Here is a 47,779-nt window from a genome sequence, read left to right as displayed (position 1 = left end):
TCCCTCCGTTTCTTTTTAGATCCGATCAAGTATTAATATCCCTGATTTTGTATCAAAGCACCTCCACTTCTGTCAATCTGCGATTGCGGAATTGGGAAGTAGTCATTTTGTGGCTTATAATTCAGACCTTTGTAACGGGACATAAAACCACCTTCAAACGTTGCATAACTTTCCAATACAGTTTTTGCCTCACCCCAACGCACGAGGTCATAGAAACGATGTCCTTCCATCGCTAACTCAAGACGGCGCTCAAAACGAACAGCTTTGCGTGCATAGTTTTGGTCAGGAAAAGAAGTATAGGGTTTTACCACATATACGGCCGCTGCTACATTATCGCCCGTCGTTTTAGGAGGTAATTTAGCCGCACGCTCACGAACTGCATTTACCAGATTCATTGCTGCACCCAAATCCCCCAATTCAACCTGACATTCTGCAGCCATTAAGAAAACATCAGCTAAACGAATAATATTGACATCCAAATCTGTAATATAGGCAGCCCCAGATGCTGTATGCGTTGCATGCAAGCTTTTAGGAATCATTGTTTTTATACCAACAAATGGTCCCCCTGAGCTCACTTCACGAATCCATGCATCACCTGGCATGACACCATAATCATAGAAATTTACACCTCTACGGCCAACCGTATAATCTAAACGTGGGTCAAAACGAAGCGTCACATCAAGTTTATAAGTCTTCTTAGCATCATCAGACAAACCAAAGTCTGATTTATATGGATTATTACGGTAAGAACCGTCCAATAATGGTAATCCATTCGCATCAACTTTATATGCATTGACGAGATCAATAGTAGGCTGATAGAAACCACAACAACCAACAGGATTACTTCCGTTTAATCCAGACAACATATCACCGACATTGGCATTATCACCAGATCCATCAGGATTGATCACGTGTTTTGAGACCAACAATGCTTCTGGACCATCTTTTGTAAGGACATTAAAGTTGTTTTGATAAGGCATCGTACGAAGATCTTTTGCTCCGATAACCTCCTTAAACAAAACCAGCGCATCCGCATACTTTTTCTGATAGAGGTAAACTTTACCCAGATAAGCTTTCGCGATATTCTGATCCATGCGCCCAGCCTGGCTATTAATTTTTGTCGCTGGCAGATTGGCAATTCCGGCTTTTAAATCATCAATAATTTTAGGCAACACATCATCTTTATTCGGTTTCGTTTTAGCCTCCTCGTCTGTTGTATTCTCATCAACGTAAGCTAGATTTTTGAAAACACGCCATAAATAAAAATAATAGTGCGCCCGCAAAACTCTTGCTTCACCTTCTATTTCTTTCGCGCGTGCGGCAGTAACGGTTTTTCCGCCTGCTTGGTCAGCTTTCAAAATGCGCAAGGTATTGTTAGCCCTCAGTACGCCTTCATAATAAACTTCCCACATCTGGCTCAAGTTATCATTAGAACTATTTGGCGTATGGAATTCGATCATATTCATGTTCGGTTGATCCGTAGCCTCAGATCCTTTGTGTGCATTATCTCCAGCAACCTCCCCAAACAACCATTGACTTGGTGCCGAAGAGTAATTCCCCCAGGTACCGTTTACATTCCCATTTAATATACCGTATGCACCGATAAGGGATGCTTCTATACCTTTTGAATTTACAATTTGAGACTCAGGCAATTCGGCTTGCGGATCGCGCTCCAAAAAAGATTTCCCACAAGAGGCTAATAAAGTCAATGATATACCTAAAACTGTAATTATATTTCTTTTTTTCATTTCAATCAAATTTTAACTTAAATCACTAAACCCTTAAAATCCTAGACTAACACCCAACATGTATTGGCGAGCCTGTGGATACACACCGAAGTCTACACCCAAAGCTGGGTAAGTCGACGGTGTTGCCGTAACTTCTGGATCAAGTCCCTCATATTTAGTAATCGTAAACAGATTTGTTACCCCCACATACGCGCGAAGTTTCTTGATGCCAGTATTATTACCGAAAACCTTATTGGTATCGAAGTTATAGCCAACTTGGAGATTTTTCAGTTTTAAGAAACTTGCATCCTGTACATAATAGCTCGAAGAAGCATACTCGTATGCTGAAGCATTTCTCACCTGTGAAGGGATCATACTACTGCTGTTCGTTGGACTCCATTCATCCAGTACACGTGTACTTTTTTGACCTCTAAACACACCAAAATCTGTAAAGTACCTTGTTGCTTCATAGTTTTGATTACCCTTTGAGCCATAGAAATAAGCCATAAAATCAAAGTTTTTATAAGCCGCATTGATATTGAATGAATACACAAAATCAGGATGTGGGCTACCGATAACTGTACGGTCATTTGCATCAATTTTTCCATCGCCATTGACATCCTCAAATTTAAGCCCACCAGCTCTAGACTTTCCATCCTCATATTTAGCGACACTCGCATTGTTCATATCCGCTTCCGAATAAATACCAATTACTTTATAGCCATAGAAAGCACCAAGAGGCTCTCCTGGTTTTAAGATGGAGGTCTCCATACTTCTAAAACTACCGTACACTTGTTGAGTTACTGACGGTGCCAAAGAAACAATCTTATTCACGTTACGCGAAATAGTAGCGGACAGATCCAACTTAAATGCACTTTCTTGACGTCTACCATAATGATAGTTCAATGAAAACTCAATACCTTTATTTTGCATATCACCAATATTGACATAAGGTGATCCGGCACGACCTGCAGCAACAGCAGGTAAAGGCAATAGGTACAGCATGTCTTTGGTCTTTTTATTGTACCAATCGAAAGATCCATCAAAATCACCTTGTGCAAGTGTAAAATCTACCCCGAGGTTTAATGCAGATACTTGTTCCCATTTTACGTCAGGATTACTGTAAGCATTGTGCCACATACCAGAAGTCAAACTTCCGTCAATAGGATATGAAGACGAATTAATAGCAACCTGATAGCGATTCAAATATTGATTAGCTGGAATACGTTGATTACCCGTGACCCCATAACCCGCTCTGATTTTCAAATCTGAAAGCCACGAAATACCTTTCATGAATTCTTCTTCCGACAAGCGCCAGGCAGCACTCGCACCAGGAAATGTTCCGTATTTATTGTTCGGCCCAAAATTCGAAGAACCATCACGACGCACTGTTGCACTTAAGATATAACGATCTTTGTAAGAATAATCAACCTTGCCAAACACCGAAAATAAGGAACCTACAGAACCGCTACCTTCACTCACGCGACCCGTTGAAGCAGCATCTAGGTAAAGATAATCAAGCGATGACATCGTGAAAAAGCCATTTCCTTTTCCTCTTATCTGTCTATTTCTATTCTGAATAGCTTCCGTACCGGCAAGAATGCTTAACGTATGCGCCTCATTAAATGTTTTTTTATAATTTAAAGTATTTGTCCAAGTCCATTCTTTATTCAGTCCAAAAAATTCATTAATTCCATTGTTAAAACTTCCTTCTGTAAATTCAGGATTTGGATAGGTATACGAAACACCATTATAGTTTTCATACTTCATACCAAAACTGCTACGGAAGGTTAATCCTGAGACAATATCAAATTCTCCAAAGACATTTCCGAAAAACATATTGCTCTTATTTTTATTATCCTTGGCGCGATAAGCGATAGCGACAGGGTTTTCTCCATTGCCATATTGCCCGCCGACAGATCCTGCAAAATTTCCACCTTCATCATAAACAGGAATAATATTATGAATACGATACGCAAAACCCAAAGCACTACCTTCACCGATATAATCACCCGCAGTATTGGTATTTACCCCCATACCAAATCCCTCCGTAAAACTGTACTGCATATTTTCACCGAAACGAAGTTTATTATTGAAAGCAGAAAAGCGAGTGTTGGAGCGAAGGTTGTACTTTTCAAAACCTGTATGGATAATTGTACCTTTTTGTTTTAAATATCCTCCCGAAATCGCATAAGAAGCATCTTCCCCCCCGCCTAAGACACTAAGTTGGTGTGACTGCGTAGGTGCATTCTGAGATAAAGCATCAAACCAATTTGTTCCGGCCTTGTTTGCTTTTGTAATTTGATAAAAATCGCTTCGGCTGCTCGCATCGTATTTATATTTTGACATATCCACATCTGCGGCAGTAATCACGTCCTTTCCACCGACTTTAGGTCCAGCAATAAGGTAATCAGGCATCACATTGTTTGTTCCGTCCAATCTATTTTCAATATCCAATGTTTGTTGTGGAGATAACATTTTTGGAAAACGTCCACTGTTTGGAACCTGGATACCATAATAAGAGTCAAGGTTGAATTGAGGTTTTCCGCTTTTACCGATTTTTGTGGTAATAATAACAACGCCATTATTGGCACGTGATCCGTAAATTGAAGCTGCCGATGCATCTTTCAGCACTTGCATTGTCTCAATGTCATTTTGGTTCAACCAGCTTAATTTTCCTTCGTAAGGTACCCCATCGATGATGTAAAGTGGTTCGTTGTTGTTGATCGTACTATAACCACGAATTTTAATCTGTGGCGTAGACCCAGGAGCCCCATCTACTACAATTTGCACCCCAGTCGCACGCCCTTGCAAAGCTTCGACGGCACTCGCTGCTGGTGTAGTTTTCAACTCTTTCACGTTGACAACAGCAACAGCTCCAGTCAAATCTTTCTTGCGCTGCGCCGAATAGCCAGTCACAACGACTTCTTCCAAAGCATCTTCTGAACCGCTTAATGAAATCGCAAGATCAGCTTTTGAGGAAACAGTTACCTCGGTGCTTTTGTAACCAATGTAACTGACAACAAGCACATCACCGACTTTTCCCTGGACAGTAAATGCCCCATTTTCATCTGTCGATGTACCGGTGCTACTCCCCTTGACTTTGACAGAAACACCAGTAATCCCCTGACCTGTAGCGGCGTCCTTTACAACCCCCTTGATAGGCGTCTGTTGTACGTTTTTGGTTTTCATTAACGAAACGACTTCAACCCTGCCATGGTTGGTTAATCCGCTGGCAAATGCATGCGTAGTCATTCCTCCCCCGATGAGAAGAGAACTCATAAGCAGAAACCTCTTATTGAACTTTTGGCTCAATATGAGATCAAAACAGCAATTTTTGTCCGTTTTTTTCATCATAATTTTACTAAATAGGTGGTTTAAAAAATTTATGTTTATTCTTTAGTTGTTTTAGTTGATATTGGTTTATTTAAGTTTTTGGTCATTTTTTTAGGTCTGACGACAACGATGCGATATCGTTGCCTGGTTCAGCACCCTTGGTTATTCATTTTTTTCCTTAGTTGGTTATTCCGCAGATATGTTAAAATCTGTTAAATAAATGTAAAGAATAATAAATGTAAAAAAAAAGGAAAAATCTTAATTAATTTACAAAGCGCTATAAATCAAGTTATTGTATTTTATACACTAAGCCAAACTGCAATACTATTGTTACATAAGTATATCTTTTTGTTTTCGGCAATTGGAATCTTTACCGAAAATCAACCAGCATTGTCAAATATTCCACAAATAGGCCCAAATAAGTTAAAAGCTCCTTATATTTGTTGTTGATGAATGTAAGTAATTTATTAGAACGGGCGCTCCGATTTGAGTTCCTATCAAAGGAAGAAGGTGTTTTTTTATATCAAAATGCACCTACAGCTGATTTGACTTTCGTAGCCAATGAATTGCGTAAGATACAAGTGCCTCATGGTAAGGTTACCTGGCAGATCGACAGAAATGTCAATACCACAAATGTGTGTATTGCAAATTGCAAATTTTGCAACTTTTTCCGCCGCCCTGGCCATGAAGATAGTTACATTACCGACATTGAAAGCTACAAGCAAAAGATCGAGGAGACTTTTAAATACGGTGGTGACCAATTACTGCTGCAAGGTGGCCATCATCCGGATTTGGGTATTGAGTTTTACAAAAACCTTTACCGACAATTAAAAGAGCTTTACCCGACACTAAAATTACATTCTCTTGGTCCACCTGAAATCGCGCATATTTCCAAGTTGGAGAACATGAGCCATATTGAAGTGTTGACGCAATTGAAAGAAGCAGGGCTCGACTCCTTACCTGGAGCTGGAGCCGAGATTCTTAATGATCGTGTAAGGCGCCTAATATCAAAAGGAAAATGCGGTGGTAAAGAATGGTTAGACGTTATGCGTGCTGCCCATAAAATTAATTTACCAACCTCAGCGACTATGATGTTTGGCCACATCGAAACAATAGAAGAACGTTTCGAACATTTAGTATGGATTCGTGAAGTACAGGACGAAAAGCCGCGGGAATCACATGGATTTATAGCCTTCATCCCATGGCCTTTTCAAGACGATGGTACGCTATTAAAGAGGCTTCGCGGCATCACCAATAACGTAACGAGTGAAGAATATATCCGTATGATTGCCTTGAGCCGTATTATGCTCCCTAATATAAAAAACATACAAGCTTCCTGGCTCACTGTTGGAAAACGTACGGCACAATTGTGTCTGCATGCCGGAGCAAATGACTTTGGCTCCATCATGATCGAAGAAAATGTCGTTTCCGCAGCAGGTGCACCGCATAGATTTACCTCTAAATCAATACAAGAAGCTATTTTAGAAGCTGGATTCAGCCCGCAATTACGGACACAAAAATACGAGTTCCGCGAGCTTCCAGCCCATATGGTCGAACAGGTCATTAACTATTAATACGATACATTGAAAGACGTCATAAGAAATATTGAAGCAATCATATTTGCTTCTGCAGAGGGTATCGATCTTGCCGATATCAAACAGATATTGCAGGAAGCAATGGCTATCGAAGTGTCAAGAGATGAATTACGTGACTTGATTAAAAAAATTGAAACGAAGTACCAGGATGAAGACTATGTACTCGAATTACGTTATATCAACAACGCTTATCAGTTTTTGACAAAAGCTGTTTATCATGAATCGATACAACAACTCCAAAATCATAACAATAAACGAAAATTAAGTCAATCGGCTTTAGAAACACTTGCGATCATTGCTTACAGGCAACCTATTACAAAATTGGAAGTGGAACAGATCAGAGGTGTCAGCTGCGATTATTCTATTCAAAGGTTATTGGAAAAGAAATTAATCAAAATTGCAGGAAAAGCGGATAGTATTGGAAAACCATTACTTTATGCGACAAGCCAGCAGTTCATGGATCATTTTGGAATCAACGGCGTGAGAGATCTCCCACAATTGAAAGATATCGTTACCGAGGACAATGCGATTGGCGAAACAAATGAATAAATAAAATAAAATAAATTTTTATTTTTAAAACACAATTCAACCCATTGATTAACAGAAAAATAAAGCTTGATATTTTTTTAAAAAAAAGTTTTAAAAAATAGTTTTCTTCTCTAATTTTACAACACTGAATAAGAAACAATAAAGTATTATTTTATGAACACGGCAACTTTAGCTAACGAAGATCTTGAAGAAGTAAAATTCGCATCTTTCAACGGTCCAGATGACGATGATGATGATTTCGGTGATGATTTCGATTTACCTGAAATCGACTCGATTGGAGGATTAGATGACTTCGATGATGACGATGAATTTTAATATTTTAGTGCATATCACACTACCTATTAAAACACCAGAGAATCATTAAAAAAATAAGGCGTTCAATCAAATTGAACGCCTTATTTTTTTTTACTTTGCCTGATCGATCAATTTATGTAATTCCATCTTAGGAATCATTCCGCTTTGTCGCCATATTTGTTGTCCATTTTTGAACAACACAAAAGTAGGCACGCCACTTACCTTATAAATCGAAGCAATTTTGGGATTCTTATCCACATCGATTTTAATGATGGACAAATCCTCCTGATAAAACTCCTTTACATCCTGTAAAATCGGCGCCATAGTCTGGCAGGGACCGCACCACGTCGCAAAAAAATCCACCAAAACCAGCGAATTTGATTGAATAATCTGGTCAAAAGTAGCCATTATTGATTCTCCTTTATTTCTTCTTGCAATGCCTTATACCCGCCTTGGATATTGCATAAATATTTAAATCCTTTAGCACTCAAAATAGAAATAGCTACAGCACTTCTGTACCCTGACTGACAGTGAACATATAGCCGCGCATCATCTTTCTTAAGCGTAGAACCAAAATTAGCGAAATCTGTTAACGGAATATTCATTGCATTGTCAATATGTCCATTTGCAAATTCTTTATCCGTTCTCACGTCCACAATATGACCTTGATCTGATCTTTCCATAAACTCACCTGCACTAATATTACTTAATGAGTCTACAATTTCGCTATTTTTCCAAGTTGCAAAACCGCCTTCCAGAACACCAACAATATGGGTATACCCTAACTTTAATAAATGATCAATAACGGCCTCTTTATCTTCCAAATCGGTAATCAACAAAAACTTCTGAGTTTTATCGGGAAAAACCTGCCCCAAAAAGTGATCAAAAGGACCTTTAAAGCCTATATTTATTGATTTAGGTACAAACCCTTGTAAGAATATATCGCCAGATCTGGTATCGAGAACTTGGACATCAGCTTGCTTACGCAGCTTTTTAAACTTCTTCAATGTCAACTGTGACGAATCCGAAGCGATTTGCATGGTCTCTACATGAAAAGTTTTCGATTCTGCATGTAATCGCGTTTGACTGTTGAACAGCACAAAACATCCTCCAAGGAGCATAATAAAAACTCTATGCATATTATTTTACTATTTAAAAGGAATAAGCAACTTCTCCAATTCCTCTATTTTACCATTGTATATATTTAAGTCCACATTACCCTGAATCCCTCTGACAGTGCCTTTTTCAGAAAATTGCCAGAAAGCCCAATGCTCTTTGGGGTTCTCAACCCAAAAGTTATAATTTGCAATCCACAACGTATAAGCCGCAAATTCCTTTTCCAAAAAATCACTGTAAAACTTATCTCCAGAATAAAGAATAGGCTTTACCTTATAATGTGCTTCCACCTCCTCAAGCCAACGCTTTAATCCAACTTTCAAACTATCCATAGATTGTTGTTTGGGATGCTCCTCAATATCCAAAACTGGGGGAAGATCGCCAGATTGCAGTTTGACCTTACGAATAAAATTCCGCGCCTGCTTTACCGAATTTTCATTGGGTCTAAAATAATGATAAGCACCTCTCAAAACCGCTTTATTTTCAATTTTATTCCAATTCCGGCTAAACTTATCATCAATTCCTTTCTCGCCCATAGTGGCCCGAATAAACACAAAATCTATTGGAAAATGATCATTTATCGTATTTACCTTTTGCCAATCTATTTCTTCCTGATAGGTAGACACATCTATACCAAACACTTTATCATCGTGTTTGCTCATAATCTCAATATTTCGAATATCGTATTTTGCTTCCTTAGTTAGTGACTTGTCTTTGGAAGTAGCTACCCGAAAATAATAGATAATTCCGGCCCGATAGTGCCATACAACAAGGCCAAGAAAGACCACCAGCATTCCCGCTATCACCCAGATCCACTTGGTCTCCCGAACTTGACTTCCCTTTGTACTTGTTTTTTTTCTTTTTGATCGCTGTTGCGCCATAGCACGATGAAGTTACGGCAATAGCAATTAACTCGCAAAATTTTCGGAACAATTTATATTTTTGTGTATGATCGTATACAACCCCAAAGACTGGCTTTCGGCAACTTTCAAGTTGCATAAATCAGATACCTTCAAAAAGTTACTGCCCTTTCTCATTTTAATAGCCATCTACTCCTGGGCGATTGCCTTTCTCGAATTAGAGTACCTCAAATTAAACGAAAAAAGTTGGGTAAAAAACATCACCATTGTTCATAACCTACTTGGCTTTGTGATCTCACTGCTACTGGTATTCAGAACGAACACAGCCTATGATCGTTGGTGGGAAGCTCGGAAACAATGGGGAACTTTAACCAACGTCAGTAGATCTTTATCATACAAACTAAATGCAATGCTGGAGGGAGAGGATAAAGTTAACCGCAGTTTTTTCAGAAAAGCAATCCCGTTATTCGCTGAAACCTTATATGACTTTTTAAGATCGGATTACACCAAGTTTATGCTCGACGAAAACGAACATCCCGAGCTAAAAGCACTGGATAATAAAAGACACGGACCAAACCAGGTATCTACAATGATCTTCCAAAAAATCAATGATCTATATAAAGAGGGCAGAATAAGCGGCGATCAACTTATTATACTAAATGAGGAAATTATTGCTATGACACACCTTTGCGGCGCATGTGAACGCATTAAAAATACGCCTATCCCGTTAGCTTATAGCGCATTTATCAAAAAGTTCATCATCTTTTATACCATGACACTTCCCGTAGGATATGTTTTTTCTATAGGCTATTTTGTTGTGATTGCCGTACCTTTCATTTTATATGTTTTAGCCTCTCTTGAATTAATTGGCGAATCCATTGAAGAACCTTTTGGTATAGATCAAGATGATTTACCGATCGACAAAATTGCAGCCAACATCAGGAAACACTGCCATGAAATTATCCAAGCATAAGCCGTTCTAAAAATAATCTAGCTCATTTTCAAACGCTAAGACTATCTATATGAAATAAGTTTTGTAAATCTATTCGAAATTTCTACTTTTGTCGCGGAGAGTTGGCAGAGTGGTCGAATGCGGCGGTCTTGAAAACCGTTAACTGTCACAGGTTCGGGGGTTCGAATCCCTCACTCTCCGCAGGAAAAGCCTTTCAGAAATGAAAGGCTTTTTGCATGTTAGCCTGTTTCGAACCAGAAGCGTCCACCCAACCTCGAATAATTTCATCAGGAAAAACTTCCATCACAGTTCTACTTCGCAGATTCTATTTATTTTTCTTTTTTTATTTTCCTGTAATAAATCGCGTCCCAGAACATCTAATAGATAGAATATTCTAGAAAATCAAGATTACTAATTTTAAATTCAATTTTTATGAACAATATATTTCCTAGTATTAATAAAGTTCTATTTAGCTATTTATTCAAACTAATCAAAGTCGCGTTCCTTGTGGTTTTGCTGATAACTGGGAGACCAACATCTGCGCAAAAAAAATATGATTTCGATGTGAGCGTTAGCGGAAAATGAACACCCATTATAATGATTCCAGGATATAGCTGCAGTGGAAAAGTATGGACTGAAACTGTAAATCATTTAAAAGATAAGTATGAATGTCATGTACTTACACTTCCTGGATTCGCCGGACAACCGGCTATAAAAGAATCGCTGCTTGAAACTATGCGGAATGAAATAATCGCCTACGCAAGAGATAAAAAAATGCAGCGACCAATACTTTTAGGGCACAGTCTAGGTGGCTTTTTGAGTCTTTGGATTGCAAGCACTGTACCAGAACTATTTCATAAAGTTATCGTCGTAGACGGAGTTCCTTTTAATCCTGGAATGCAGAACCCCAGTATAACCCCGGACGAAGTGAAAAAATTCGTTAATAAAGCGGCCCTCATAACTCAATTCACTTCGATGGACGACAGCCAACTCATTACCTATTCAGAAAATGTAGCTCGACAATTGGTGACCGATTCCATCAAAGCTAAATCAATAGCCAACTGGCAGATCCATAGCGATAAAGTTACATTAGCCACCGCATTTTATGAAATGATGACGACAGACATCCGACAAGACCTAGGCAAGATCACAGCACCTGTTTTAGTACTTGGCAGTCAGTATGAGACACTTGAGAGGTCACAGCAAATCTTATCAGAACAATATAAATATCTAAAAAAACTAACTTTACACAATGCCGAAAGTAAGCATTTTATTATGTATGATCAGCCAATCTGGTTCTTCAACGAACTAGATACATTTTTAAAGTAATCCAATGACAAACAAAGAGAATTTTGAGATTATTTACAAGGAATATGCGCCGACCATTCGCAAATTGTGTCTCAGCTATACCGGAGATAAGGATAATGCAGAGGACTTGATCCAAGAAACATTTATTGCCGTATGGAAGAAAATTGACAGTTTTCGCAACGACGCCAAATTAGGCACCTGGATTTATAGAATAGCGATCAATAATTGTCTGATGAGTATACGAAAACAGCAATATATTGAAAAAATAGCCAACAAAAGTTTCATCGATATACCGGATGAAACATCAGATGAAAAAGTCCAGCAAATTGATCTTTTATACAAATGTATAAGTAAACTTAAAGAAGCTGATAGAATACTGATCACATTCGTTTTGGACGAGAAGCCCTACGAAGAAATAGCAGAGATTACGGGAATTACAGAAAATAATCTACGTGTTAAAATCCATAGGATAAAAAAAGAATTAACTGAAATTTTTCATAAATATGCAAGACTTTAACGATTTACAAAATCTTTGGAAACAAGATGACCAACACGAAATCTTACCTCAGATCAAGCTGAGTAAGATCAAAAGTTTCCGCCAGGCATTAATCAGAAAGGAAGTACTTGGTGCAGTGCTATTAATTGTAACCGGGTTAATCATTCTTGCAATGGCCTATTTCCTTGATTTCAGACATAAAACGTTCACCTTGTATAGTTCCATGTTTATCGTATCCTTGCTCTGTTTCGCGCAGGCTGGCTTAATGTTTGCAGCAGCAAGGAAAATTAAACAAATCGACGAAACTACTATTCCGACTGAACATTTGCAGCAATGGCAACAATTCAATGTATTTAGAAAGAAAAGAATTCATTGGAATATGCCTATTTACCATATACTTTTAGGAACAGCAATCTCTATCTATCTTTGGGAAATCCTAAAAGGAGCCAGTTATAGGTACTACTTAATTGCTTACTTGCCCACCTATAGTTGGATACTATTTTCTTATTTCTATCTCGGCAAAAAGCAACTCACCAAAATTGATCAGGCTATTAACGAAGTTATTTCAGAATTAAGGGATATAGAAAGGCAGTTCGAAAATTAAACAAATAGATTGCTACCTCTAAAAACCAGCTTAGTTGTTCCGTTTTTAATAGCCTCAATTACAAAAGGAGACCTCGGATTTATACGAATCGAAACCTAAGACTTTCAAAGTGGCTTTCGACAGTTCTTATTGTCAATTAAATGGTTTTAAACCGGCAAAAATAAACAATTGATATTCAATATGATTACATTACAATAAGGCGGTAGATCAATTTAAACGAAGAAAAAAGTAAAATAAGTTTTGTAATTCTAGTAAGAATTTCTACTTTTGTCGCGGAGAGTTGGCAGAGTGGTCGAATGCGGCGGTCTTGAAAACCGTTAACTGTCACAGGTTCGGGGGTTCGAATCCCTCACTCTCCGCAGAAAAAGCCTTTCAGAAATGAAAGGCTTTTTGCATGTTAGCCCGGTTCGAAACCGATAACACTGGTCAGGGTCCGAACAATCTCATCGTGATATAGTATGAACATACGAGACGCGTGCTCGTTCCTGTCAAGAACTAATCTCAAGTTTATATCCCCTTCCACGTATAACAGTAATTTTGATCTTTGGATCAAACTCCAGTTTTTTTCTAAGCTTCGATATGAACATATCGAGACTACGTCCAACAATCACCCCTTCATCTTCCCAAATCTCTTTTTGAAGCCGGACCCTCTCGATGGTTTCGTTCGGAGACAAAGCGAAAATATGCAGCAGACGTGTTTCCGTTCCAGTAAGATCTATGGTGTTCTTATTGATAATCATCTCACGCTGTTGTGGATTAAACAAAACTGATCCAAAGGCTAAGATATTGTTATTTTGATCGACCGGTCTTTCTCTTCTTAACTTATCTAATCCCAAAAAAATGAAGCCCAAAAACATTAAAAATATAAAAATGCCAAGCATATAACTAATCCTTCCAGTATTTATTTGGGTAGGTTTAAATTTAATGTTGACCATGTAACACGCTTTAGGCTGTAGTCTTCCTCTACAAGCGATAATGTCATCTTTTTTATTGTTAGATATGGCATACCCATAAACCACACTGGAGTTGCCACAGTTGACGACGTTAACGACATAATCGCTGGTGAGCGGATCCCTGGCCAACAGATGCTGAACTGTATTTAACAATGAGTCCGGCACAAATGTAATTTCATTCTCAAACTTAATCTGATATTCAATTTCCGTGATCTTTTCGATCGGAAGTACCCTCGATTTACTGTCGCCAGACTGCAGAAGTAGTTCATCCCCTATCTTCCGAAGCAAAACTTCCCTCCTGGAAACATCAAAATCACTATTGTCGGACAAACCAAAAGCCACAAAAATCATAGTGATAAAAAAGAGTGTTATCACTCCATATAGGTATTTGCGATTCTCAGAGAGAAGATTTCGGTTTATAGACATACGATTTACAATTTATTTACAAAGATTACATGACAATTTACAATCTAAGTTCCTATGCATGAGTATTATCGAAGTATTTTTGTCGTATCACCTCTAAAAGGATCCAAAAAAAATGATATTGAATGGATCTTATTTTATTCGGTTAGACTTTATACTTATTAAACATATAAAAATATGAAAAAAATTATTTATCCGCTGATCTTACCGTTGGCTATTGCAAGTGGACTGGCATTTGCTAATCATGAAATCAAAAGTGAAACTTTAAAAAAACCGAGTCCAAAATCTCGCTCTGCTATGGACATGAAGGTCGAAAATAAAAAATGGGAAGCTAGTCCTAATGGCATAAAGTTTAAAAAATGGCAAGCCTCTTCCCAGGGCATAAAAGTACTTAACAGTGCTGCTAAAATAAGAAATCAAGTAAAGGATTCAACAAATATTGAAGCCGTTATAACTTCGCTCTATCTCCCATTAGGTTCTCAATTAGGCTTCGGAGTAATGATCAGGATTAAAAGTGAGGATTATATCCTAAGTTTTGGTTTGGAAAACTCCAATGATTTTCAGCAATTGCATAGCCTAAAAGTTAACGATAAAATAATGATCAGAAGTCACAGTGTAATGTACGCACCCAAGTATTCATACCCGATAGTACAGGGCGATTATTTAGAGCGCGATGGCAAAATAATGTATAAACGTATTCCCCGCCAAGGTGGTTGCTGAGCAACCTACCTATCTTCGCAGCAAAAGCCTTTCATCTCCAAAAGGCTCTTGCACGTTATTAGGAAGGGATGAAGATCAAATAGTGGAAAAAGATAATAACGATTCTTCAAATCGAATGAAAAACAGACAAATTAAAAAAACTGATTATCAAACACTAAGGCAAAAAACAGAGAGCTAGAAAAAACATTTCAAAAAAACACTGTGGAATCCGACCCTTTTCGACATCATCATTAAGAGTAGCAACAATACTGTTAACCTAAAGATGACGATCATGGCAGAATTAAACCAAAAAACACAAGAAACGGGAAAGAAAAAAATTAGAAGCAGAAAAATGGCCCCTAAAGTAGATTTAACTGCGATGGTAGATCTTGCATTTCTCCTCATTACCTTCTTTATGCTGACAACAACTTTAAATAAACCCTCAGCAATGGATATTGCTATGCCAGACAAAACCAAATCAGAAGTAGAAAGTCCAATTCTGATTGATGAGAATCGCACAGCAACACTGATTCTTGGCGAAGGAAAATTTATGTGGTATCATGGAGATTTCAAAAAGCCGATCAGCTCTTCAAAAGTACCGGTAAATATCGAAAAAGAACTGTCGGCTGTTATTGCACAGCTAAAAGCAAAGATAAGTACAATGCCCAATACTAAAGACATGATTGTATTGATTAAACCTAGCAAAGAAGCTCGCACAAAAGATGTTATTCAGACGATAGATCAATTAAAGAATCAACATATTTCGCGCTATGTAATCAGTAAAACACAAATTGAAGAAGAAAAACAATTGCTCGCTGCACTCCAGTAACATTGAGGTATAAACGATCTTTGCCAATCAACACATTGACGTAACCTATTGGACCGATTTTTAGTAAATAAATCGATTAACGCAAGAAAACTGAGCATATTCCCGCTTACTAATTGGACTACAATAGGCCTACCGAAAGATCACCGCATGACCGGTCGATCTTTCGGTATCCAAAACTCTAAACTCAAGCCTGTCAAACTATCTTTTATCTAAATTATTCCAATAACGTTCCACGTTTTCTTTGACTTCGTCCGGTAAAGATGCGTAATTGTCCGAATAGGTTGTTTGGCTATAGCCATCGGCTTGTTCGGCACGGAGACGATAAAACTTTTTATTATAAAGAACCAGACCGATACAGCTTAGCTGTTTTTGAAGATCATCCTTTGGATGCCTTGAATAGATAAATAATGCATCCAATTGGCCGTCTTTATCCGCATCAAAGAAGGCTTTTCGGGATTCCCAGACGGATGTAACAATTCCCTCCTCTGAAATCAATTCATCCGCCACAAGCTTCCACATTCCGTCGATCTGCTGAAATTGCTGAACATAGAGCTTGTCTGGATCAGCGCCACGATCCTCTTTTGAAAAAACAATATAATTGTCCTCCTTCGGAGTTTGAATGCGTTCCACTTGTAATACTCGCTTTCCCTTAAATGGAAAACCAGAAGACTGAAAATTTTCTTTATTGATCGAAATTGTGGTAACCTGCGCATCTGCGGCATAAAATCCCATTGATAATAGGATTAAAAGAACGTATTTTCCCATATGTTTTCCCTTAGTATAGATTCAATTTACTGACAATAAAAGAAAATTACAAAATTTTAACAGGGCTTATTTACATCCAGGTGATGTTATTCTCCATAAATGTCGCTACATTTAATCCAGATAAATAGCATGAAGAAGCATTTGGTCCAGCTATAGGTCTATATTCAGGAGGTCAAATCATACACCCATGAAACAGGATATTCTAACACTCGACGATATTAAAGTATTAGTAGATCAATTCTATAGTACTGTACGTAAGGATAGGTTGCTCGGACCTATTTTTCAGGAACGTATCCAAGATAATTGGGCTATACATCTTGAAAAGATGTATAGCTTTTGGCAGACTATCTTACTGGATGAACACAATTATTTCGGCAGCCCCTTTCCACCACATATTAATCTCCCTATTGACGCACAACATTTTGGTCAATGGCTCAAATTATTTGAAGCAACTGTCGATCAATTATACAGTGGAAAAAAGGCAGAAGAAGCTAAATGGCGTGCCCAGAAAATGGCTCAAATGTTCCAGTTCAAATTAGAATACCTACATACTAATCCAAAAAAGAAGCCTTTAATCTAAGCAAAAAATACGCAGAAAAATAATTGGTATATTTAGACGAGAAAAAGAAGTCCTCATCTAAGATAAAATATAGAAATCCCCCCTAATCAACAGACAGAGATAAAACCCAATAGGGTCAAACACCCATAAAAAAGTAAGCCCTTGGATGATCTCCAAGGGCTTTCCTATCTGATAAAATTCGATTAATTTATGCCTTTTCTTCTTTTAAGGAAGCTGAATCCTTTTTTGATTCCTTATCTTCAAAACCTGAACGTAAGATCTCATCCCATAAGGAAGAACTCACTCCAAAACCTTTTTCCGGATCAGAGTAATGGTGCAGCATATGGTGCTGTTTGATCCGTTTGAAAATACCGCTTTTAAAATTAGCATGGTGCATCGCATAATGACATTCGTCATAGATCAAATAGCCCACCATAAAACCGGAGAAAAAACAGGCCAGGATAAACTCATTTGAAAAGAACAACGTAAAGCCAAGATATACCAAAAGGGCTAGCGGAATACTTGCTGACAAGGGCATTACTAAACGCATGCGATCCCTTGGAAAATCATGATGTACACCATGGAAAATAAACGCTATTCGTTTGCCCCATTCCGAGGTTGGATGAAAATGAAATACCCAACGGTGTAAGGCATATTCAAAAGCTGTCCAAAAAGCTAAGCCAAAAATAAAATAGCCAATATATGTCAACAGAGAAACCTCTCCCCAAACTAAAGCTTTATACGAAAAGAAAACAACTACAGGCACATAGAAAATCAAAGGTACACTCCAGTGCACCTTCGTCAAAGACTCCAAAAAGTCATTCTTGAACATGCGCGTAGATTCCGTAGAATTTGAAACATAATTACGCTTTGCCATAATACTATTTTTATTATTCCCTCACAAAAATAAGTATTTTAAGCACAAATGAAGAAGGTTTCTAATTAGAAAAACAAAATAACTGACCTTTTTAATAAAAAGGTTAAACAACAATCATCCCTTCAATTAAGCTAAACCCTTTCTATCGTATCTATTACCCTAAATTTCCCTCCTTTTCGCGTTAATCAACTAAAATCTAAGCACGAGAAAATTGACAAATCCACGACAGTTTGCTTATTTAAAGTTGACTGTTCCTCCCGCCATTTTCTTTTCTACACGTTGTTCTGGCTTTCCATAGACATCAATAACACCGCCACCCCTTGTTTTTGTTTCAATGGAATCCGTAACATACACATCAGCTTTACCACCACCATTCACAGTCACGACCGTGCTGTTGGTCTTAAAATCTTTACCTTCATATTTGCCACCAAAATTCGAAATGATCTCCTGTCTATTTGCTTTTCCATACAAAGCGATTGTAGCGCCGGAGGTCACTTTTATTTCAGCTGTTTTTGTATCAGTATAGAGATCAACCAAACCACCTTCCGAAGCATAGACTTTTAGATGCTCAGCAGCAACTGGATTATTTGTAGTCGCAAATACCTTGGCTCCTTTTTTTGCTTCCACATTGTTCAAACCCTTGTAATATACCTTAACAGAGATATTTCCACCTTGCAGCATATTCAATGTATTCATTTTCAAAACTAAGGATCCATTTGTATTGACCACTTTGACATTCTCGTGATTCTGTCCTTCGAAGGTTACCAGAGACTCGTCTGATTTAATCAACTCCACCTGAATCTTATCTGTCGCCACAACCGAAGAAAAATCGCCAACATTTTGCTTCACCTGCCCAAACCCCATTTGGACAATTAATAAAAGAATTACACTGACTCCTAAAAATTTCATATTTACTTGACTTTTTATTGTTGTTCGTCAAAAAATAAGCCAATTCCTATCAAAAACAATATTTTTAACCTATTTTGACATAAAAAAAAACGCCCTATAAAGGACGCTTTCATGTGATCTAATTTTTCTTAGCTTAGAGTTTGCTATTTACATCTACCGCATTCAAATCAGCAAATGCTTCTTTTAGACGAGCAACAAATGTTTCCTCACCTTTACGCAACCAAACACGTGGATCATAGTATTTTTTATTTGGAGAATCAGCTCCTTCAGGATTGCCGATTTGACCTTGCAGATAATCGTGGTTTTTCGCTTCGTATGCTCTTACACCATCCCAGAATGCCCATTGCATATCTGTATCGATGTTCATCTTGATCGCACCGTATGAAATCGCTTCTGCAATTTCCTCAGGAGAAGAACCAGAACCACCATGGAATACAAAGTTGACTGGTTTTTCAGCTGTAAGATTATATTTCTCACGGATATATTCTTGAGAATTATGTAAAATAACTGGCTGTAATTTCACATTACCCGGTTTGTAAACACCGTGCACGTTACCAAACGCAGCAGCTACTGTAAATTTGTCAGATACTTTAGACAATTCTTCAAAAGCATAAGCGACCTCTTCTGGTTGAGTATACAATTTTGAGCTATCGACATCCGAGTTATCAACACCATCTTCTTCACCACCTGTAACACCCAACTCAATCTCTACAGTCATACCAAGCGGTTTCATACGCGCCAAATATTTGCTTGAGATTTCGATGTTTTCTTCAATTGGCTCTTCAGATAAATCCAGCATGTGGGAAGAAAACAATGGCTTTCCGTGTTGCGCAAAGAATTTTTCACCAGCATCCAACAAACCGTCGATCCAAGGTAAAAGTTTTTTAGCCGCGTGATCTGTATGCAAAATTACCGCCACACCATAATGCTCTGCTAATAAATGAACATGTTGTGCTGCAGATACCGCACCCAATACACAAGCTTGCAAATTATCGTTGTTTAAGGTTTTACCAGCGTAAAATTGCGCTCCACCATTTGACAATTGAATAATTACAGGAGAATTTACCGCTTTTGCAGTTTCCATCACCGCATTAATAGAGTTTGTCCCGATAATGTTTACCGCAGGCAAAGCAAACTTATGTTTCTTTGCAACTTCAAACAGCTCTTGTACTTGATCTCCTGTCAATACACCTTTAAAATCTTTTAGGCTCATATTTCTGTTATTGATTTATTTTAATCTTTCATTAAACTTGAAGGTACTAAATTATTAAAAATTATTATTACTTCCTAATTTTTATAGTGTACTAAATACACTATCAATTCCCATGGAATATAAGATCTTAACCTAATTAAAAGAACAGTAGTCGAATTGAATAGAAAACTGATCTGAGTATTCCTATTATTCTTAAAAGATTAAAAACAAATGCTCTGAAATTAAGAATGGATCACAAACATGTAGATTTAAAAATGTCTAGAAATACAGATTATTAATAAAAATGCATCAGGATTAACTAAATTTGGGTTCACTAAATTGTCAGTATTATGCTACAGGTATACGGTATCAAAAATTGCAACACAGTAAAAAAAGCGCTTACATGGTTGGAAGACAATAATGTCCCCTTTCAATTTCATGATTTCAAAAAAGAAGGCGTCAGTGGAGATAAGTTAAAAGAGTGGGAAAAACATGTCGATTGGCAGGCCCTGGTGAACAAAAAAGGTACAACGTGGAAAAAATTGTCTCCAGAAACACAAGAGCAAGTTGTTGACAGTGATAGCGCCAATAAAATACTCCAGGAAAATACCAGTATGATCAAACGTCCTGTTGTTGAATACAACAAAGGTATTTTACTGGGATTTAATGAAACAGAATACGTAACAAATTTAAAATAGTTGCAAAAAATTTCGCTAATAGGAGGCTCCTAAAGCCTCCTATTAGCCACAATAGCCCTTTTTAATCCATTATTTTGCCAAACCCCGCTTTCGTTTTTTGGCTCGATGTACTTTTCATTGTATATTGGAGCAGATAAACATAATTTAAATAAATATATGATGAAAAGAATTGCACTGGCTTCGTTAAGCCTTGTGGCGTTGAGCTATGCTTTTCCCACCTTTTCACAGGAGAAAACATCCAATTATAGTTATACAGAGGCCTTTGCACCATTATTCTTTAAAAATAATGGCAATGAATATCGCTCCGCAGCTGGAAAACCGGGACCAGCGTACTGGCAAAATGCAGCCAACTACAAAATCCAGGCTTCCCTGAACGATCAAAATGATCAAATTGCAGGATCTGTTGAGATTAGCTATAGCAACAATAGTCCTGACGACATGGACTATCTCTGGTTGCAATTGGATCAAAATATGTTTTCACAACATGGACGTGGCCAATTGATCTCACCTTTAACCAACAGTCGTTACGGTGACGGCAACTCAACTTTCGACGGTGGTTACCAGATCCAATCCGTTACCGATGCAAATGGGAATGCAATTGAGCACATTATTGACGATACCCGCATGCAGCTTAGACTTCCTTCAACGTTAAAAAGCAAGGGCGGAAAACTGACGTTTAAGATTAAATATCAATACACCGTCCCTAAATATGGGGCAGACCGTACCGGCATTCTCGACACGAAAAACGGAAAAATCTATGCGATTGCGCAATGGTTTCCACGACTTTGTGTCTATGACGATATAAGAGGCTGGAATACACTTCCCTATACGGGGCCGGGAGAGTTTTATCGCGAATTCGGAAATTATCAGGTTGAAATCACTGCTCCGGCAAACCATATGGTTGTTCTAGGTGGCGAACTATTAAACCCACAAGAAGTATTTACTGCCGAACAACTCAAACGATACCAACAAGCACAAGCTAGTGATGAGACGGTAATTATCCGTTCTGCGGAAGAGGTGAACTCAAAAAACTCCAGACCTAATAAGAAAACCTTAACTTGGAAATATCAGCTTAACAATGCGCAGGACATCGCCTGGGCATCTTCCACGGCATTTATACTGGATGGGGCGAAGATCAATTTACCTAGCGGAAAAAAATCCCTTGCTTTATCAGCCTATCCCATTGAAAGCAACAGCAACAATGCATGGGAACGCTCAACGGAATATACAAAAGCCGCTATTGAAATCTATTCAAAAAGCTGGTTTGAATATCCCTACCCTGTAGCCGTCAATGTAGCTTCAAATGTCGGTGGAATGGAGTACCCAGCACTATCGTTCTGTGGCAATCAAGCCAAAGCGGGCTCGCTTTGGGGAGTTACCAACCACGAGTTTGGTCACAATTGGTTTCCGATGATTGTTGCATCCAACGAACGTGAATATGGCTGGATGGATGAAGGCTTCAACACATTTATTAATGAACTTGCGACCAAGGAATTCAATAATGGAGAATATTACCGTAATCAGGCGAGCAGATCCTACATATTTACCGCCCGCAATCTTGAACCGATTATGAGCACACCGCAAAATATGAAAGAACGTAATATTGGTGCTCTTGTCTACTATAAGCCAGCTTATGGCCTAAAGTTATTACGGAACGAAATTATCGGTCCTGAGCGTTTTGATTACGCTTTTAAAAAGTATATCCAAGAGTGGGCTTACAAACACCCTACTCCAGAGGACTTTTTCAAAGCTATTGAAAATGGCGCTGGAGAAAATCTAAATTGGTTCTGGCGGGGATGGTTTGTCAACAACTGGCAAATGGACCAAGGTATAAAATCGGTTTCCTATGTCAACAATGAACCAAAATCCGGTGCCCTTGTCACAGTTGAAAATCTAGAAAAATTACCGATGCCCGTTATTATTGAGGCAACAACCGTATCTGGCAAGAAAATACGAAAAAAACTGCCTGTGGAAATCTGGGAAAGGAACAATGTATGGCAATTTAAAATGCCGACCACAGAATCCTTACAATCTGTACAATTAGATCCAGACATGGTCATGCCCGATAAGAACCCCGACAATAATTCATGGAAAGCAAATTAGCTTATTTTAAAAATCTATTCGTTATTTTTGGCTAAAGAACGATTATGAAACCAAGGAGGAAACAAAAGGGTCAATAACCTGTTCATTCATAGATTGAAAATACATTACTATAATTATTTCGAATGAAAATCTTACAAACGATTCTAAGCTGCTTACTTATTACGCTAATGAGCGGACACCTCGTTGCACAGGAAAAAACCAAAGGTATTATTATGGAACTTGTCAGCGGTGAGAAAATCGAGGCCGCGCAAATTCAAAATTTAAGAACCAAGACTGAAGTACAGACCAATAGAGATGGCTCCTTTGCAATTGATGCCAATATCAACGACCTCTTGTTAATCAAGGCTGTCGGATATGAGCAAGACACGGTATTCATTTATGATAACAGTTTACGCAGAATCTATCTGAACAGAATGAATAATGTTATTGAACTGAGTGAAGTTATCGTTGAACGGATGACAGACAGTAGACTCACGGCCGAAATTCAGCGCGAGAAAACCCTAGGAAAATATTCAGACGCGAGTCAAAATCGTGGGGGAGTGCGGATTTCCCCAAGCCGTATATTTAGCAAAGAGGGAAAGCAAGCTCGTTCAAATTATAAGCTACTTGTTGCCGAACTTGAGAAAAGAGCTGTCGATAGAAAATTTACAGACAATCTGATCAAAGAATTAACTCCGCTCAATGGTTCGGAACTAGCCTTATTTAAAGAAAGATTTAGACCTACCTATAAATTTATTCAAAACAGTAGTCAGGAAACATTGAAGGTCTACATTATGGATAGTTATAAAAAATTCAACGAGAAAAAATAAAAAACAACGCTTTTTATCATGTGATTGTCAGAAGGTTTTAAACTGTAATATTTTTTATTTCAGTTTAAAACCTTTTCTATTACTTTTGTGTTATAATTTAGAAAAGTCAGCAGAGGATGTTACACAACTTAAGATTCGCAACAGCATTACATATTATGGTTCTGGCGCAGTTAGAAGAGTCAAATCAATGGCTTTCTTCTGAATACATTGCGTCCAGTATCCAGGTAAATGCCAGTGTGGTTCGCAAAGAAATTGCCGCACTCAAAACAGCAGCTTTACTTATTAGTAAAGAAGGCAAAGGTGGTGGTATTCGCATAAATCCCGAGAATACGACGATTACCTTAGCAAATATTTATTTGAGCACCAAACAAGCTGATTTCGGGGGAAAGTTTAACAGTCCAAACCCAGCTTGTGTCGTTGGCAAAAACATCAATTCCAAATTGCAGGATCTTTATCAGGAAGTCGACACTGATATTGTAGAGCGTTTAGGAAAAATAACATTGGCTGATTTTAGCAAAACATTTAATTAAAGAAAACATGAAAGTAGCAGTAATTGGATCCACCGGCTACGTAGGATCTCATCTTGTAAAAGAACTGGCAGACCGCAATTATGACGTAGTTGCGATTGCACGCCACACAGAAAATATTCCTTCTAACGAAAAAGTCACCAAAATTCAGGTAGACATCAATGATAGTCATCAATTAGTAGCAGCTTTAAAAGATGTTGATATCGTCATTTCCGCTTTCAACGCTGGCTGGACCAATCCTAATCTTTACGAGGATTTTACAAAAGGTGCATTGGCGATCCAGCAAGCTGTTAAAGATGCAGGTGTAAACCGCTTTATTGTCATCGGTGGTGCCGGAAGTCTATTGATCGACGGAAATCGATTGGTTGATTCACCAGATTTTCCGAAAGAAATCAAACCGGGAGCCTTAGCGGCGGCAGATTATCTGGATACTATACGAAAAGAAAATCAGCTGACCTGGACCATGTTCAGTCCAGCGATAGAAATGAACGCCCATGCTGGGGGAACCCGCACAGGAAAATATCGTACAGGCTTAGACGCGCCAGTATTTGATCAGGAAGGACGTTCCAAATTGTCGGTAGAAGACCTTGCAGTTGCAATAGTAGACGAAATTGAGCATAAACAATTTCTCAATAAACGCTTTACTGCAGCGTATTAATACTCAAACAGGCATTTGATTCAGATTTTATAAAAAAGGGAGGAGCAATCTTCCCTTTTTTCATTGAGATCATTTATATTTGACATTAATTAAACAATTAAAAAGCTAAATAATCGTAAAGAATTAATCCTATGCTATTTAAAAAATCGATTCCTCAACTGATTGCTGAGGCAAATGAAAATGGTGAACACACGCTAAAAAGGACATTGTCCAGCTCAGGCCTTATCGCTTTGGGCGTTGGGGCCATCATTGGAGCAGGGCTTTTCTCCCTGACAGGGATTGCCGCTGCTGAAAATGCAGGTCCAGCTGTTATCCTATCTTTCATTATCGCAGCAGTAGGCTGTGGTTTCGCTGGCCTTTGTTATGCCGAATTCGCATCTATGATTCCTGTTGCAGGAAGCGCTTACACCTATTCCTATGCGACAATGGGGGAATTTGTTGCCTGGATTATTGGATGGGATCTTGTTTTAGAATATGCACTGGCAGGCGCTACAGTAGCGGTTAGCTGGTCCCAATATTTCAATCAGCTCCTCATGATATTCCATATCCATCTTCCAGATACCTTACTAAAGGGTCCTTGGGAAGGCGGAGTAGTCAATTTACCTGCTATCGTTATTGTCTGTTTACTTTCGCTATTATTGATGCGAGGCACACAGGAATCTTCCCGTGTAAACAATATCTTGGTTATCCTTAAAGTTGGTGTCGTATTAATCTTTATCGCTTTGGGATGGAGTTTTATCAATCCAGCAAACCACGATCCTTTTATTCCTGCCAATGCGGGTGAGGAAATGGTCAAAAGCGGACAGCAAAGTTTTTGGGCATTTTTAAAGAGCGATGATTTTGGCCATTTCGGTATCAGTGGTGTATTGCGTGCAGCTGGTGTTGTGTTCTTTGCATTCATTGGTTTTGACGCCGTAAGTACCGCTGCTCAAGAAGCTAAAAACCCGAAAAAAGGCATGCCTATTGGTATTATCGGTTCATTAATTATCTGTACGCTTTTATATGTTTTATTCTCGTACGTAATGACCGGTATCGAAAACTATACCATGTTTAAAGGTGATGCAAAACCAGTTGCCACCGCTTTCGCTAAGACAGGTTATCATTTTCTGAATACAGCCTTGATTATTACGATTATTGCTGGATATACGTCTGTTATTCTTGTCATGCTACTTGGTCAGAGCCGTGTATTTTATTCGATGAGTAAAGATGGTTTGCTTCCAAAGATATTTTCAGATCTGTCCAAAAGACAGACACCATGGAAAACCAATGCTATTTTCATGGTATTCGTCAGTATATTCGCAGGTTTCGTTCCGGTTTCAGACCTTGGCCATATGGTAAGTATTGGTACTTTATTTGCCTTTACACTTGTATGTGTGGGTATTTTAGTACTACGCAAAACAGATCCTAACTTGGAACGTCCATTTAAAACACCATTGGTTCCTTTCGTCCCAATCATGGGTATTTTAGTCTGTATTTTAATGATGGCTTCCTTACCAATTGAAAGTTGGGAACGCTTGGCAGTCTGGCTTGCTATAGGCTTATTGATCTACTTTGTTTACGGCAAAAAACATAGTGTCATTAGAAAACAACATCAGGACCAACAAAATATTAGTTAAACAAAATCTTCATGACTTCGCAGACATCAACAGCAATGAAAGCGAACTGGAGGTTCTTTCCAACTAATAAGATCAGACACTATCAGAAAAAAGGCTTCTTTATAAAGAAGCCTTTTTTGTTTAAGACAAGAAATAGCAGATCTGAACTACAGTGCACTCAATTTAAAATATCCATTCGCGATGGTATCCTCTTCCAAACCAATCTTTGGCATAATTTGAATGCTATATTTATCCTTATCACCTGGCAATAGCAGATCTTCAATTTCATAAATATCATCTACGTCTAAGCCATACTTATCATCGATATGTGCCGAACTGTGATGTTTCCAAAAAACAGTACGTTTTGCCTTTTCAGTCGCCTTGGCCAAACTGGATGCGACGATAAGTTCCTTGTAATGAAACTCGTCAAATTCGTTCGGTTTATATCCCCCCAAATTGACGAAGAATAGCTTCATTTCTGGGTCAGTAGCCTCTCCATTAATCCTTTCAGTAACCCTAATTTCATATTCCCCAATCTTTTGGACAATACGGTATGCGTCAATGTGAATTTTACCATCAGCCTCTGGCCAAAAATCTTTAATGGAATCGACAAAATCTTTGAGCTCATTACCGATACCAAAAAAAATGTCGTGCTGTTCTGTTCGTCTACTTTTCGGTTTGCAACCGATCAAAATCATAAATAATTTCATAATCAAAAATCAGTCTTTCAATGTCCATGTTAGAATATCCAGTTTATTTTTCATCGATGAATGTATTTACGAATCACGGATATTTCATAACTTAAGCCCTATAAACAATAAAAATAACTATTATCCACCACATTAACATATATTATATCTTCACAATGCGCAAATTATTCCTATCATTTACGTTACTATTCTTATCATTACTGTCCTTTGGACAAAAACCAACTACCGATAAAAAACTCGAATCACAGATTAAACAGCTCATTCAGGGTTTTCAAGGCGATGTTGGAATTTATGTACACCATCTCAAAAAAAACAAGGAAGTCAATATACAGGCCGACAGCATTTTCCCTACAGCAAGCATTGTCAAAATCCCCATTTTAGTCGGTATCTTTGATAAAATTGAAAATGGTGAATTGCAGCTTGATCAGCAACTGGTCTATCGCGCTACTCAACGCTACGGCGGTTCTGGACTGATGCAATTCTTTAAAGATAGTACTCAGGTAGACTTGAAAACCTTAGTTGCGCTTATGCTATCTTATAGTGATAATGTAACTAGTATTTGGAATCAAAAGCTCGCGGGCGGAGGTAGCACAATCAATCAACTAATGACCAATCTTCAACTGGCCCACACACGTGTCAACTCGCAGACAGAGGGGAGAAAATCAGACTGGGAAAAATATGGGTGGGGACAGACTACACCAAAAGAAATGGCCGATTTGGTTACACTAATTCGACAGGGCAAAGTTATATCGGCAAAATCCTCCGATCAGATGTATCGTTTTATGGGCAACATGTTTTACGATGAGCGAGGACTATCCCAAATTCCATCTAACGTCAAAACAGCTTCAAAAACAGGTTCTTTAGATGACGTCCGCAATGAGGTCATTTTGGTCAATGCACCAAAAGGAGACTACGTTTTCAGTATTTTTACGAAGAACAATACGGACAAAAGCTGGGGCAAAACGAATGAAGCGGAAGTACTTACCCGCAAGCTCTCCAAATTATTATGGGATTATTACCAATAAGCTTATTAAATCGATTCACGATAAGTTTGCTGTATAAAGAAAAGGGACACTTTATCGAAGTGCCCCTTTTCCTATATTTAAATGAAAGACGTTAACTAGTTTTTCAACGCTTCACCTACATTTTTAGCTTTTCGGCTGATATCGTCACCTACTTTTTTGGACGCATCTTTTACATCTTTTGCAGCTTCTTTTGTTCCAGAAGCAACGTCATTTGCAACATTCTTCGTGCCTTCAGCAACATCTTTTGCAGCATCTTTTGTTTTATCAACAGCTGTGTTCGTTGCATCCACTGTCGCATCTTTTGCGTCTTTTAATCCTTCTTTTACATCCTCACCTGCGTTACGCAATGCATCTTTTGTCTTTTCCCAAGCTGTATTAGCTTCTTCAGAAGCAACCCGCGCTTTCTCCTCGGCGGCTTTATCGCCTTTTGCGATAGCTTCATCCAAATCCTTTTTCGCCTGTTCCGCTTTCAAACGAGCATTTTCTTCCGCATTTTTTAAATCTGCGATTGCTGCATCGACGTGTTCACCGACTGTTTGTGCCGAATCTGTAGCTGTAGTGTCTTTTTTCTCCGAATTGTTGCAAGAAGACATAACCAATGCTCCTGCTACGACTGCTAAAAGTGCTATTTTTTTCATTATAAATTGATTTATGAGTGTAGTTTCCAACGGCCCATGAGAGCACGCACATATCAATTTACAACTTCTATGCCAAATAGACAAAATTATTGCTTCGGATAGATTGTCCCTTTGGCTGCTTCCAGCGTATTTTTCAATAAACCAACGATGGTCATTAAGCCAACTCCTCCAGGTACTGGTGTAATCCAAGATGCCTTAGGAGCAACGTTTTCAAAATCGACATCCCCATATAGCTTAAAACCAGATTTAGTTTCTGTCGAAGTTTCTCTATTGATACCTACGTCGATGACAACAGCACCATCTTTGACCATGTCGGCTGTAACAAAATTTTTCTTACCGATTGCCGCAACCACAATATCACCACGCAAAACCTCTGTTTTAAGATCTTTTGTACGGCTATGTGTTAATGTCACAGTACAGTTGCCCGGATTGGAATTGCGCGCAAGTAAAATACTCATTGGCGATCCCACGATATTACTTCTTCCAACCACTACAGCGTGTTTACCTGCAGTATCGATCTTGTAATAATCCAGCATCAGCATAATACCGTAAGGAGTAGCCGGAATAAAACAAGGAAGATTACGTTGCATACGGCCAAGGTTGATCGGATGGAAACCATCTACATCTTTGCGGTAATCAATTGCTTCGGTAACTTTATCCGGATCAATATGTTTTGGTAAAGGCAGTTGTACAATCAAACCATCAATAGACTCATCCTGATTGATTTCTTTGACCTTTGCGATCAATTCTTCCTCAGTAATATTTTCGTCGTAACGAATGTTTGTTGATTCAAAGCCGACCAATTGACAGTTGCGCATTTTGCTAGCCACATAAGTTTCACTACCGCCATCATTACCGACAAGGATAGCTACCAGATGAGGTTTACGGCCGGTCTGTGTTGTAAATTCAGCCGCATCTAACGCTATTTGCTCTTTAATTTTTTCGGAAACTAGTTTACCATCTAATAGATTCATGTTTAGGAGATTTTATTGTATTTAAAAGGAGCCCAAGAGCTCCTTTATATGATGTTATTTTGTTAATCTAATTTCAATACCGCCATAAATGCAGATTGCGGAATCTCTACGTTCCCAACCTGACGCATGCGTTTCTTACCCTTTTTCTGTTTTTCAAGGAGCTTACGCTTCCGTGAAATATCACCACCATAACATTTCGCCGTGACATCTTTACGTAAAGCTGAAATTGTTTCCCGAGCAATGATCTTTGCTCCAATTGAAGCTTGGATACGAATTTCAAATTGTTGACGTGGTAATAGTTCTTTCAATTTCTCACAGATCTTTTTACCAAAATCATAGGCGTTGCTCCGGTGTATCAACGAAGACAATGCATCCACAGGTTCATCGTTCAATCGGATATCCAACTTAACCAGATCTGATTTGCGATACCCTATTTGATGATAGTCAAATGATGCATAGCCTTTAGAAATTGTCTTCAGCTTATCGTAGAAATCAAAAACGATCTCACCCATTGGCATTTCAAAAACCAACTCAACACGATCTGAAGTCAGATAGTGCTGATTCATGATCGTACCACGTTTCTGGATACAAAGTGACATAATTGGTCCTACGAAATCCGATTTCGTAATAATATTAGCTTTGATATAAGGCTCTTCGATTGAATCCAATTTACTTGGATCCGGTAGATCAGATGGGTTATGCACGATCACCTCCTCTTTATCCTTGGTCATATAGGCCTTATAGGATACGTTGGGAACCGTCGTGATTACCGTCATGTCAAATTCGCGTTCCAGGCGTTCTTGAATGATCTCCATGTGGAGCATGCCCAAGAAACCACAACGGAAGCCGAAACCCAAGGCTGCTGACGACTCTGGTTCAAATACCAAAGAAGCATCGTTAAGCTGCAAACGGTGCATCGATTCACGCAACTCCTCGTAATCTTCCGTATCTACAGGATAAATACCCGCAAAGACCATCGGTTTCACCTCTTCAAACCCTTGGATAGCCTCCAAACAAGGACGATCTTTATGCGTAATGGTATCCCCTACTTTCACTTCACGTGCTTCCTTGATACCCGAGATAATATACCCCACATCACCGGTCTTAATGACTTCTTTGGGAACTTGATTCAACTTCAGGGTACCAATTTCATCGGCAAAATATTCTTTTCCAGTAGCAACAAATTTCACGCGGTCGCCTTTACGAATTTCACCATTTTCAACTTTAAAATAAGCCATGATACCACGGAAAGAGTTGAAAACAGAATCAAAAATCAAGGCTTGTAAAGGTCCCTCGGGATCACCCACTGGGTGTGGAATACGTTTCACAATAGCTTCCAAAATATCCGGAACACCAAGACCCGTTTTTCCAGACGCAGGAATAATCGCATCACGATCACCACCGATCAGATCAACAATCTGATCTTTTACTTCTTCAGGCATAGCACCGGGAAGGTCCATTTTGTTGAGGATCGGAATGATTTCCAGATCATGTTCCAACGCCAGATATAAATTTGAAATAGTCTGTGCTTGAATACCTTGAGATGCATCTACGATCAGTAAAGCACCTTCACAGGCAGCAATTGAACGTGAAACCTCATAGGAAAAATCCACGTGTCCTGGGGTATCGATCAGGTTCAGAATATACTCTTGACCATCTTTTTTATAATTCATTTGGATGGCGTGACTCTTGATCGTAATACCACGTTCACGTTCCAAATCCATATTATCAAGTAATTGTGCCTGTGCTTCACGCTGACTGATGGTATTGGTATACTCTAAAAGGCGATCTGCCAAAGTACTTTTGCCATGGTCAATATGCGCAATAATACAGAAATTACGAATGTGCTTCATATAGGATTTTTAAACTCTTTTGCTAAAAGGCAAAGATACCTTTTTTTATATATATTTATATAAACTAGCTTTTTTTAGTTTACTATAACGCGAAGAAATCAGACTAGACACTATTCCTATTAAGTAGCGAAAGAAACTGCATTCGCTATTCGGCAATCGCATATAAAAAATGTTTCTGATTCCGCGTAACATTTTCCGTATCCCAAGAAATGCGTCCCCGAAATTGTTCCGAACGAATTGGGCAATTGCCGACCTGACAATATTGGCAACACTGCGGAAGACAAGGATCAGCATGAACAAAAAATTCAGTCCGCACCGACATCTCTTTATTGACAATTTTATCCACTGCAGAGATTTCATCGTGTACCTGGATGAGATCGAGATAGCTGGGCAGTGTAAGATGGCAATCTACATGGAGTTCATTTCCGTAACGTTGTACACGAAGATTATGGACATCAATCCATTCATTCTTTCGATTACGTTCCAAGATTTCAACCACATCCTGCACGAGCGCTGTATCCGATTCATCCATCAATCCACCGATCGATTGGCGAAGTAATTTATAACCGTTGAAGAGAATAAAAAGCCCCAATACGATGGAAATAACAATATCAATCCATTGAAAACCTGTCAATCTCATCAACAATAAGCCCAATATCAATCCGATTGTACTATAGGCATCTACCTGTAAATGTTTTCCATCTGCCACCAACGTAATGGATCCTAATGCACGACCGCGCTTCATAATATAAAATCCTACCGCAAAATTGATCACAGACGTGATACCTATCAGATAAATCCCTTGTTCAAGATGTGTCAATTCAGCGGGAAAGAATAGATTGTAACAGGCCTTGGCTAGGATAATCGCGCCGGCGATAAAAATAAGTCCACCTTCCAAAAATACCGAAAAGAACTCTACTTTACCGTGACCGTAGGGATGATTCTCATCCTTGGGTTGCGCCGAGAGATAAATACTATAAAATGCAAAACCCGAAGCGATCACATTGACAATACTTTCCGCTGCATCTGTAAATATTGCACTGGAATCCGTTAAGAAGTAGGCAAAAAACTTCACAATCATCAAACCTATTCCGGTAAAAAGCGATAATAAAACCAATCTTCTTTGTCTTGACATGACGCTTATCTTCTATATGAAACCTTCTATGACCAAATGATGACCAGCCAACATTTTTGTGAGCGCAAAGGTAAAGATATAACGGCAAATCAGATCGATTAGTTTTGAACATCCAGAGTCAGGAGACAATGAAATAACTATGCTAAATCGCTTCAACACCCCTTTCATTAAAAAAGCCCAATAAAAGAGTCACTTTTCTTTGTAAATTATCAAAAATAAAGAAGATTATTTGCAACGTATGTAATATCTTTGTCTTACCATGAGCACACCATCATACTTATCAGACAGGATAAATAATTTGTCCGAATCGGCTACACTTAAAATGACCAAGTTGGGCCGCGAATTAGCAGCAAAAGGCGTTAATGTAATTAGCCTTAGCGTAGGTGAACCTGATTTCAACACGCCTGAGCATGTAAAAGATGCAGCGAAGAAAGCCCTAGACGAGAACTGGACGCGCTATTCGCCGGTACCTGGGTACCCGGAATTACGCCAGGCAATTGTAAACAAGTTGAAGACAGAAAACAATTTAGATTATGATATTTCTCAAATTGTCGTTTCTACGGGTGCAAAACAATCCCTGTCAAATGTGATTCTAACCTTGATCAATCCAGGTGATGAAGTAATTATCCCAACACCATATTGGGTATCATACTCTGAAATGGTTGTTTTAGCAGAAGGAAAATCAGTCTTTATCAATACTGAAATCGACAATAATTTTAAGATTACACCTGAACAATTGGAAGCGGCAATTACACCAAAAACCAAATTGTTTATGTTTTCATCGCCAAACAACCCGACAGGGACAGTTTATAGCAAAGATGAATTAGCCGCATTGGCTAAAGTTTTCGAAAAACATCCACAGGTATTTATTCTATCTGATGAAATCTATGAACATATCAACTTTGTCGATAAACACGAATCCATCGCACAGTTTGACAGCATCAAAGATAGAGTAATCATCATCAATGGTTTTTCAAAAGCATTTGCAATGACTGGATGGCGCTTAGGTTATATCGCTGCCAACAAAACCATTGCTGCCGCAAATGATAAATTACAAGGACAGACAACCTCTGGAACCTGTTCAATTTCTCAACGCGCAGGTATCGTGGCTTATGAACAAGGATTGGAGTCTGTCAATAAAATGAAAGAAGCTTTCGCTCGTCGCCGCCAGCTGGTATACGATCTATTGACTGAAATCCCAGGTGTAAGAACAAATCTACCTGAAGGTGCATTCTATTTCTTCCCTGAAATCTCTTCGTTCTTTGGTAAAAAAGACCAAGATGGCAATATCATCAAAAACTCATCTGATTTGGCATTGTACTTATTGAATGTTGGTCACGTAGCGACAGTAGGTGGAGATTCATTCGGTAACGACAACTATATCCGCTTGTCCTATGCAGCTTCAGACGAAAGTTTGATCGAAGCTTTAAAAAGAATCAAAGAAGCATTAGGAAAACTAGCCTAATCTCTTATCCAAATATAAAAAAGAGCTCCTCTGGGCTCTTTTTTTATGCAGTTCCAATTTTCCCCATACATTTTCGACATAGCCTAAACTCTTATTCGGTCAAATATCATCTCAGCTCCATAATTTAAGCAGATGCTATCGCTTGAAATAAATATTTATTACATTTACTTCTATGAGTATTTTAACAGAAAAATTTAAAACGCAGCATGACACAGCTCCGTTTTCACAGATAAAAAACGAAGATTATATTCCCGCATTTGATGAGGCTATTCAGAAGACAAAAGATGAAGTCGATGCGATCGTCAACAATCCCGAAACGGCAACTTTCGACAATACTATCGCTGCGATGTCCTACTCGGGGCAGACATTAGATCGTTTGTCCAATATCTTTTTTAATCTCCATTCCGCCGAAACCAACGCCGATCTTGAAAAGATCGCACAGGATATAGCACCCAAATTATCTGCATTGGGCAATGATATTACATTAAATTTCGATCTTTTCAAACGAGTGAAGGCTGTATACGATCAGAAAGATCAACTGACATTAACGGCAGAACAAACAACCTTATTGGAAAAATCCTATAAGGATTTTGTACGTAATGGTGCACTTTTGAATGACGAACAAAAAGAAAAACTCCGTGAAATAGATGCCGAGCTATCGCTTTTAAAATTGAAATTTGGTGAGAATGTTCTTGCTGAAACCAACGCCTACCAACTATTGGTAACCGACGAAAAAGATCTTTCCGGACTTCCAGAGGGTGCAGTAGAAGCTGCACAAGCTTTGGCTAAAGCCAACGAAAAAGAAGGCTGGCTCTTTACCCTGGATTTTCCAAGCTATCTTCCTTTTGTCACTTATGCCGACAATCGGGAACTTCGCAAAGAAATTACCCTCGCCGCAGGCCGAAAAGCTTTTCAGGATAACGAGCACAACAACGTGGATAATGTGCTGAAAATTGTAAAACTACGTTTCGAAAGAGCCAAATTATTAGGCTACGCAACGCATGCAGACTTTGTTCTTGCCGAACGTATGGCCCAAAATCCAAACAAAGTCACTGAATTCTTAAATGACTTACTGAAAAAAGCAAAACCAGCGGCAGTGCAAGAATTTGCAGAATTATCCCAATTTGCAAAAAACTTGGATGGCATAGACCAATTGGAAAAATGGGATGGTGCCTATTATGCTGAAAAGCTGAAACAAGAACGCTTTAATCTGGACGACGAGAAGCTCAAACCATATTTCAAACTCGAAAATGTCTTACAAGGCGCATTTGAAGTAGCCCATCGCTTATTTGGCATCAACTTCAAAGAAGTCGATACAATAGATACTTACCACGAAGAAGTTCAAACATTTGAAGTCAGTAAAGACAACGGTGAATTAGTCGCTATCTTCTATGCCGATTTCTTCCCGCGTAAAGGAAAGCGAAATGGAGCATGGATGACATCGTTCAAACCACAATACATTCAAAATGGCACGCAAGAGCGTCCGCATGTCTCTATTGTCTGCAATTTTACGCGTCCTACTGCTTCAAAACCTTCTTTGTTGACGTTCCAGGAAGTAACTACATTATTTCACGAATTTGGACATGCCCTGCATGGTATGTTGGCGGATAGCACCTATCCTACACTATCTGGAACATCTGTATATTGGGATTTTGTCGAGTTACCGAGTCAGGTGATGGAAAACTGGTGCTATGAAAAACAAGCCCTTGAATTATTTGCCAAGCACTATGAAACTGGTGAAGTAATTCCGATGGAACTTGTCGAAAAAATCCGCGAAAGCGCTTCATTTCTTGAGGGGATGGCGACAATGCGCCAATTAAGCTTTGGTCTATTGGACATGGGCTGGCATGGACAGGACCCAACCGCAATCTCTGATCTCAAAGCATTCGAAGAAGAACAGTTTGCCTCGACAAAACTCTATCCAGATGTCAAGGAGAATGCCATGAGTACAGCCTTCTCCCATATTTTCAATGGTGGTTATTCTTCGGGCTATTACAGCTATAAATGGGCGGAAGTATTGGATGCAGATGCTTTTGATTACTTCAAACAGAATGGTATCTTCAATAAAGAGATCGCAGCCAAATTTAAGGACAATGTGCTTTCCAAAGGTGGTACAGAACATCCAATGGTCCTTTACAAACGCTTCCGCGGACAAGAACCTTCGGTAGAACCCTTGTTAAAAAGGGCCGGATTGATCAAATAAAGAAAACGCTGGACTTCCGTCCAGCGTTTTTTACCCATAGCTTTGCTGACCACAGATAAATTTTCTGCACACACGTTTAAGTGCAAACAGTTAGTTGAATGCATCGCTCGTTACACACTATCATGAACTTCTCTATTCTCCTGCTTTCACCAGACTGACGCCGAAAATATCACGTTTATTTTCAACCAAATAGCGAGACATGAAGTCAGAACACGGTACATCTTGCTGATTAAGCAAAAAAATTGTATCTTTGTAACACATAATTGGGGTTGACCGGAATTGACAGGATGGAGACGGTTATGTAAGCATGTAGTGCGTTGTTAGTAGAGCACTTTAATCTGAACTTTCAGAATTATAACTGGCGAAGAAAACTACGCCTTAGCTGCTTAAGTTAGACTTAACATAGCTATTTGTCCCGTTAGATCCTGTTCTTTGGTTTAACATTCGGGGCATCGAACAATAGAACTGGCAAGTGTGATGTTGCTAAGCACTTGTGAGAAACAGCAACTACGGCGTACGGTATAGGTAAGCGACTCACCTTCCCTCGCCCGACAATTAAAGAGAAGCTAAACATGTAGAAAGCGTATACAGTACCATGACTGGACGAGAGTTCGAATCTCTCCAGCTCCACAAACAAAAAAGCCTAACTCACGTTAGGCTTTTTTGTTTATTGTAAAATGCCTTTATAAACCGCATCCCGTAAAGTACCAGCTTCCGTGTCCCCTGCATATTCCCAATACATCGCACCAAGCAAGCCCGCGGCATGCACATAGTCACATTTATGGGCAATAGATTCTGGTGTTTCATAGGTCAACACAAACTCCCCTTTATCGTTGACAAGATAATGTGCTTTCGCCTCATCGTCCCATTTCTGCTCAAATCCCTGAAGTGAAAGCAGGTCTTTATAATCGATAAAACCCTTGACTTCAGTCTTATTACCACGGCCATAGAATGGAATTCCCAATACCAATTTTTCAACAGGCATTCCCCCATCGACATGGGCCTTCACGGCCTCCACACAAGTGGTATGTCCCGATAAGGGTGAACGGTGCAAGCTCGCATGATGATAAGGTGGATGCCCCGAATCATAGGTCATGATATTTACAAAATCCACCTCTTTCTTAATCTTATTAAAGGCGATATACTTACCGTTCGCAACCGAAGCCAAGGTCAGCAGCTTCTTCTTACCAATAGCTTTCCGGATATCGTGCATGAGTAAGGTGAAATTTTCGGTATCGGCTAAAGAGGACGAAATCCCGGCAGAAGAATTTGTCGGGTATTCCCAGTCAATATCAATACCATCAAGATTAAACTCCCGCACCACACGCAAGCAGTCTTTGGCAAATTTTTTCCGTTTCACTTCATCAGCAGCCATTTCGCTAAACCGACCGCTTCCCCAGCCGCCAACAGACAACAATACCTTTAGATGTGGATGTGTTTTCTTAAGATCCGTAATGGCCTTCAGCCTGGATTCATTATCTATACGCAAGCCATCAAAGCTCTCGTTGACATGTGCAAAAGCATAATTGATATGGGTTAGATAAGCAGGATCGGGCATCACTTTGGACCAGGAAGTGACATAGGCAATAACAACTTTTTTGTTTTTTGCTCGTGCACGACTTACACTAGGGTACAATAATAAAGTCAATAACAGAACAGTGAAGATCTGGCTAAGTATTGATTTCAATTTACATTCCATATTTGCAGTTTTGTTTGTTTTTTGATGATATTGGACTTCCTAAAATATAATTGTTAAAGCATGCAAATTTGATGCTTAGGCGCTCGCTAAAGTTTCAGATAAATATGTAGTTTCTTCAGCAAGATCGCATACCACAACATCGCAAAAGCCCAAAGCAATGAACCAGCAATAGCTAAGCCCATATGTCCCGATTGTTTATAAAAGAACAATGGAAGATGAAAGCCCCAACAGACAAAGTAGATCAGATCGGGTGCAAGATAGGTCGTCAATGAGTTCTTTCCAGCCTCTTCAAACAATCCTATCCCGCGATGGTAGCCTTTCACATCAATGAAATAATATATCGGGATCAAAAGCAATACACTAATCCCACAACAGACCAATGCCCAGCTCGGTGTACCTTGGATTTTGGATAAAATAAACCAAAAACGTAAGACAAAGCCTGTAACTAGCCAAATCATACCAATAACCAGCAAAAAACGCAACAATACCAGCGGAGTGGCCGCATATCGTTTCATAAGCATACCGATGATTGTTCCGGCCAGCACAATACAGGGTATATTGCCAGCTAGAAGAACCTGTAAATATCTTCCGATACCAGGGAATTCAACTTTAAATTCCGTTCGGCTGAGAATATTGAGTACCAAAAAAAACAACCAGCCACACACAAGCACTATTATCCTTCCCCTGCATAATAAGAAAATAGAAGCCGCGGCAAAATATCCCCAACCAATCAGCCCCAAAATCCCCCACCACCCTACTTCCAAACCTTTCCCATCCGACGCTTTGAAAATATATATGAGATAAATAATCCCCATGATGCCGACTACACGCAACCCCTTATAAATGGATTGATATTGCATATCTTTCGGATAACGATTCCAAATCAGAAAAACGAATATATACAGCAGTCCTAGCCACAACAGATGTGACATCCCCGTCAAACTAGGAGATACACGTGTACCATTTAGAATCAACACGCCAATCAGCAGCAAACTCAATGTTCTCAACAGAACATGTAAAAAGATTACAGTTGTCGATGAACCTATCTTTTCCCTGGCCGCAACAGCATATGGCACCGCCATACCAACCATAAAAAGAAATCCCGGAAATACCCAGTCTGCTAAACCCATCCCGTCCTCATCTGCTTCCGTGTGAACCAGCCATCTAGGTACACCGGGTATAAACAAGTCATTGACAAATAACATCAGGAACAGCGTGAAACCACGCATAACATCCATTGAACGGATTCGGATTGTAGGTACAGCTTGCAATGCGTTCATAATTGGTTTTATGTGTAAAAAAAATAGCTATCAGCGTAGCTGCTTAACCAACCTCTTCCCCAGATTCTTCTTAGATAGTTTTTTTAGTGATTTTATGGCGACCGGAATTCGGTGGCTGATGGTTCTTTATTTGAATAATCTAAGATGAAAAAAAACAACAATATATAGTGAAATAATTGTTCAAATTAGTGTAAATTTTACTCATAAAACACAGCAATCATGAAATTTACCCCAGTTTCCCGTATAAACCAGACAGAAGTACAACAAGAAATGTTACACATGTATAAATTGTTACTTTTTATGAAGTGTAATTGTATTGCATATCAAAAGCAATTTATCTAAGTTTGGCAAAAACACATTTACATACAGCCGATCTTCATGAAATTCATTCTTTTTATCTGCTTATTATTCACACCACAGACTATCTTCGGACAGAATACTAGCGTCATCAATAATGAATCCACTCTTTTTGAACTTGGAAACCCAAACGGTAAAATTGATTTTTTAGTCATTGATCCTGCTCCAAAAAGTAAAAAGCCCCTATTTTTGTTTTGTCAGGGATCGTTACCCTTGCCGCTATACTTTAATTATAAAAAAGAAGGTTTAAGTCTTTTTGGAGGAGGATTAACTAACTTTAACTACCATGATATTATTAAGTCGTATCATCTTGTCGTGATTTCCATGCCAGAAACTCCTGTTATCGTCGATGAATCTCAGCTTAATGACTCTTATTGGTATTATGGTGACTCAAAAGATAAAAATATCCCGAGTATAGCTTATCAAAAGGCAGACTATCTAGATAATTATGTAAACCGAGCCGTCGCAGTATTAGATTATCTTAGCGGACAACCTTGGGTCGATAAATCACAATTAGTTGTATTTGGCCATTCCCAAGGTGGGCATGTAGCGGCCAAACTAGCAAATAGGTATAAAAAAATAAGCAAACTGGGCCTATCAGGAACGAATTTGTTTGGACGAATAGACCAAGATATACGACAAGCTAAACGCGATGTACAAAAAGGAAAAATTTCCTGGCAACAAGCCTCTCAAAAAATTGAACAAACCTATGCCTTTTATCAAGATGCCAACAATCCAGAAAAATTAAAAAACAATCCTAATCTACGTTCCTGGAAGTCATTTTCACAACCTGCTATTGACGACCTATTGAGCTTTAATAAACCCATCTATCTCGTCTTCGGTACAGAAGATATTGTATCTGAATTAAATGATTTAGTGCCTCTTTATTTTATAAGAAATCACAAAGACAACCTGACTATTAAACGATATTTTAATCAGGAGCACAATTATTTTGAAGTTCAGAACGATGGCCGGCCCGATTACAGCAAGCCACATTGGAACGAGGTTATGAATGGATTTTTAGCTTGGGCATTAGAGCCAAAACAAACAGCAAATAACAATTAAACAGTACAGACCATGAATCAATTAAAATTTCGTGACGCCACACAACAAGATTTACCACGCATCGTAGAAATATACAACTCTACCATAGCCTCCCGCATGGTTACTGCAGACACTGCACCAGTATCTGTTGCCAGTAGACAAAAATGGTTTGACGAACATAACACTTCGAAAAGACCCCTGTGGCTGATAGAAGATGAAAATAACCAAGCTCTTGGTTGGGTAAGTTTTCAATCGTTCTATGGCCGTCCAGCTTATGATGCAACAGTAGAAATTAGTATCTATTTGGACGAACAGCAACGAGGCCGGGGTCTGGGTAAACAGATTCTCCAGCACTGCATTGATAAAGCTCCAGATTTAGGCGTCCATACCTTATTGGGATTTATCTTTGCACACAATCTGCCTAGTATTGCATTATTTGAAAAAATGGGTTTCGAGGAATGGGCAAACTTACCCAATATAGCAACCTTAGATCAGGAAGAACGTAGTCTAAAAATATTAGGTATACGGATTAAATAACAGCGTGACAATCTAATTACCTGCCATCAAAAATAAAATTGCTAAATTAAAGTATTCACAAGTTAAGATTTTAATTCGGTAATATGAAACATTTAATCCAATTCTCCTTAATGCTGATTGCTTATGTATTCTTCTTTTCCAGCCCCCTGTTGGCACAAAACCCAGAGCGCACCAAAACTATCCCTATCGCAAGTGATTCTGCATACAGCAAGATAACACAAGTGCTTCAGGATGGTGGTTATTTTATTGTACAGCTCGATCGACCTTCCGGATTTATTCAAACCAGCACATATTTAGAAAACAATAATTTTCTAAGCAATAAAGAAGGTGAAAAATTAATTTTCAACTTCCTGATCAGCCCTTTACAAGCTAAAAGATCAAAAATAGTTCTAAATATATTTTCAATAGAAAAGCGTAAAGGAGGAAGCTTTGACGCACCTAATTATTATGATGAAGATAAGGGAATCGTCCGGGACAATAAAGCCTATCAGCAAATTTGGGATAAGATACTCCCCCTATTTCAATAAGAGCAACAAAAAAATAAATCCCAGTGGATCTTAGCTCAACTGGGATTTTATGGTAAAAAAGAATCAGATCGAAATTGTCAGTAAGGGAACATCCAGCCCCGACGCCATCATACGCGTTTTGCTACGGTGGGTCAATGAGCTCCAAAAACCATACTTATAGGGAATCATCACCAGGAGATCTGTACTACTTTCCCTGACCTCGTCCCGGATGGCTTTCACGACCTCATTAGATGTGACATTTTTGTAATAATAACTTACGATTCCCATCACGTCGTTGATCGCTTCCCGCGTTTCTTTTCCCTTCTCCTCATTCAGTTGCTCCACTGTTTTACGAATGTTGAGCACCTCCAGTACCGCACCGAACTCAGCGGCAAAATCTTTTACTTTTTCAAGAACTTCTTTTTGCACGCCGCGAACAATATCACAGGCAAATAGAATATGTTCCAAACCAGTGAATTTTGCACCTAGAGGAACTGAAAGGATTGGTATTTTTAATTTACTGATAGCCGCCGTCGTGGTATTGCCGAGCATATCTTGATCAAAGGAGCGTTTGGCCATTCCCATAACCAGTAAATCCGCATTTGTCTCTTGGATACATTTCGTAATCTGATCATAAAACAGACCCGCAGCAAGATATGGAATAGTCAAAACACCACGTTCGGCCGTAATCGCCTCGGCTTTACGTCGTAAAACCTTACTTTGATGTTCAAATATTTTGAACATAGAATCGGGAGAAAGTCGAGCGTTCATCGCATGAATGGAAGGATTCTGAAGAGAAAACAAGACAAGCTCATATTCTTTTCCTTCAAAAACCTCCATAATAAACTTTAAGGCATGTTCAGCCTCTTCAGCATAGTCTGTGGCAACAATAATCCGTTTCATATGGTCTGATTTAATTCAATAAAAAATCCGTTTTTATTACATTCAAGTTACCGAAAAATAATAAATCTATCAAACGGAGAATTGTCTCAACAGGGTCAATTTTCTCCCGATTTCTGGCTATTTTAAGTAGCTTGCCTTTACAAAAGAAGCCTTTTTCAAATAATCGATACTTTGTTGTAAACCCGTATAAATATCGTTATGAGTTTCTTCCAGCTCAACAAAAATATATTGTAATCCCGCAGCTTTTGAATTGTTAAAGATTGCATCAAAACCGACCATACCACTTTGACCAATTTCACGGTGATCTTTTATATGTAAAGCTTTAAATCTGCCGGAATATTTATTGAAATAGTCAACTGGACTTACCTGTCCCATCACCGCCCAATAGACGTCCATCTCGAAAAATACATTCTCGGGATTTGTATGCTCTATCATATAATCGTACATCACTTTATCTTCGACTTTTCTAAACTCGTGTGAGTGGTTGTGATAACCGTATACGATTCCTTGCTGGCGGCATTTGGCTCCCACCGCATCCAGATAACGGCATTGTGTTTCTAGATCTTTCAGTGTTTTGGGCACATCCATCCAAGGCGTAACGATGTATTTCATTCCCGCAGCTTTGTGCGTAGCAATACATTCATCCCACCATTTTAGCGATTCAGTAAAATCTCCAGAGGCAAGCTCTTGTTCCGATAATGTTTTCGTCGCGTGTGATGAAATCACTTTCATCCCAGCCTTTTCTACTTTTGCCTTAAACTCCTGTGGGCTCAAGTTATATAATTTACCATCTTTGTATCCAGCGGCTTCCACTCCTGTATACCCCAATGCTGAGATCTTTTGTAGAATCTGGTCGAAATTTGGATTTTTCCCTATTTCTTCACGTACAGAATATAACTGTAGACCAATTTCCTTTTTTGCAGCTTTTTGTTGTGCAAATGTTGGACTCACTGCCAACATCATACATCCAGCTACCAATGTTCCGATAAGAGTTCTTCTTTTCATTTAGTGCTCAATTATTTATTATAGACTTCGTTCAACGCAATTATATGTAAACACAGCGTTTACAGGTTGTTTAGGTTTATCGCGTTAAATGTAGCTGCAATGTATGCAAATACTCGAAAAAACGCAATCCTTTTCCCGTTTTATTTGTTGACATCACCTGCTCAGCACCAAAAACGTACTTTCATAGAAATAAAAATAAGTCAGATTCAACGATTTGTCACCCAGCGCTGTTCTATCCATAACAACAAACAATTTGAACGATGGAAAATAAATATGATATCCCCGAACATAGCGATCAAAAACAGGAGGAAAAATTACCGAATGTAGCTGTCGAAGAAAAAGATGATGAACCCGCTGGCCGAAATATTAAGCGCACGCTCATTATCGCAGTATGTGTATTGATCGTATTTTATCTGATCTACTATTTTATGAGTGGACAATAACAAGCAACTTACCAAGGCTCCGGTTAAACAAGATACAAGATTGATTCTTAAAACTGGAGCCTGGAACGTTGACGATATTACTTCGATTGTTTTTCATTCCTATGTTTTTGTGACAATAGGCTATTATTAGGCTATTTACATAGGTGTGGACGTAGGATCTGAACCCCCTCTAGGTTCAATATATTTGTTGTAACAAATATTATAATAAAAAAAGACAAATACAAATTTTTACCCAAAATAATAAACGATATTTTGCGCAAATTGTCATTCAATTCGTTGTATGGCGGATGAAGACAAAAAATTACTGGAAATTATTGGTTTACGCTTTCGTGCAAAACGAAATGATCTGTATTATTCGCTACGCGATCTATCGCATTTAACAGGTATTTCAACAGGAACACTGAATGGAATAGAAAAAGGCAGGGATCTTACCCTCACAAATTTTTTAATTTTATGTCGCAGTCTAGAAATTCAGCCGAAGATATTTTTTCAGCATGACATTATTTTTAATGCTCCCTATACACTCCCTCCAGATGCCAAGGAAAGAATTGCCCTAAGCAAAAAACTAGATGATCTTGTCTATCGTTCCGATTTCTTTCGTTCAGCCCGACGCGTTGCAGAAGTGCTTTCGCACCTGGGAATAGATAAAAGCCAAAGCAACAAGTTTTCTGTTTACCTCACAAGTTACTGTGAAGAAGGAGCTTTAATCTCTGAACAGCATGGAAATTATAAAACCTATCGTAAGAAGGATTAAAGTGCCCCACCAACCTTATTTGCTTAATTCCCTAAAACGGTTCGCCCTTCTGAACGTTCCCAAATCATTAAATCGAACACCATATTTACGCAGGATATCCTGTGCTTTTCTGCGCCCGATATGACGGACGTAAAAGGTCTCATTGACAACAAAATGATGAATACTATGTGTCCAGCCAAAAAAGAAACAGAACAGTTGCATCGGAAAAGTCCACCAAACGGTAAGTACCTGCGTCTGTTCAATGACGTTTCCCGTTTCAACATCACCAAAATAATGCATATTTGATGTGATAAAATGCAGACAAAATTGACGTAATAAATTGGGTAATAGAATAACATAAATTAACCCATGAAGACTTATCAACATGTTATCAACATACTGTGGAAAACTCAAATCTAACCCAAAAAAAGCATTTAACCAACCCATTAGCAGATCTGCGAAATGGAAATATAAAACCACATGTGCAAAAATCGTCACTGGAACAATGCTCAAAAACATAATTCGTTTTAGTTTGGAAGACGTCTCCAATTTTAGATTTCCATTTTTTACTTCCTCATCCATATCGTTAAACATTCGATGCAGACGAAAGAGTCCTCCCAATACAACATCAGGTGTTGTCAGCAGACGTTTTATTGACCAACGTTCACCATTTGTCACACTACGCTCTTCAACGTCGTGCAATGTACCCGAAAACTTATGGTGATGATGGTGCAAGGTTCTGCGAATCCAAGGATTGACAGTCAGTGGCCTTAAGATCCATACACTAAAAAGCATAAAATGATGAACCACTTTTTGTCTTTTAAAATAAAGCCAATGGATCAGATCATGTTCTATTTCATGCAACACCCCCATAAAAAAAGCATTGCTAACAATCATCAGCCAAGTCGGCACAAGTGCGCGATACCAAGCGATCGATACAGCCAGAATAGCTAGGATTGCGATTGCAAATATGAGCATCCCAATGCTGTTCTGCTGTTTTAATATAGGGTATATTCCTTTAAGCTGCTGATAGGACTGATTTATTTCCCTCCTGATCTGGCTCGACTTTTCCTGATGTGTCAATTCGATGTGATTTTATTGGTAAAAATAGGGATTTTTTGTGGACTTCTTAGACATATCAATCAAAGCAGATCTTTCATCGGGTTTGCTTTTTTTGTGCAATCCAACGCGTTATCAACATGCTATCTTCTAAACAAAAAGTTATCAAATAATAGGGACTTCATACGTACTTTATAGGGACCTGATAGGGACCTCATTCGGATGAAAGCGTTTCAGCTCCCTTTTAGTCCCCTGTAATGTAACAGTTTACTTACAATAAATTGATGTATTGGCCTAAACTTATCCACCACTTGTATGTTAGTAAAGCCTATGAACTTTAATTTAATATTATGGCAAATGTAAAACACGGTATAAACGGTCCTCCGTCTGGTAAAGTCGGGGCAGTTGTTTTTTGTAAATGGAAAGAAATCAACTATGTCCGATCTCTTCCAAGAGTGAATAAAAGAAGGCCACTTTCGGATAAGGAAGTTAACAACCGAAACAAATTTGGACTTATGCAGCAATTCTTGAGTCCCTACAAAAAAGTTATTCGGCTCGGCTTCGCAAACTATGCCAAAAATATGACAGCTTTTAATGCGGCGATGTCCTATAACCTTAAACATGCCATACAACAGGACGATGACGGTTTTCATATCAATTACGATCAAATCGCCATAAGCAGAGGCCAGGATGCTGAGATTACTGGAGCGTTATATCAATTGGGGGAAGAAGATATTCATATAAGCTGGGAGTTAAAAAAGCCACAAAAACTCATGTATGAAGAGCTAACAAATTTTCGAACCCTGGTGCTGCTAGTTCCTGAGAATCCGATAAACACTTCAAAAGGAGTTTTACTTGGAAACTATATCACGGATTTAAAAGAATCGATCCGCTTACCAACACCAACCCATAGCGACACATACCATCTATATCTGGGATTTGTTGCTACCGACGGGACGAACCTGAGCATGAATAGCTGTTATCTGGGCAATATAAAATTGGAAAGGAAATAAAAGTATTCATAGCAAGACAATTCATTAAAAGGATAAATAAAGGAATTCAACAACAAAATACAAAACACTTAATTACAATAAGATAACAACATATTAACCCTAAATTTATGTAAGCACCTTAACTTAGTACAAACGATGTGATTTACAATCGATGGTTTCAACAGCCACATCAATTTCGGCCATGAAGCCAATCGTCTTTATATCTAGTAGGCATTTGGTTACCCCCTCAGCAATCCTCAACACATATCCATGTGCAAGCCCTACTACTTTCTCTATTCAGTTCGGCAAGCTCATACCTTGCCGAACATTCTAGTATTCATCAGACCACAACGCTTCTAAAGTACTTAACTACCGAAAGGATCTGTCTTTTTCTCCGTTTTTACAATTTTAATCAGATGTTCCAGCGCATTTTTCAGACGTTTGGCATCATCTTCAGTTTGGATTGCCCATAAAATTTCATCCGTGCTTGGCGACGACTTGAATCGAATCTGATACCCTGATTTTACCCTGGCAATGACTAGTACATCTGATTTGGCAATATCGCTTCGAAAATGCTGGCCACTGGAAAGAAAGACTGTCAGCACTCTTCCGTCTACCGTCACCGTATCAATTTTTGTATCCTTATAATGATAAGCTACTTTATACAGCTTGTTAATATAGGCCATCGTCTGCTGTTTATTCAAACCGGCGTTTTGGGCTACTGTAGGTATCGCAATACCAATCGCTAAAAAAAAGCACAAGAAGAAATTCTTCATTTATTTATT

46 protein-coding genes, 2 tRNA genes and 1 other RNA gene are annotated in these 47,779 nt (G+C 38.7%); 28 read left to right on the top strand and 21 right to left on the bottom strand.

Annotation, left to right across the window (positions count from 1 at the left end; genetic code table 11):
• Positions 1–32: 32 nt before the first annotated feature.
• Positions 33–1,748, bottom strand: coding sequence for a RagB/SusD family nutrient uptake outer membrane protein (locus B3C94_RS11840; RefSeq protein ID WP_293903851.1), 1,716 nt, complete (start codon positions 1,746–1,748; stop codon positions 33–35).
• 33 nt (positions 1,749–1,781) lie between these two features.
• Entirely contained in the window at positions 1,782–5,009 is a 3,228-nt protein-coding gene (locus tag B3C94_RS11835; protein WP_293903849.1) for a SusC/RagA family TonB-linked outer membrane protein, read from the bottom strand.
• A 503-nt stretch (positions 5,010–5,512) separates the two neighbouring features.
• Here B3C94_RS11835 and mqnC point away from each other — a divergent pair.
• The 3 genes from mqnC to B3C94_RS11820 all read left to right on the top strand — a co-directional run bounded on the left by mqnC (position 5,513) and on the right by B3C94_RS11820 (position 7,522).
• Positions 5,513–6,637, top strand: a complete 1,125-nt coding sequence (gene mqnC / locus B3C94_RS11830) for a cyclic dehypoxanthinyl futalosine synthase (protein WP_293903847.1) — start codon at positions 5,513–5,515, stop codon at positions 6,635–6,637.
• Between the two features lie 9 nt (positions 6,638–6,646).
• Positions 6,647–7,207 (top strand): SMC-Scp complex subunit ScpB, encoded by a 561-nt coding sequence (gene scpB / locus B3C94_RS11825; protein ID WP_293903845.1) that lies wholly within the window; start codon positions 6,647–6,649, stop codon positions 7,205–7,207.
• Between the two features lie 153 nt (positions 7,208–7,360).
• Positions 7,361–7,522: a hypothetical protein gene (locus tag B3C94_RS11820; protein ID WP_293903843.1), complete on the top strand. Its 162-nt coding sequence runs from the start codon at positions 7,361–7,363 to the stop codon at positions 7,520–7,522.
• Positions 7,523–7,612: 90 nt separating this feature from the next.
• On the opposite strand, the gene trxA is transcribed toward B3C94_RS11820, so the two are convergent.
• The 3 genes from trxA to B3C94_RS11805 are packed head-to-tail and all read right to left on the bottom strand — an operon-like array spanning position 7,613 to position 9,498.
• Positions 7,613–7,909: a thioredoxin gene (gene trxA, locus B3C94_RS11815; RefSeq protein ID WP_046672371.1), complete on the bottom strand. Its 297-nt coding sequence runs from the start codon at positions 7,907–7,909 to the stop codon at positions 7,613–7,615.
• Positions 7,909–8,640, bottom strand: coding sequence for a rhodanese-like domain-containing protein (locus B3C94_RS11810; RefSeq protein WP_293903840.1), 732 nt, complete (start codon positions 8,638–8,640; stop codon positions 7,909–7,911). The genes trxA and B3C94_RS11810 overlap by 1 nt, the downstream gene beginning before the upstream one ends.
• A gap of 9 nt (positions 8,641–8,649) precedes the next feature.
• Complete coding sequence (locus B3C94_RS11805; protein WP_293903838.1) at positions 8,650–9,498, bottom strand: glycoside hydrolase family 25 protein; 849 nt, start codon at positions 9,496–9,498, stop codon at positions 8,650–8,652.
• A 67-nt stretch (positions 9,499–9,565) separates the two neighbouring features.
• Here B3C94_RS11805 and B3C94_RS11800 point away from each other — a divergent pair, with 67 nt between their 5' ends.
• The 6 genes from B3C94_RS11800 to B3C94_RS11775 all read left to right on the top strand — a co-directional run bounded on the left by B3C94_RS11800 (position 9,566) and on the right by B3C94_RS11775 (position 13,196).
• Positions 9,566–10,450, top strand: a complete 885-nt coding sequence (locus tag B3C94_RS11800; protein ID WP_293903836.1) for a bestrophin family protein — start codon at positions 9,566–9,568, stop codon at positions 10,448–10,450.
• A 95-nt stretch (positions 10,451–10,545) separates the two neighbouring features.
• A tRNA-Ser gene (locus B3C94_RS11795) sits at positions 10,546–10,630 on the top strand.
• Positions 10,631–11,026: 396 nt separating this feature from the next.
• Positions 11,027–11,758, top strand: coding sequence for an alpha/beta fold hydrolase (locus B3C94_RS11790; RefSeq protein ID WP_293903834.1), 732 nt, complete (start codon positions 11,027–11,029; stop codon positions 11,756–11,758).
• A gap of 4 nt (positions 11,759–11,762) precedes the next feature.
• Complete coding sequence (locus tag B3C94_RS11785) at positions 11,763–12,254, top strand: RNA polymerase sigma factor (protein WP_293903832.1); 492 nt, start codon at positions 11,763–11,765, stop codon at positions 12,252–12,254.
• Positions 12,241–12,837, top strand: coding sequence for a hypothetical protein (locus B3C94_RS11780; RefSeq protein ID WP_293903830.1), 597 nt, complete (start codon positions 12,241–12,243; stop codon positions 12,835–12,837). The genes B3C94_RS11785 and B3C94_RS11780 overlap by 14 nt, the downstream gene beginning before the upstream one ends.
• A gap of 274 nt (positions 12,838–13,111) precedes the next feature.
• Positions 13,112–13,196 (top strand) — tRNA-Ser (locus tag B3C94_RS11775).
• Between the two features lie 129 nt (positions 13,197–13,325).
• On the opposite strand, the gene B3C94_RS11770 is transcribed toward B3C94_RS11775, so the two are convergent.
• On the bottom strand, positions 13,326–14,216 hold the full coding sequence (locus B3C94_RS11770; protein WP_293903828.1) for a winged helix-turn-helix domain-containing protein: 891 nt from the start codon (positions 14,214–14,216) through the stop codon (positions 13,326–13,328).
• 174 nt (positions 14,217–14,390) lie between these two features.
• Here B3C94_RS11770 and B3C94_RS11765 point away from each other — a divergent pair, with 174 nt between their 5' ends.
• Together B3C94_RS11765 and B3C94_RS11760 are read left to right on the top strand one after the other, a co-directional pair.
• Positions 14,391–14,933 (top strand): hypothetical protein, encoded by a 543-nt coding sequence (locus tag B3C94_RS11765; RefSeq protein WP_293903826.1) that lies wholly within the window; start codon positions 14,391–14,393, stop codon positions 14,931–14,933.
• 271 nt (positions 14,934–15,204) lie between these two features.
• Entirely contained in the window at positions 15,205–15,741 is a 537-nt protein-coding gene (locus B3C94_RS11760) for an ExbD/TolR family protein (protein ID WP_293903824.1), read from the top strand.
• Between the two features lie 198 nt (positions 15,742–15,939).
• Here the strand turns inward: B3C94_RS11760 and B3C94_RS11755 are convergent, their stop codons facing one another.
• Positions 15,940–16,506 carry a hypothetical protein gene (locus B3C94_RS11755; protein ID WP_293903822.1) on the bottom strand — a complete coding sequence of 189 codons (567 nt, stop codon included), beginning with the start codon at positions 16,504–16,506 and terminating at the stop codon, positions 15,940–15,942.
• Between the two features lie 187 nt (positions 16,507–16,693).
• On the opposite strand from B3C94_RS11755, the gene B3C94_RS11750 reads away from it, so the two are divergent.
• On the top strand, positions 16,694–17,086 hold the full coding sequence (locus B3C94_RS11750; protein WP_293903820.1) for a group III truncated hemoglobin: 393 nt from the start codon (positions 16,694–16,696) through the stop codon (positions 17,084–17,086).
• 187 nt (positions 17,087–17,273) lie between these two features.
• Here the strand turns inward: B3C94_RS11750 and B3C94_RS11745 are convergent, their stop codons facing one another.
• The 3 genes from B3C94_RS11745 to fbaA form a co-directional block, all read right to left on the bottom strand.
• Positions 17,274–17,942 carry a sterol desaturase family protein gene (locus B3C94_RS11745; RefSeq protein WP_293903818.1) on the bottom strand — a complete coding sequence of 223 codons (669 nt, stop codon included), beginning with the start codon at positions 17,940–17,942 and terminating at the stop codon, positions 17,274–17,276.
• Positions 17,943–18,176: 234 nt separating this feature from the next.
• Complete coding sequence (locus B3C94_RS11740; protein ID WP_293903817.1) at positions 18,177–18,851, bottom strand: head GIN domain-containing protein; 675 nt, start codon at positions 18,849–18,851, stop codon at positions 18,177–18,179.
• 133 nt (positions 18,852–18,984) lie between these two features.
• The gene (fbaA, locus tag B3C94_RS11735; RefSeq protein ID WP_293903815.1) at positions 18,985–20,064 is read right to left on the bottom strand and encodes a class II fructose-bisphosphate aldolase; all 1,080 of its coding nucleotides are present in this window, start codon (positions 20,062–20,064) and stop codon (positions 18,985–18,987) included.
• Positions 20,065–20,393: 329 nt separating this feature from the next.
• On the opposite strand from fbaA, the gene B3C94_RS11730 reads away from it, so the two are divergent.
• From B3C94_RS11730 to B3C94_RS11705, 6 genes are all read left to right on the top strand, one after another.
• Positions 20,394–20,741, top strand: coding sequence for an ArsC family reductase (locus B3C94_RS11730; RefSeq protein ID WP_293903813.1), 348 nt, complete (start codon positions 20,394–20,396; stop codon positions 20,739–20,741).
• 156 nt (positions 20,742–20,897) lie between these two features.
• Positions 20,898–22,844 (top strand): M1 family metallopeptidase, encoded by a 1,947-nt coding sequence (locus B3C94_RS11725; RefSeq protein ID WP_293903811.1) that lies wholly within the window; start codon positions 20,898–20,900, stop codon positions 22,842–22,844.
• A 122-nt stretch (positions 22,845–22,966) separates the two neighbouring features.
• Positions 22,967–23,653 carry a hypothetical protein gene (locus B3C94_RS11720; protein ID WP_293903809.1) on the top strand — a complete coding sequence of 229 codons (687 nt, stop codon included), beginning with the start codon at positions 22,967–22,969 and terminating at the stop codon, positions 23,651–23,653.
• A 116-nt stretch (positions 23,654–23,769) separates the two neighbouring features.
• Positions 23,770–24,183, top strand: a complete 414-nt coding sequence (locus B3C94_RS11715; RefSeq protein WP_293903807.1) for an Rrf2 family transcriptional regulator — start codon at positions 23,770–23,772, stop codon at positions 24,181–24,183.
• Between the two features lie 7 nt (positions 24,184–24,190).
• Positions 24,191–24,838 carry an NAD(P)-dependent oxidoreductase gene (locus B3C94_RS11710; RefSeq protein WP_293903805.1) on the top strand — a complete coding sequence of 216 codons (648 nt, stop codon included), beginning with the start codon at positions 24,191–24,193 and terminating at the stop codon, positions 24,836–24,838.
• Positions 24,839–24,969: 131 nt separating this feature from the next.
• Positions 24,970–26,454 (top strand): amino acid permease, encoded by a 1,485-nt coding sequence (locus tag B3C94_RS11705; protein ID WP_293903803.1) that lies wholly within the window; start codon positions 24,970–24,972, stop codon positions 26,452–26,454.
• 146 nt (positions 26,455–26,600) lie between these two features.
• Here B3C94_RS11705 and B3C94_RS11700 read toward each other — a convergent pair whose 3' ends face one another.
• Positions 26,601–27,143: a DUF1543 domain-containing protein gene (locus B3C94_RS11700; protein ID WP_293903801.1), complete on the bottom strand. Its 543-nt coding sequence runs from the start codon at positions 27,141–27,143 to the stop codon at positions 26,601–26,603.
• A 155-nt stretch (positions 27,144–27,298) separates the two neighbouring features.
• Here B3C94_RS11700 and B3C94_RS11695 point away from each other — a divergent pair, with 155 nt between their 5' ends.
• Positions 27,299–28,168, top strand: coding sequence for a serine hydrolase (locus B3C94_RS11695; RefSeq protein WP_293903799.1), 870 nt, complete (start codon positions 27,299–27,301; stop codon positions 28,166–28,168).
• 95 nt (positions 28,169–28,263) lie between these two features.
• Here the strand turns inward: B3C94_RS11695 and B3C94_RS11690 are convergent, their stop codons facing one another.
• The 4 genes from B3C94_RS11690 to B3C94_RS11675 form a co-directional block, all read right to left on the bottom strand.
• The gene (locus B3C94_RS11690) at positions 28,264–28,806 is read right to left on the bottom strand and encodes a hypothetical protein (RefSeq protein WP_293903796.1); all 543 of its coding nucleotides are present in this window, start codon (positions 28,804–28,806) and stop codon (positions 28,264–28,266) included.
• An 86-nt stretch (positions 28,807–28,892) separates the two neighbouring features.
• Positions 28,893–29,780 carry a bifunctional 5,10-methylenetetrahydrofolate dehydrogenase/5,10-methenyltetrahydrofolate cyclohydrolase gene (locus tag B3C94_RS11685; protein ID WP_293903793.1) on the bottom strand — a complete coding sequence of 296 codons (888 nt, stop codon included), beginning with the start codon at positions 29,778–29,780 and terminating at the stop codon, positions 28,893–28,895.
• Between the two features lie 62 nt (positions 29,781–29,842).
• Entirely contained in the window at positions 29,843–31,633 is a 1,791-nt protein-coding gene (gene lepA / locus B3C94_RS11680) for a translation elongation factor 4 (RefSeq protein WP_293903790.1), read from the bottom strand.
• Between the two features lie 145 nt (positions 31,634–31,778).
• Positions 31,779–32,768 carry a cation diffusion facilitator family transporter gene (locus B3C94_RS11675; protein ID WP_293903787.1) on the bottom strand — a complete coding sequence of 330 codons (990 nt, stop codon included), beginning with the start codon at positions 32,766–32,768 and terminating at the stop codon, positions 31,779–31,781.
• Between the two features lie 259 nt (positions 32,769–33,027).
• On the opposite strand from B3C94_RS11675, the gene B3C94_RS11670 reads away from it, so the two are divergent.
• The 3 genes from B3C94_RS11670 (at position 33,028) to ssrA (ending at position 37,069) form a co-directional block, all read left to right on the top strand.
• The gene (locus tag B3C94_RS11670; protein WP_293903785.1) at positions 33,028–34,233 is read left to right on the top strand and encodes a pyridoxal phosphate-dependent aminotransferase; all 1,206 of its coding nucleotides are present in this window, start codon (positions 33,028–33,030) and stop codon (positions 34,231–34,233) included.
• A gap of 172 nt (positions 34,234–34,405) precedes the next feature.
• Positions 34,406–36,436, top strand: coding sequence for a M3 family metallopeptidase (locus tag B3C94_RS11665; RefSeq protein ID WP_293903783.1), 2,031 nt, complete (start codon positions 34,406–34,408; stop codon positions 36,434–36,436).
• Positions 36,437–36,701: 265 nt separating this feature from the next.
• Positions 36,702–37,069: a transfer-messenger RNA gene (gene ssrA, locus B3C94_RS11660) on the top strand.
• 34 nt (positions 37,070–37,103) lie between these two features.
• Here the strand turns inward: ssrA and B3C94_RS11655 are convergent.
• Positions 37,104–38,135: a glycoside hydrolase family 18 protein gene (locus tag B3C94_RS11655; RefSeq protein WP_293903781.1), complete on the bottom strand. Its 1,032-nt coding sequence runs from the start codon at positions 38,133–38,135 to the stop codon at positions 37,104–37,106.
• An 86-nt stretch (positions 38,136–38,221) separates the two neighbouring features.
• Positions 38,222–39,415, bottom strand: a complete 1,194-nt coding sequence (locus tag B3C94_RS11650; RefSeq protein WP_293903778.1) for a DUF5009 domain-containing protein — start codon at positions 39,413–39,415, stop codon at positions 38,222–38,224.
• Between the two features lie 378 nt (positions 39,416–39,793).
• Here B3C94_RS11650 and B3C94_RS11645 point away from each other — a divergent pair, with 378 nt between their 5' ends.
• The 3 genes from B3C94_RS11645 to B3C94_RS11635 all read left to right on the top strand — a co-directional run bounded on the left by B3C94_RS11645 (position 39,794) and on the right by B3C94_RS11635 (position 41,880).
• Positions 39,794–40,837 carry a prolyl oligopeptidase family serine peptidase gene (locus B3C94_RS11645; protein WP_293903775.1) on the top strand — a complete coding sequence of 348 codons (1,044 nt, stop codon included), beginning with the start codon at positions 39,794–39,796 and terminating at the stop codon, positions 40,835–40,837.
• Between the two features lie 12 nt (positions 40,838–40,849).
• Positions 40,850–41,353 (top strand): GNAT family N-acetyltransferase, encoded by a 504-nt coding sequence (locus B3C94_RS11640; protein WP_293903772.1) that lies wholly within the window; start codon positions 40,850–40,852, stop codon positions 41,351–41,353.
• Between the two features lie 83 nt (positions 41,354–41,436).
• Positions 41,437–41,880 (top strand): hypothetical protein, encoded by a 444-nt coding sequence (locus B3C94_RS11635; protein WP_293903769.1) that lies wholly within the window; start codon positions 41,437–41,439, stop codon positions 41,878–41,880.
• Positions 41,881–41,943: 63 nt separating this feature from the next.
• Here the strand turns inward: B3C94_RS11635 and B3C94_RS11630 are convergent, their stop codons facing one another.
• Both B3C94_RS11630 and B3C94_RS11625 read right to left on the bottom strand, forming a co-directional pair.
• Complete coding sequence (locus tag B3C94_RS11630; RefSeq protein ID WP_293903766.1) at positions 41,944–42,762, bottom strand: universal stress protein; 819 nt, start codon at positions 42,760–42,762, stop codon at positions 41,944–41,946.
• Between the two features lie 117 nt (positions 42,763–42,879).
• Entirely contained in the window at positions 42,880–43,767 is an 888-nt protein-coding gene (locus tag B3C94_RS11625; RefSeq protein WP_293903763.1) for a sugar phosphate isomerase/epimerase family protein, read from the bottom strand.
• 260 nt (positions 43,768–44,027) lie between these two features.
• Between B3C94_RS11625 and B3C94_RS11620 the strand changes: the two genes are divergently transcribed.
• The gene (locus tag B3C94_RS11620; protein ID WP_293903760.1) at positions 44,028–44,210 is read left to right on the top strand and encodes a hypothetical protein; all 183 of its coding nucleotides are present in this window, start codon (positions 44,028–44,030) and stop codon (positions 44,208–44,210) included.
• 280 nt (positions 44,211–44,490) lie between these two features.
• Positions 44,491–44,964, top strand: coding sequence for a helix-turn-helix domain-containing protein (locus B3C94_RS11615; protein WP_293903757.1), 474 nt, complete (start codon positions 44,491–44,493; stop codon positions 44,962–44,964).
• A gap of 15 nt (positions 44,965–44,979) precedes the next feature.
• Here B3C94_RS11615 and B3C94_RS11610 read toward each other — a convergent pair whose 3' ends face one another.
• Positions 44,980–46,026 (bottom strand): fatty acid desaturase, encoded by a 1,047-nt coding sequence (locus B3C94_RS11610; protein ID WP_293903754.1) that lies wholly within the window; start codon positions 46,024–46,026, stop codon positions 44,980–44,982.
• A 326-nt stretch (positions 46,027–46,352) separates the two neighbouring features.
• Here B3C94_RS11610 and B3C94_RS11605 point away from each other — a divergent pair, with 326 nt between their 5' ends.
• Complete coding sequence (locus tag B3C94_RS11605) at positions 46,353–47,015, top strand: DUF6266 family protein (protein ID WP_293903751.1); 663 nt, start codon at positions 46,353–46,355, stop codon at positions 47,013–47,015.
• Between the two features lie 344 nt (positions 47,016–47,359).
• On the opposite strand, the gene B3C94_RS11600 is transcribed toward B3C94_RS11605, so the two are convergent.
• The gene (locus B3C94_RS11600) at positions 47,360–47,770 is read right to left on the bottom strand and encodes a hypothetical protein (protein WP_293903748.1); all 411 of its coding nucleotides are present in this window, start codon (positions 47,768–47,770) and stop codon (positions 47,360–47,362) included.
• Positions 47,771–47,779: the final 9 nt, after the last annotated feature.

Origin of the sequence: Sphingobacterium sp. UBA5670 (assembly GCF_002420705.1) — a bacterium.
Taxonomy (GTDB): domain Bacteria; phylum Bacteroidota; class Bacteroidia; order Sphingobacteriales; family Sphingobacteriaceae; genus Sphingobacterium.
The sequence above is the reverse complement of the archived record's forward strand: the minus strand, read 5'-3'. Positions and strand labels throughout refer to the sequence as shown.

What these genes read in the sequence shown, in the direction of transcription:
- B3C94_RS11705 (WP_293903803.1), top strand. Translation starts at nt 24,970, where the DNA reads ATGCTATTTAAAAAATCGATTCCTCAACTGATTGCTGAGGCAAATGAA.
- B3C94_RS11675 (WP_293903787.1), bottom strand. Translation starts at nt 32,768, where the DNA reads ATGTCAAGACAAAGAAGATTGGTTTTATTATCGCTTTTTACCGGAATA.
- B3C94_RS11725 (WP_293903811.1), top strand. Translation starts at nt 20,898, where the DNA reads ATGATGAAAAGAATTGCACTGGCTTCGTTAAGCCTTGTGGCGTTGAGC.
- B3C94_RS11635 (WP_293903769.1), top strand. Translation starts at nt 41,437, where the DNA reads ATGAAACATTTAATCCAATTCTCCTTAATGCTGATTGCTTATGTATTC.
- B3C94_RS11650 (WP_293903778.1), bottom strand. Translation starts at nt 39,415, where the DNA reads ATGAACGCATTGCAAGCTGTACCTACAATCCGAATCCGTTCAATGGAT.
- B3C94_RS11620 (WP_293903760.1), top strand. Translation starts at nt 44,028, where the DNA reads ATGGAAAATAAATATGATATCCCCGAACATAGCGATCAAAAACAGGAG.
- B3C94_RS11835 (WP_293903849.1), bottom strand. Translation starts at nt 5,009, where the DNA reads ATGAGTTCTCTTCTCATCGGGGGAGGAATGACTACGCATGCATTTGCC.
- B3C94_RS11750 (WP_293903820.1), top strand. Translation starts at nt 16,694, where the DNA reads ATGAAACAGGATATTCTAACACTCGACGATATTAAAGTATTAGTAGAT.
- B3C94_RS11755 (WP_293903822.1), bottom strand. Translation starts at nt 16,506, where the DNA reads ATGGGAAAATACGTTCTTTTAATCCTATTATCAATGGGATTTTATGCC.
- B3C94_RS11665 (WP_293903783.1), top strand. Translation starts at nt 34,406, where the DNA reads ATGAGTATTTTAACAGAAAAATTTAAAACGCAGCATGACACAGCTCCG.
- B3C94_RS11700 (WP_293903801.1), bottom strand. Translation starts at nt 27,143, where the DNA reads ATGAAATTATTTATGATTTTGATCGGTTGCAAACCGAAAAGTAGACGA.
- trxA (WP_046672371.1), bottom strand. Translation starts at nt 7,909, where the DNA reads ATGGCTACTTTTGACCAGATTATTCAATCAAATTCGCTGGTTTTGGTG.
- mqnC (WP_293903847.1), top strand. Translation starts at nt 5,513, where the DNA reads ATGAATGTAAGTAATTTATTAGAACGGGCGCTCCGATTTGAGTTCCTA.
- B3C94_RS11810 (WP_293903840.1), bottom strand. Translation starts at nt 8,640, where the DNA reads ATGCATAGAGTTTTTATTATGCTCCTTGGAGGATGTTTTGTGCTGTTC.
- B3C94_RS11745 (WP_293903818.1), bottom strand. Translation starts at nt 17,942, where the DNA reads ATGGCAAAGCGTAATTATGTTTCAAATTCTACGGAATCTACGCGCATG.
- B3C94_RS11615 (WP_293903757.1), top strand. Translation starts at nt 44,491, where the DNA reads ATGGCGGATGAAGACAAAAAATTACTGGAAATTATTGGTTTACGCTTT.
- B3C94_RS11730 (WP_293903813.1), top strand. Translation starts at nt 20,394, where the DNA reads ATGCTACAGGTATACGGTATCAAAAATTGCAACACAGTAAAAAAAGCG.
- B3C94_RS11800 (WP_293903836.1), top strand. Translation starts at nt 9,566, where the DNA reads ATGATCGTATACAACCCCAAAGACTGGCTTTCGGCAACTTTCAAGTTG.
- B3C94_RS11760 (WP_293903824.1), top strand. Translation starts at nt 15,205, where the DNA reads ATGGCAGAATTAAACCAAAAAACACAAGAAACGGGAAAGAAAAAAATT.
- lepA (WP_293903790.1), bottom strand. Translation starts at nt 31,633, where the DNA reads ATGAAGCACATTCGTAATTTCTGTATTATTGCGCATATTGACCATGGC.
- B3C94_RS11600 (WP_293903748.1), bottom strand. Translation starts at nt 47,770, where the DNA reads ATGAAGAATTTCTTCTTGTGCTTTTTTTTAGCGATTGGTATTGCGATA.
- B3C94_RS11695 (WP_293903799.1), top strand. Translation starts at nt 27,299, where the DNA reads ATGCGCAAATTATTCCTATCATTTACGTTACTATTCTTATCATTACTG.
- B3C94_RS11840 (WP_293903851.1), bottom strand. Translation starts at nt 1,748, where the DNA reads ATGAAAAAAAGAAATATAATTACAGTTTTAGGTATATCATTGACTTTA.
- B3C94_RS11805 (WP_293903838.1), bottom strand. Translation starts at nt 9,498, where the DNA reads ATGGCGCAACAGCGATCAAAAAGAAAAAAAACAAGTACAAAGGGAAGT.
- B3C94_RS11715 (WP_293903807.1), top strand. Translation starts at nt 23,770, where the DNA reads ATGTTACACAACTTAAGATTCGCAACAGCATTACATATTATGGTTCTG.
- B3C94_RS11765 (WP_293903826.1), top strand. Translation starts at nt 14,391, where the DNA reads ATGAAAAAAATTATTTATCCGCTGATCTTACCGTTGGCTATTGCAAGT.
- B3C94_RS11790 (WP_293903834.1), top strand. Translation starts at nt 11,027, where the DNA reads ATGATTCCAGGATATAGCTGCAGTGGAAAAGTATGGACTGAAACTGTA.
- B3C94_RS11690 (WP_293903796.1), bottom strand. Translation starts at nt 28,806, where the DNA reads ATGAAAAAAATAGCACTTTTAGCAGTCGTAGCAGGAGCATTGGTTATG.
- B3C94_RS11770 (WP_293903828.1), bottom strand. Translation starts at nt 14,216, where the DNA reads ATGTCTATAAACCGAAATCTTCTCTCTGAGAATCGCAAATACCTATAT.
- B3C94_RS11655 (WP_293903781.1), bottom strand. Translation starts at nt 38,135, where the DNA reads ATGGAATGTAAATTGAAATCAATACTTAGCCAGATCTTCACTGTTCTG.
- fbaA (WP_293903815.1), bottom strand. Translation starts at nt 20,064, where the DNA reads ATGAGCCTAAAAGATTTTAAAGGTGTATTGACAGGAGATCAAGTACAA.
- B3C94_RS11740 (WP_293903817.1), bottom strand. Translation starts at nt 18,851, where the DNA reads ATGAAATTTTTAGGAGTCAGTGTAATTCTTTTATTAATTGTCCAAATG.
- B3C94_RS11630 (WP_293903766.1), bottom strand. Translation starts at nt 42,762, where the DNA reads ATGAAACGGATTATTGTTGCCACAGACTATGCTGAAGAGGCTGAACAT.
- B3C94_RS11785 (WP_293903832.1), top strand. Translation starts at nt 11,763, where the DNA reads ATGACAAACAAAGAGAATTTTGAGATTATTTACAAGGAATATGCGCCG.
- B3C94_RS11710 (WP_293903805.1), top strand. Translation starts at nt 24,191, where the DNA reads ATGAAAGTAGCAGTAATTGGATCCACCGGCTACGTAGGATCTCATCTT.
- B3C94_RS11625 (WP_293903763.1), bottom strand. Translation starts at nt 43,767, where the DNA reads ATGAAAAGAAGAACTCTTATCGGAACATTGGTAGCTGGATGTATGATG.
- B3C94_RS11645 (WP_293903775.1), top strand. Translation starts at nt 39,794, where the DNA reads ATGAAATTCATTCTTTTTATCTGCTTATTATTCACACCACAGACTATC.
- B3C94_RS11720 (WP_293903809.1), top strand. Translation starts at nt 22,967, where the DNA reads ATGAAAATCTTACAAACGATTCTAAGCTGCTTACTTATTACGCTAATG.
- B3C94_RS11685 (WP_293903793.1), bottom strand. Translation starts at nt 29,780, where the DNA reads ATGAATCTATTAGATGGTAAACTAGTTTCCGAAAAAATTAAAGAGCAA.
- B3C94_RS11670 (WP_293903785.1), top strand. Translation starts at nt 33,028, where the DNA reads ATGAGCACACCATCATACTTATCAGACAGGATAAATAATTTGTCCGAA.
- B3C94_RS11780 (WP_293903830.1), top strand. Translation starts at nt 12,241, where the DNA reads ATGCAAGACTTTAACGATTTACAAAATCTTTGGAAACAAGATGACCAA.
- B3C94_RS11605 (WP_293903751.1), top strand. Translation starts at nt 46,353, where the DNA reads ATGGCAAATGTAAAACACGGTATAAACGGTCCTCCGTCTGGTAAAGTC.
- B3C94_RS11820 (WP_293903843.1), top strand. Translation starts at nt 7,361, where the DNA reads ATGAACACGGCAACTTTAGCTAACGAAGATCTTGAAGAAGTAAAATTC.
- B3C94_RS11640 (WP_293903772.1), top strand. Translation starts at nt 40,850, where the DNA reads ATGAATCAATTAAAATTTCGTGACGCCACACAACAAGATTTACCACGC.